This is a genomic window from Rubellimicrobium arenae, assembly GCF_017916275.1.
Lineage (GTDB): Bacteria > Pseudomonadota > Alphaproteobacteria > Rhodobacterales > Rhodobacteraceae > Rubellimicrobium > Rubellimicrobium arenae.
This window is the reverse complement of sequence record NZ_JAFMST010000007.1, coordinates 113,042-169,173: the sequence shown is the minus strand read 5'-3', so window position 1 is coordinate 169,173 and position 56,132 is coordinate 113,042. Positions and strand designations below refer to the sequence as shown.

The following is a 56,132-nucleotide window of genomic DNA, read 5'->3' as shown; positions in this document are numbered from 1 at the left end:
AGCTCGAAAGCCTGCTGATGCAGGGGGCCTTCTGGGCGCGCGTGCGGGAGGCGGGCGGCGTGGACCCGGGCTATGCCCGGACGGGACGGCTGATGCCGGTGGCCGACGCCAAGGGGATCGAGATCGCGCGCCGGCGGGGCGAGGCCGCCCGCGACCTTTGGCGGGGCGAAGCCCGTTGGGAGGTGGTTCCGGCACCCGAGGGCTGGGCGCCGGTCTCGGGCTCGGGCCTGGTGGTGCGGGATACGCTGGCCGCGCGGGTGGCGCCACGTCGGGCGCTGGCGGCTCTGGTCGCGGCGGTCCGGGCGCGGGGCGGAGAGGTCCTGCGGGACGGCGCCGAGGCCGGCCCGCTGGTGCTGGCCACGGGCGTCGCGGGCCTGGGCGGCGCGGGGGTGAAAGGGCAGGCGGCGCTGCTCCGGCTTCCGGGGGTGGAGGGCTGCCCGCAGGTCTATGCGGGGGGGATCTACGTGGTGCCGCACGCCGATGGCACCGTGGCGGTGGGCTCGACGGCGGAGAAGACGTGGGAGGACCCCGTCTCGACCGACGAAAAGCTGGAGGAGGTGATCGCCCGGGCGCGCGCGTTGGTTCCGGCGCTGGGCGACGCGCCGGTCATCGAGCGCTGGGCGGCGGTTCGGCCCCGCGCGGCCACGGGAGCCCTGTGGCTGGGTGAGGAGCGGCCCGGGGTCTTTCTGGCGAACGGCGGGTTCCGGACCGGATTCGGCATGGCGCCGCTGGTCGGGCGGCTGATGGCGGACCTGATCCTGGATGGGCAGGATGCGATCCCGTCCGCGTTCCGGGCCGGCGGATGACCGGATTCCGGCCCCCCGCCCTGTCCCTGGCAGGGGGCCGCGTCCCGGAGGCGCATCCCTGGCCCGGTCGTCCTGCCGGGCTTCTTGTTGGGATCCTGCGCCGTCTGCCGCCCGCGGTTGCCTGTGATCCCGGGGCCTGAGTCGGGCCTGTTTCCCGCACAGGAGTTAATGAAAGGTTTACGCCGGCCATGGACGGGTGTGGCGGCTTGCCGCGCCCCGCCCGGTGGACCAAGGTGCGCCCGAATCGAACGGAGGTGATCCATGCGGCACGGTGGGCAGATCCTGGCGGACCAACTGCGGCTGCACGGCGTGCGGCGCGTGTTCTCGGTTCCGGGGGAAAGCTTCCTGGCCGCGCTGGACGGGCTGCACGGCAGCGGCATCGCCAACGTCGTCTGCCGCCAGGAAGGGGGCGCCGCGATGATGGCCGAGGCGCAGGGCAAGATGACCGGCGAGCCGGGGATCTGCTTCGTGACGCGCGGGCCGGGGGCCACCAACGCGGCGGCGGGTGTGCATGTGGCGCGCCAGGATTCGACGCCCCTGATCCTGTTCATCGGGCAGATCGACACCGGGCACCGCGACCGCGAGGCGTTCCAGGAGGTCGACTTCCGCGCGATGTTCGGGCCTTTGGCCAAATGGGCGGCCGAGATCGACTCGGTGGAGCGGATCCCGGAATACATCGGCCGCGCCTTTGCGGTCGCCACCTCGGGGCGGCCGGGGCCGGTGGTGCTGGCCCTGCCCGAGGACATGCTGAGCCGCGCGGCCCAGGTGCCGGACCGGCCGGGACGGTTCCCGCGGCTGGCTGGGGACCTGACCGCTCCGGCCCGGCTGGTGATGGAGGCGCTGCGTGGCGCGTCGCGGCCCCTCGTGGTCGTCGGGGGGCCGCACTGGTCCGCCGATGCGGCGGCGGACCTCGCGCGGTTCGCCGAGGCGCAGGGGCTTCCGGTGGCCTGCTCGTTCCGGCGGCAGGACTACATGGACAACCGGCATCCGAACTACGTGGGCGACCTCAACGTGGGCCCGTCGCCACGTCTGGCCGCCCGTCTGCGCGAGGCGGACGCGCTGCTCGTGCTCGGGTCGCGGCTGGGCGATATCGCGACGCAGGGCTACACCCTGCTCGACCCCCGCCACCACGGGAAGCGGCTGTTCCATGTCCATGCCGATCCCGACGAGCCGGGTCACGTCTGGCGGCCCGAGTTCGCCATCACCGCCGAGGCTCCCGCCTTCGTCAGGGCGCTGGCGGACCTGTCGCCGATGGGCGCGGACTGGGACGAATGGACCCGCGCCGCCCGCGCCGACTACGACTGGTGGCGCAGCCCGCAGCCGACCCCCGGCGCCGTCCGGCAGGAAGAGGTCATCCGCTGGCTGTCCGAAACCCTGCCCGAGGACGCGGTCCTGACCAACGGGGCGGGAAACTTCGCGGCCTTCCTGCACCGCTACTTCGTCTACAAGGGCTATCGCACGCAGCTCGCCCCCACCTCCGGAAGCATGGGATACGGCTTTCCGGCGGCCGTGGCGGCCTCGCTGGAGCACCCGGGGCGCGTGGTGGTCTGCGTGGCCGGGGACGGCGACTTCCAGATGACCCTGAACGAGATGAGCACCGCCGTGCAGCACGGCGCCTGCCCGATCGTGGTGGTGATGAACAACGGCCGCTATGGCACGATCCGGATGCACCAGGAGCGGACCTATCCGGGCCGGGTCTCGGGCACGGACCTCGCGAACCCGGACTATGCCATGCTGGCCCGCGCTTATGGCGGCCACGGGGAAACGGTCACCCGGGGCGAGGATTTCCCCGACGCCCTCGCACGGGCGCGGGCCTCGGGCACCGTCGCCGTCATCGAGTGCCGGGTGGATTCGGAAGCACTCACCCCCTCGCAGACCCTTGCTGCGGCGCGGGAGCAAGGGATGCGGGCGCAGGGCTGAGCGGAAGGGCCTCCGGCTCAGGGGATCAGGCGTGCCATCCGAAGCTGGTCGGCGGTGACGGCCGGGAGGTCGGGCGGTAGGTCGGCTGGGGCGAACGCGCGCACCTCCTCGACCTCCAGCGACCAGGCGGGCGGGGCGTAGGTGACGCCGCGGATCAGGTAAAGCTGCGCGATGCCCCGCCGGTGGTCGGGCCTGTGGTGGAACTCTCCGACCCGCTCCACGGCGGCATGGCCGGTGAGCCCGATCTCCTCGCGCAGCTCGCGCAGGACGGCCTCCTGCGGATCCTCGCCGCGCTTGAGCCCGCCCCCCGGCAGCCGCCAGCCCTTGGCATAGGTGAGCCGCACGAGGATCAGGTCCCCGCGCTCGGTCAAGGGGATGGCATGGACCCCGAAGGACAGGGGCCGGGTCACGAACCACAAGGCCCGGCGGCTCGCCTGGAAGGAGGAGACCGCTGCCCGGATCAGCCCTCTGGCCACGACGTTCATGCACTCACCTGTCCGTTTGCCCCGGGGCCCGCGCAGGGCGCGATGGCCGTTTGCAGGTCCACAAGGGCCGCCGCCACGCCGATGCTCAGAACTCCACCCCGGGCTGGGCCTTCACGCCCGACCGGAACGGGTGCTTGATCAGCTCCATCTCGGTCACGAGATCGGCCTGCTCGATCAGGCGTTCATGGGCGTTGCGGCCGGTCAGGACGACATGGGTGGTCGCGGGCTTCTCGTCGCGCAGAAAGGCCAGCACGTCATCGAGCGGAATGTAGTCGTAGCGGAGCGCGATGTTGATCTCGTCCAGGACGATCATGCGGTTCGCGGGGTCGCGGATCAGCTCCTTGGCCTTCTCCCAGGCCTTGGTCGCCGCCGCCACGTCGCGGGCACGGTCCTGGGTTTCCCAGGTGAAGCCCTCGCCCATGGTGTGGAACTCGCAAAGGTCCCCGAAATGCGCCTGGATCAGGTCGCGCTCCCCGGTGTGCATCGCGCCCTTGATGAACTGGACCACGGCGCAGTGCATGTCGTGGGCGATGCAGCGGAAGATCATGCCGAAGGCGGCGGAGGACTTTCCCTTGCCCTTGCCGGTATGGACGATGACGAGGCCCTTTTCCTCGGTCTTGGTGGCCATGATCTTGTCGCGGGCGGCCTTCTTCTTGGCCATCTTGCTGGCGTGGCGGGCCTCGTCCGATGTTTCGGCGGGCGTCTCGGGCGTCGTGTCGTCCATGGGGGTCACTCGCTTTTCGAACCAGACGGAGGTGGGGCGGTCGTAGCCCTCGTGCGTCTCGCGGTGGGTTTCCTGGAACCCCTCGGAGCGAAACAGCGCGTGGTTGCCGGTAAGCTCCACCCGGCAGCCAAGGGTGATGCGGGGCCGGCCCAGGGCACGGGCGCGCGACTCCGCATGCCGGAGGAGGGCGCGGGCGTGGCCCTGCCGGCGGTGATCCGGATGGACCGCCAGACGGCCGGCATACAGCGCGTCCTCGCGCGGGGTCAGGATCACCACGGCCGCGAGGGGGTCGCCCAAGGCCCAAACCTCGCCGTCGGTGGCCAGGCGCACGAGGTCTCCATCGGCCATGCGGTGCAGGGAGGACGGCGGGTCGATGAGCCCGTCGATATCGGCGAAGGCCCGGCGGATCAGGGGCAGGACCTGCGACAAGGCCGGGTCGGACGGCAGGATGCGGCGCGGCCCGGTCACGGGGCGGAGCCGTTCACGGGACGGCCATCAAGCCGCTTGGCCAGGAAGATGCGGGCCTGCCCCGGCGGGTAGTCGGGGATGCGGCCGACCTCCTCAAACCCCAGCCGGGCGTAGAAGCCCGGAGCCTGGAAGCTGTAGGTGTCGAGCCAGAGGCCCAGGCAGTCGCGCCGCCGCGCCTCCTCCTCGATGGCCTGCATGAGGCGGGTGCCCACGCCGCTGCCGCGTGCCTCTGGGGCGACGCCCAGGAGATGGAGAAACAGCCAGCGCTGGGTGATGCGCGCGGTGAGGCCACCCTGCCAGCGGTCGCCCTCCCAGGCCTCGAGCGCGATCTCCTCGGGCGTGAAGGGCAGGCCGGTGGCCTCGGCCTCGGAAAAGATCACCTGGAGGATGCGGTCGCGGACCGGCGCGTCGGCCGGGACGGCGCGGATCTCAGGCGGCATGGCGAAGCTCCTCGATGCGGGCGCGGGCGGAGTTGGAGCGGGGGGTCCAGAGGCCGCGGTCGATGGCCTCCTGCAGGCGGTCCGCGATCTCGCGCAGGGCGGCGGGGTTGTGGTCGGCGATGAACTGGCGGACGTGGTCGTCCTCCAGGAAGGCCTGCTCGACGGCGTCGAAGTGGTGGTTGCGGACGGCGTGGGTCGTGGCGGCGAAGGCGAAGAGATAGTCCACCGTGGCCGCGATCTCGAAGGCGCCCTTGTAGCCGTGGCGCATGACGCCGGCGATCCACTTGGGGTTCACGACGCGGGAGCGGAGGACGCGGGCGACCTCCTCGTCGAGGGTGCGGATCACGGGCCGTTCGGGGCGGGAATGGTCGTTGTGGTAGGCGGGAACGGGGGCGCCGCGCAGCGTCTCGATGGCGGCCAGCGCCCCGCCCTCGAACTGGTAATAGTCGTCGGAGTCGAGGAGGTCGTGCTCGCGGTTGTCCTGGTTCTGGACGACGGCGTCGGCGCTGCGGAGGCGCGTGGCGAAGCCGTCGCGGTCGGGCTTGCCCTCGGCGTGGGCGCCATAAGCGTAGCCGCCCCATTCGAGGTAGCTGTTTCCGAGATCGGCGCGGTCGGACCAGACGCGTTCGTCGATGAGGGCCTGGAGCCCCGCCCCGTAGGCGCCGGGCTTCGAGCCATAAACGCGGGACGCCGACTCCCCGGCGCGGGCCCGGGCGGCGGCGGGGTTCATCTCCTCGGGCTCGTCGAGGGCTTGGACGGCCCGCGCGGCGCTGTCGAAGAGCGCCACGAGTTGCGGGAAGGCGTCGCGGAAGAAGCCAGATATGCGGAGCGTGACGTCGACGCGGGGGCGGTCGAGGAGCGTAAGGGGCAGCACCTCGAAGCCGGTGACGCGGCCCGACATCGGCTCCCAGGTGGGCTTGACGCCCATCAGGGCCAATCCTTGCGCAATGTCGTCGCCCCCCGTCCGCATGTTGGCGGTGCCCCAGGCGGTCAGGAGGAGCGAGCGCGGGTAGTCGCCCTGGTCCTGGAGGTGACGCTCGACCAGCAGTTCGGCGCTGGCGCGACCCAGGGTCCAGGCGGCGGGGGTGGGCAGCGCGCGGGCGTCTACGGAGAAGAAGTTGCGCCCCGTGGGAAGGACGTCGGGGCGGCCACGCGTGGGGGCTCCGGACGGGCCGGGCGCGATGGCGCGACCGTCGAGGGCGGTGAGGAGAGCCTCGGTTTCGGCGGGGCCGCAGGCGGCGATCCGGGGGATCAGCGTGTCGCGGAGTTCCCCGAGGACGGCGGTCGAGGCGGGCCCGGGAGCTTGGGCGGTGCCGTCGAGGAGGGCGATGGACAGGAGTTCCAGCCGTTCCACGGTGTCGCCCTGGGTGCGCCAAGGGTCCTGGGTCAGGCGCAGCGCCTCGGGGCGCGGGCCGGTCCAGGGGGCGGCCATCTCGGGGGTGAGTGGGTCGAAAGGCAGCCCGAGGTCGGAGGCCAGGGTGCGGAGGAGCGAGGCGTTGCCGCCGCGCGGGACGCGGGCCAGCGCGATGGCAAGGTCGCGGGCGAGGGGGCCCTGGGGGCTCTGGCCAAAGACGTGCAGACCGTCGCGGATCTGTGCTTCCTTGAGGTCGCAGAGCCAAGCGTCCAGCTTTTGTATGTCGCCTTGATCCGTTAGTCCGGCGTCGGCGGCTAGTCCGGTCGCCTGCGCGGTGGTGACGATCTCGCGTTTCAGGTGGTCGGCGCGGCGCGGGTCGGTGGCCTGCGCCTGCGCGAGTTCGTCCAGCAGCACCTCCAGATCACGAAGCGGGCCGTAGGTCTCGGCCCGCGTGAGGGGCGGCGTCAGGTGATCGAGGATGACGGCCTGGGCGCGGCGCTTGGCCTGCGTGCCCTCGCCCGGGTCGTTGACGATGAAGGGGTAGATGTGGGGGAGCGGGCCCAGCGCGATCTCGGGCCAGCACTCGGACGACAGCGCCACGGCCTTGCCGGGCAGCCATTCGAGGTTGCCGTGCTTGCCCATGTGGATCAGCGCGTGGGCGCCGAACGCCTCGCGAAGCCAGAGATAGAAGGCGAGGTAGTGGTGCGGCGGCACGAGGTCCGGGGCGTGGTAGGTCGCCTTGGGATCGATGTCGTAGCCTCGCGAGGGCTGGAGCGCGACGACCGCGTGGCCAAGGCGATGGATCGACAGGGCGAAGGCGTCCCCGTCGAGGTAGGGGTCGGCTTCGGGCGCGCCCCAGCGGTCGGTGACCTGGAGCTTCACCTCCCACGGGAGGGCGTCGAACCAGCGGCGGTAAGTGGCAAGAGGGAGGCGTTCGCCCCCTTGCTTGTCCTTGCGGTCGGGGAGCCAGTTGGTGGGGCCCGCGAGGAGGCGGGCCATGAGGGCGCCGGAGTCCGGTGGCGCCTCCACGCTGTAGCCGGCGTCGCGCAGGAGGCGCAGGGCGTGAACCGTCGAGGCGGGGGTGTCGAGGCCGACGCCGTTCGCGAGGCGGCCATCCTTGTTGGGGTAGTTGGCAAGGACGAGCGCGACCTTGCGGTCAGGCACTGGGGTGGTGCGGAGCCTCGCCCAGTTCGCGGCGAGGTCGGCCACGAAGCGGATGCGGTCGGCCTTGGGGGTGTAGGTGACGATGGGGCACTGGGTGGCCTCGTCGAAGTGGGCCTCGTCCTTGAAGGAGACCGCGCGGGTCAGGAGGCGGCCGTCCAGTTCGGGCAGGGCCACGTTCATGGCGATGTCGGTGGCGGAAAGGCCGCGCGTGCCGCTGCCCCACTGCTCCTCGCTGGAGCCCGAGAAGACGACCTGGAGGACCGGCGCGCCGTTGGCCTGAGGCGAGGCGAGGGGGTTGTCGCCGGGGGTCTCGGGCGTGCCGACGGCGAAGGAGGTCGCGTTGAGGATGACGGTCGGGGGTGCGTCCTGGAACAGCGCGGCGAGGGTGGCGCGGCTGAGGGGGTCCTTGAGGGAGGCGACATAGATGGGGAGCGGGTTGAGGCCCTGCCGCAGGAGCGCGCGGGTGAGGTGGGCGACGGGAGCGGTCGCGCCGGACTGCATCAGCGCGCGGTAGAAGACGAGAGGGACAACGGGAGCGCCCTCGGTCCAGTAGCCCTGGATCGTAGCGAGGTCGGCGTCGCCCTGACCCGGCCAGAAGGGCGCGGCCTTGAGAAGAGGCTTGGCGGCGGAGGGCGCTTCGGTTCCGTCGAGCATCGCCTTGGCATGGAGGAGGAAATGCCGGGCGTTCTCCAGCCCGCCTTCGACGAGATAGGCCCAGAGTGCGGCGTAGTCGGCGTCGGATACGGTGGACAGGGCGCGCAACTCGCCATCCGGCTTGTCGTCGCCGGGCAGCGCCACGAAAGGGACGCCCGCGGCGTGCAGCGCGGCGGAGTACTGGGCCAAGCCATAGCGCCAATAGCCTGCGCCACCCAGGATGCGGGCGACGACGACGCGGGACCTGCTCGCGCATTGGTCGAGGTGGAGGTCCACCGACAGCGGATGCGCGAGGTTCTGCAGGCTCCAGAGCCGCAGGGTCGGGCCCTCGGGCGTCTCGCCATGGGCGGCCGAGAGAAGGGCCAGTTCGCTGTCGGCGGCGCTGAGCACCACCAGATCGGCGGGCGTCTGGCGGGGATCGACGGGTTGCGCGCCGGTGTCGAGCGCGCCGGGGGTGGCGGCGAGGAGATGCATCAGGCGAGGTCTGGACTATATCGGCGGGCTGGGGCAAGCCTTCGGCCCCCGAAGGAGACGCGCGAATGGCCGACTACAGCAAGCAGAAGAGCGGAAAGCCGCAGAAGAACCGCCCGCCGCACAGGGAGCACAACGAGCCCGGCGGCCCGGCGAACCCGTTCGGCAAGCGCGGGGACAAGGCGGCCCTTCTGGAACGGATGCGGGCCAACCTCCAGAAGGAGAAAGGCCAGGAGGACATCGAGGAGCCCTCGGTGCGCACCGAGGGCGATGCCTGAGGGCTGGACGGGTCCCGTCCCGAGCCGGCCATGGACCCTCACAGGCGCTTTTCCATGAAGACGGAGTGTGGCCCTTCGACGTAGTCGCCGAAGGGACCGCAGTCCGTGAACCCGTGGCGGCGGTAGAGCCGGTGGGCCGGATAAAGGTCGTCGCCGGTCTCAAGCCGCAGGACGGGGAGCCCCGAGGCGCGGGCGCGATCCTCCAACGCAGCAAGCAGCGCCGCGCCAAGGCCCGTTCCCCGCGCGGCGGGGTCCACGAACATCGACTTCACCTCGCCGTAGTCGCCCATCCGGGCAAGCGCTATGCAACCTTGCGGCTGGCCGTCCACCTCGGCGATCCAGAAGTCGATATGGGGCTGCGCGAGCTCGTCGATGGACAGATAATGGTTGTGCTCGGGCGGGTAGAGGGAAGAGAGGTAAGCGTGGCTGGCCCCCAGGAGGGCCCGGCCTTCCCCGGATCGGGGGTCGCCCGACCTCACCACGACCTGACGGACTGCCGGACTCATCCCCGGAGGGCGGCTTCGATGGCGGCGCGATCGAGGCCGGCTTCGCCGATCACCACGAGCCTGGACTCGCGCGGGGCGGCTCCCCAGGGGCGGTCGAAGTAGGTCTCGATCCGGGGGCCGGCGGCCTGGACGGTTAGGCGCAGGGGCTTGCCCGCAACGGCGACGAAGCCCTTGAGGCGCAGGATGTCGTGCGCCTTGATCGCGTCCGCGAGGCGCGCGGTCAGGGCAGGGACGTCCGACACCTCGGGGAGGTCGAGGACGAAGCTCTCGAACTCGTCGTGGTCGTGGTCCTCATCTTCGTTGTCATGGTGGGGGGCGGAGCGGGTCGCCATGTCGGATTCAGCGGCGGCGTTGATGCCAAGGAGGACGTCGAGCGGCAGCGCGCCCTTGTGCGCCTTGAGGATGCGCGCGCCCGGGCGCGCCTCGGCCAGGAGGCGCTGCGCGACCTCCTCGACCTCGCCTTCGCCAAGGAGGTCGGTCTTGTTGAGCACGATCATGTCGGCGCAGGCGATCTGATCCTCGAAGAGTTCCGAGAGCGGCGTCTCGTGGTCGATGGAGTCGTCCGACTCGCGCTGGGCCTGCACCGCATCCTCGTCCTCGGCAAAGCGGCCCTCGGCCACGGCCTTGCCGTCCACGACGGTAACGACGCCGTCCACCGTCACCTTGGTCGAGATCCCCGGCCAGGCGAAGGCGCGCACCAGCGGCTGGGGCAGCGCAAGGCCCGAGGTCTCGATCACGATATGGTCGGGCTTCTGGTCGCGGGCGAGCAGCTTCTCCATGGTGGGAAGGAAGTCGTCGGCCACGGTGCAGCAGATGCAGCCGTTCGACAGTTCGATGATGTCGTCGGGGCCGCAGCAGCCCTTGAGCAGGTCGCCGTCGACGCCAGTCTCGCCGAACTCGTTGATGACGAGGGCGATGCGGCGGCCATCGGCGTTGTCGAGCAGGTGGCGGATCATGGTGGTCTTGCCGCTGCCGAGGAAGCCGGTGATGACGGTGGCGGGAATCTTCTGGGGCATCGGGGGCTCCGGGGCGTTGGGGACGGAATTGGGCGATCGCATAACAGTCTGCGCGACGTGCCGCGAGGGGGCGGGGGCGAAGCTGGCCGATCACCTCGCCGCCGCAGGGATCGAAGTGCGGCTGGTGGAGTGCCTGAACGCCTGCGGCGCGCCCCTTGCTCTTGCCGTCACGGGGGAGGGGAAGGCCACCTACCTGTTCGCGGGGGTCGATCCCGCGACGCAGGCCGAGGAGGTCGTGGCCTTCGCCGGATTGTACCGGGACGCGCCCCGCGGCGAGATCGCGGACGCCCGGCCGGCCGGGCGCCTGCGGTTCTGCCTGCGGGGCCGCATCCCCGACTAGGCGGGCACCCGGGCCGGCGCCCGCCGGGACAGGGCACCCGTCAGGGCACCCAGGACGGCCCAGGACAGGACAGCCACCCCCAGCGACCGCGTGGCGAAGGCGGCCGCGAGGCCCGGCGGCACGAGGCCCTCGTGCGATGGCGGCTGCGGCGCCCCCAGGAGGTGCGGCACGAGGATCAGCGCCACCCCGAGCAGCGGAGTCGTCGCGCCCCGCCCGAAGGCCAGCGCGGCGAGCCCGGTCGCCGTCGAGGCGGCGCAGAGCGCCCACCACATCTGCCGGGCCGCCAGATCCGCCGAAACGGTGCCCGGAAGCTCGGGCGGGAGGCCCACGGCCGGGGCAAGCTGGACGGCGGCGAAGCCTGCCAGCCCCCAGAGGACGCCCGTGCGCGCCGAGGGGACGTGGCCCGCCCGTTCGGCCGCCGCCATGCCGGCCCCGAGCACCAGCCCGAAGCCCGCATAGGCCACGAGGGTCATGGCAATCGTGCCGAAGCTGCGGGACAGGCCGCTGGCGTCCTCATGGACATGGCCCGCGTCGGCCAGCCCTTCGGCCCCATCGTGGTCGTGGGCGCCGTGGTCATGGGCCGTGCCATCCCCGGCGTGGCTGTGCGCCGGGCCTTCGAAGGCTTCGGCCTGCAGGATCAGGGGCGTCAGCGTCCAAAGGTTCAGGGCCGCGGCGAGCAGGCCCGCCGCGAGACCGGCGATCAGCGCGCCGGACAGGATCCGCGATGTCACTGGACGTTCAGTGGCAGGGGAAGGCGATGGCGTGGCGCTGGTCGTGCGCGGCGTCGTGCAGCGCGGTCGCGTTGGCAAAGCCCGCGACGAAGATCAGCGACAGGCCGAGCAGGGCCGCCGCCGCGATGGAAAGGGTCTGCGAATCGAGGCGCGCGCGCGCGATCGAGAAGAACATGGTCCAGGCTCCTGTCCCGTCACACCCGACGGGGTTGGCGTTTCTCCTGCATGGCAGGTCTCCTGGCTCGCGGGTCGCTGCGCCTCGCCGCCTTCCCGGAGCGCAAAGCCCCAGTGGCACGTTGACGGGCGCTCGCCGCTGACAGTCGCGGGGGCGGCTGCGGGCGGGTCCCCCCGGGCTGGGTCGGGTCCTTCCGCATTCCCTGTTCGTCCCCTGCCGCCTCGGGCGGTAGGCGGGGAACCATGCAGGTGTCGTTGTGCGCAGGCGGCTTCCGACCGTCAAGCACGAATGCGACGCATCCGTGCCATAGCCCGCCGCTGGCTGGACCGCAGGGGGCTGCCAGGGCATGGCGCGGGGATAGGTCCGGACCCGGACCCGAGTTGACTTGGAGCCTCGCAGGCTGGCAGGGTGCGGCCCGCATCGGCCAGGACCCCTCATGCGCCTCACGCGGCTGCGTCTCAACGGCTTCAAGAGCTTTGCCGACCCGACGGAGCTGGCCATCGCGCCAGGGCTGACGGGGGTCGTGGGGCCGAACGGGTGCGGCAAGTCGAACCTCCTCGAGGCGCTGCGCTGGGTCATGGGCGAGACGCGGCCCACGCAGATGCGGGGCAGCGGCATGGAGGACGTGATCTTCGCCGGCACCTCGCGCCGGGGCGCCCGGGCCCAGGCCGAGGTCGTGCTTGCCTTCGAAAAGGACGGAAAGGAGACGGAGCTGGTCCGCCGCATCACCCGCGACGGGGGCTCGGCCTACCGGCTGGGCGGCAAGGAGGCCCGGGCCAGGGACATCCAGGTCATGTTCGCGGACGCGGCGTCCGGGGCGCAGTCGCCGGCGCTGGTGCGGCAGGGCCAGATCTCCGAGCTGATCGGCCAGAAGCCCAACGCTCGCCGTCGTGTGATCGAGGAGGCGGCCGGGGTGGCCGGCCTGCAGGCGCGGCGGGGCGAGGCGTCGCAGCGGCTCAACGCGGCCGAGGAGAACCTCCGGAAGCTGGGCGAGGTGACGGGGGCGCTGGCCGACCGGCTGAGGGCGCTCGAACGGCAGGCGCGGAACGCGGCACGCTTCCGCGAGGTCGCGGCGGCGATCCGGGTCGCCGAGGCGCAACTCCTCTGGCGCGCCTACGAGGCGGCCGAAGCCGCTCTTGCGGCGGCGGAGGGCGAGGCCCGCACGCGCGCGGCGCTGGCAGCCCGGGCAGAGGACGAGGCCTTTGCCGCGGCGGACCGGCGCGCCTCGGCCGAGCAGGTGTTGCCGCCGCTGCGTGCACAGGTGGCCGAAGCCGCGCAGGAGGTCACCCGTCTTCGCGGCCAGGCCGAGGCGCAGGCCCAGGACGCGCGACGGGCGGCGCAGCGCGTGGCCGAACTGGAAGCCGCGGCCCGGGACGTGGCCCGCGACGAGGCCCGCGAGACCGGTCTCGGACGTGAAGCGGCGGACACCCTGGCGCGGTTGAGGGCCGAGGCCGCCCGGCTGGAATCGGCGGGCGAGGGCGAGGCTGAGGCGCTGGCCCGCGTCGCCGCCGACGCCGAAGCGGCGGGCGAGGCCTTGCGCGACGCCGAAGCCGCCATGGTCGAGGCCACCGAGGTGGCCGCCCGTCTGACGGCCGAAGTCGAGGCGGCGGTGCGACGGCGGCAGGAGCTGATCCGTGCGCGGGACCGGGCCGTGGCCGAAGCGGCCCGGGCCGCCTCTGGCGTCGCGGCCGCCGAGGAGGCTCTGAGCCGGGTTGCCGCGCAGGGGGACCAGGCCGCGCAGATGGCCGAGCAGGCCGAGGCGGCGCTGGCCGCTGCGGACGGCGGTCTGGCCGGGGCCGAGGCCGCGCTCGGGTCCCTGCGCGAACGGGATGCCACGGCCCGCGCCGCGGCGGCCGAAGCTCAGGCGCGGGCCGCGGGGCTCGCGGCGGAAGCGCGGGCCTTGGCTCGGATGGTGGCGGCGGACGGCTCCCGCAAGGGGCAGGTGGCCGAAGGGCTCCGGATCCCGGAGGGCCTGGAGGCCGCCGTCGCGGTGGCGCTCGGGCGCGAGATGCGGGCGCCGGTGGTCGAGGACGGCTCGGGGTGGCGGCGGCTGCCGCCCTTCGAGACGGCGCCTCCCCTGCCGGGCGGGATGCCAGTGCTGTCGGACCTCGTGGAGGCCCCGCCCGAGCTGGCGCGGCGGCTGTCGCAGGTCGGGCTGGTCGCGGCCGAGGACGGCGGGCGGCTTTGGCCCCGGCTCGGGCCCGGGCAAAGGCTCGTGTCGCGCGAAGGGGACCTGTGGCGCTGGGACGGCTTCGGGGTGAGTGCCGCCGATGCCGCGGAGGCGGCTCAGGAGGCCGAGGCGATGCGCCGCGCCGCGCGTCTTCCCTTTCTCGAGGCCGGGGCGGACGACGCGGCCGAGAGGGCCGAGGAGGCCAAGGCCGCGCAGGAGGATGCGGCCCGGGCCTTGGCGCAGGGGCTGTCCCGGGCCGACGACGCGCGGGCTGCGCGCCGGTCCGCCGAACAGAAGGCGCAGGACGCCATGCGGGCGGCTGGAAAGGCGGACGCGGACGGGGTCCTCGCGCGGGCCAGGGCCGAGGCCGCACGCGACGCGTTGGTCCGGACCGAGACAGAGTTGAAGGCCGCCGACGCCAGCCTGGCCGAGGCGGAGGGCCTGTGCGCGAGCCTGCCCGATCCGGCCGCGGCCCGGGCCCGGGCGTCCGAGGCCAGCGCCCGGGCCTCTGCGGCCCGAGCCACGCTCCTGTCCGCCCGCGCGGCCGACGAGGAGCGGCGGCGCGCGGCGCAGGGACGGGTGCGGCGGCTGTCGGACATCGGCCGCGAGGAGGGGCTCTGGAGCGGCCGGCACGAGGCGGCCCTGGCCCGCGCCGAGGATCTGGCAGCCCGCCGCGAGCGGCTGCACGAGGAGATCGACGAGGCCCGCGAAGAGCCCGAGCGGATCGCGGCGCGCGCCCTGGACCTCTCGGACGCCCTGGCGCGGGCCGAGGCGGCGCGGCGGGAGGCGGAGGCTCGCCTGGCGGAGGCCGAGGTCGCGTTGCGGGCCGCCCAGGACGCGGAACGTGCGGCCGAGCGGTCGGCCTCCGCGGCGCGGGAGGTGCGGGCCGGGGCGGAGGTCGCGCGGTCGGCGGCGGCGGATGCGGCGGCGGCGGCGGCGGTCCGCATCCGGGAGGAGCGGGACCTGACCCCGCGCGAACTGCTCGACACGCTGGGCGACCCCCGGTCCATCCCGGCCGAAGGCGCCGCGCAGTCCGAGCTCGCCGCCCTTCGCCGCAAGCGCGACGCCATCGGCCCGGTGAACCTGCGCGCCGAGGAGGACGCCCGCGCCCTGCGCGAGGAGCAGGACGGCCTCCTGCGCGAGAGCGAAGACCTGACCGCCGCGATCGGCGAGCTGCGCAAGGCCTTGGGCGCCCTCAATCGCGAAGGGCGGGAGCGGATGCATGGCGCCTTTGCCCGGGTGAACGCCGAGTTCCAGCGCCTGTTCAGGAGCTTGTTCGGCGGCGGCGAGGCGCGGCTCGCCTGGGTGGACGGCGACGATCCGCTGGAGGCGGGGGTCGAGATCATGGCCCAGCCCCCCGGCAAGACGCTGGGGACCTTGTCGCTCCTGTCAGGGGGCGAGCAGACGCTGACGGCCCTCGCTCTCATCTTCGCGGTCTTCCTGGTGGCCCCCGCGCCGGTCTGCGTGCTGGACGAGGTGGATGCCCCGCTCGACGACGCCAATGTGGGGCGGTTCTGCGACCTGCTGGAAGCGATGACCCGGGAAACGCAGACGCGCTTTCTGGTCATCACTCACCATGCGGTCACGATGGCCCGGATGGATCGCCTTTACGGCGTCACCATGGCCGAGCGCGGGGTGAGCCAGCTGGTGAGCGTGGACCTGCGCGCCGCCGAGGCGATGGTGGCCTGACAGGGGCAAATCGTGACATTTCCGTGTCCTCCGGCGGCGGTTCGGCGCGGGGGCGGTGTGCTCTCCGGCGAACGGTGCTATCGTCCCTGTTCAACTTTGCCACCGAGGACCTTCCGATGCCGCTCGAGACCCCGCTCCACGATCCGCTCGTCGAGGCGTCCTCCGCCTTCGCCGCCGAGCCCGTGGACGGCGTGTCGGTCGTCGTCCCGATCCACAACGAGGAGGAAAACCTCCTTCGGCTGCATGCCGAGCTGACGCAGGCCCTGGATCGCCTGGGCAAGCCCTACGAGATCATCCTCGTGGACGACGGCTCGCGGGATGCCAGCGCCCGGCTGATGGAAGGGATCGCGGCGCGGGACGAACGGGTCAAGCTCATCCTCCTGCGGCGGAACTACGGGCAGACCTCGGCGCTGCGGGCCGGCATGGACCGGGCGCGCTTTGGCGCGATCGTGACCATCGACGGGGACCTGCAGAACGATCCGGCGGACATCCCGGCGATGATCGCCAGGCTCGAGGAGGGCTACGATCTCGTGGCCGGGTGGCGGCGCGACCGGCAGGACGCGCAACTGACGCGCAAGCTGCCATCCCGCCTGGCCAACAGCCTGATCCGCCGCGTCACCGGCGTGCCGATCCGGGACCTGGGCTGCACGCTCAAGGTGATCCGGCGCCCGTTCCTGTCGGAGCTCGAGCTTTATGGCGACATGCACCGTTTCGTCTCGATCCTCATGGTGCAGCGCGGCGCCCGCTGGACCGAGATGCCCACCACGCACCGTCCGCGCATGGCCGGCGTCACCAAGTACGGGCTGTGGCGGACGGTGGTGGTGCTCCTTGACCTCATCACGCTCAAGTACCTGCTCGACTATTCGGCGCATCCGATGCGGCTGTTCGGGGGGCTTGGCCTGATCGCGGTGCTGGTGGGCGTCCTGGCCTTCCTGGGCGTGATTGTCATGAAGGTGCTGGGCGGCACGGACATGACGGGCAACCCCCTTCTCATGCTCACGGTGCTTTCGGGGTTGTCGGCGCTGCAGTTCTTCTCGCTCGGCGTCCTCAGCGAGGTGCTCGTCCGCATCTACTACGGACGCGCGGCGACGCGGACGCATTATTCGGTGCGGCGCGCCGTCAACCTGGACGAGGACTGATCCGCGCCGGCCCGCCGGGCGCTTTGGCGGATCAGGGCAAGGTTGCGGACATAGACCAGCAGGCCCAGGCCTTGCCCCAGGATGAAGACCGGATCGCGCCGATAGAGCGCATAGGCCAGCATCAGCGTGCCCCCGGTGATCGACAGCCACCAGAAGCCGACAGGCACGACCGATTCGCCCGCACGCTCGGAATGCCACCATTGCAGGATGAAGCGTCCCCCGAAGAGGACCTGGGCCAGGAAGCCGATCAGCACCCAGGCCAGCTCGGCCGCGCTGTCCACGTGGAAGAAGGCCAGGAGGTCCATGCCGTGTCCCTTGTTCGAAACCTGGCCCCATGTCCCCCAGCCGGACCGCGGCGTCCACCCCGTCCGTCATCCTGGGCGGCGCGGCGCGGCATGACCGGGACATCGACTAAACCGCTGGTCGGGGATTCCGTTCGCGTCTAGGCTGATCCGAGGGGAACAGGAGACGGGGATCGATGGAGGACATGCCCTCCGCGATCGCGGGCATGAGCGGCGGGCCGGACTGGTCCGAGGCCGACCGAATCGCCGCGCTCGATGGCTATGCCATCTTGGGGACCCCGCCCGAGGCCCTGTTCGACGAGATCGCGCAACTGGCCGCCGACATCTGCGAGGCGCCTGTGGCCATGGTGGGCTTTGTCGCGGCGGACCGCCACTGGCTCAAGTCCGAGATGGGCGTGGGCGCGCGCGACCTGCCGCTCGAGACCTCGTTCTGCCGGCACGCCATCCGGGAGCGGGGGATCTTCGTGGTCCCCGACCTGACGCAGGATCCCCGCTTTGCCGACAATCCGTTCGTGACGCATGCCCCGGGGGTCCGGTTCTACGCGGGCGCCCCCATCGAAACGCCCGAGGGGCTGCCGCTCGGCACCGTCTGCGTCTTCGACATGGAGGCGCGCCCCGACGGACTGTCGGCCCGGCAGGAGCGGATCCTCGCGGCGCTGGCCCGGCAGGTGATGACCGAGCTGGAGCTGCGCCGCGCCCTGGCCGAACGCGACGCCGAGATCGCCGCCGCCCATGCCCGGGAGGAGGAGCGGCGCGCGGCCGAGCAGGCGCTCTTGGCGTCCGAGGCGCGGCTCCGGGACCGGACGGCCGAGCTCACCCGCGCGCAGCGCGTGGGACGGATCGGCGGCTTCGAGGTGGACCTCCAGGACGCCAACCGCAGCCGCTGCTCGCCCGAGTATCTCGCCATCCATGGCCTGCCCCCCGAGGCGTGGAACGAAGGGCACGAGGAATGGGTCGCTCGCCTGCATCCCGATGACCGCGAGAAGACCGAGCGGATCTTTCTCGACTCCGTGGCCGAGGGCCTGCGCAGCTACGACTTCGAATACCGGATCATCCGCCCGAGCGACGGCGCGGTGCGCTGGATCGGGGCCCTGGCCGAAATCGAGCACGACGCCGAGGGACGCCCGCTGCGCCTCGTGGGGGCGCATTCCGACATCACCGCCCGCAAGGAGGCCGAGGAGGCCATGCGGGCGAGCGAGGCGCGCTACCGCGCCTTCTTCGAACAGGCCGCGGTGGGGGTGGCGCGGGTGTCGCTCGACGGCCGCTTCCTGGAGGTGAACGATCGCTTCTGTGCGATCTGCGGCCATCGCCGCGAGACCCTGGTCGAGACGGGGTTCCCCGCGATCACCCATCCCGACGACGTGGCCTCCGACCTTGATCGGCTCGCCGCGCTGATTGCCGGTGAGATCGGCTCCTACACGCTGGAGAAGCGCTACCTGGCCGAGGACGGGCGGGCGGTCTGGGTGAACCTGTCGGTCGGCCTCGTCCGCAGGCCCGATGGGACGCCCGACCACGTCGTGTCGGTGATCGAGGACATCACCGAGCGCAAGCGCGTCGAGGACAGCCGCCGGCTCCTCGTGCGCGAGCTGAACCACCGGGTGAAGAACCTGTTCGCCATCGCCGGCGGCATGGTCGCCATGACCGCGCGGAGCACCAAAACCTCGGTCGAGATGGCGCGGGTCCTGTCGGGCCGCCTGACCGCGCTGGCCAGCGCGCACGACCTGATCCAGGCCGCCGTGGTCGGCGAACTGGGTGGACAGGAGGCCGTCTGCCTCCGCAAGGTCGCGGCGGCCGTCCTGGCGCCGCACCGGGCCGTAGGGGACCGTCTGTCTCTGGAGGGCCCCGACGTGTCGCTCGGCCCCGGCGCGGCCACGGGCTTTGCGCTTGTCCTGCACGAACTGGCCACCAATGCTGCGAAGTACGGGGGCTTTTCGGTGCCGGAAGGGCGGTTGGAGCTGGGCTGGGACCTGGCGGACGGGACGCTCCGCTTCGACTGGAGCGAGGAGGGCGGTCCCCCCGTCATGGCGCCGCGCCATGCGGGCTTCGGCTCCCGGCTGGCCCGGCTCACCGTCGAGGATCAGCTTGGCGGGACCCTGGAGCAGGATTGGCGGCCCGAGGGGCTGCGGATCGTGCTGGCTCTCCCGATGGACCACCTGGAGGCCTGACGCGCGGGGCAGGCCCGCCGGCCGTGCCGCCCGACCGGCCTGTTCGGCGCGAACGAGGGCGTTCCCGCGACCGCCTTGCGGGACCGGCCCGCGAACGCGTCAGGGCTGGACGACTTCTCCATGGGCAGGAAGGCCGCCGAGATTGGCAGGCCCACTTCACTCGGGTCCGAGGTGGAGAGGCATAGAGCAGGAACTGGTGCATCGCGGGTGGTTGACAGGACGGTGCCTCTGACGCTAACCGGTATCACAGATGTTGGAGTTGGTCACATTTGTGATGTGACCGGTGAGGAGATAGAACCATGCGCGCCATCGTGCTGCACGCCCCGGGGGACATCCGGCTCGAGGAGCGGCAGCGCCCGGTTGCCGGACCGGGCGAGGTCGTGCTTCGCGTCGCCTCGGTCGGGGTCTGCGGCTCCGACCTGCCGCGGATGCTGGTGAAGGGCGCGCACAAGATGCCCCTGATCACCGGGCACGAGTTCTCGGGCCGGGTCGAAACCCTCGGGCCGGGCGTGACGGGCTGGGCGCCCGGCGAGCTGGTCGCGGTGGCGCCGCTCCTGCCGTGCCGGGAATGCGACCAGTGCCAGACGGGCAACTTCTCGCGCTGCCGGAACTACGACTATTTCGGCTCGCGCCGGGACGGAGCCTATGCGGAATGGGTCGCCTCTCCGGTCGAGAACCTCATCAAGGTGCCTCAACACGTCGATCCGCGCGCGGTGGCGATGACCGACCCCGCCTCGATCGCGCTGCACGCGATCTGGAAGGCCGGCGGCATGACGGTCGGACAGACCGGCGCCGTGGTCGGCTGCGGGCCCATCGGCCTGTTCGCGATCCAGTGGATGCGGATGATGGGCGCGTCCGACGTCATCGCCGTCGACGTCAGCCCGGAAAAGCTGGCCCTGGCCGAGGAAGCGGGGGCCTCGATCCGCGTCCTGTCCAAGGACCTGGGCGAGAACAAGGCCCGCGCCAATGTCGTGGTGGAGGCGGTTGGTCTCGACTCGACCATCAACGCGGCCATCGGCCTTGCCGCGCCGGGCGGCCATGTCAGCTTCATCGGCATCCCGGTCCCGGACGTGAGCCTGTCGAACGCCACCTTCCAGACCTTCCTGCGCCAGGAGATCTCGCTCCATGGCTCCTGGAACAGCTTCGGGGCGCCCTTCCCGGGGCCGCAATGGACCACCACCATCGAGAAGTTCGCGACGGGCGAGCTGAAATGGGAGTTCCTGATCTCGCACGATCTGGATCTGGCCGAGCTGCCAGGGATCTTCGAGCGTTTCGCCAAGCGCGACATCCACTTCTCCAAGGTCCTTTTCCGTCCGTAAGGCCATGACCACCGTCCTGGGACTCGACTTCGGAACGAACGGCGCGCGCGCGGGGGTCTTCGACCTTGCCGCGCGGCGCATGCTGGCCACCGGCGAGGAAGGGTATCCGACCGCCCACATTCCCCCCGACCGCTGCGAGCAGGGCCCGGAAGACTGGTGGGCGGCGCTGCGCCGCCTGCTGCCGCGCGTGCTGGCCGCCGCCGGGCATCCGCGCATCGAGGCCGTGACGGTCGCCACCTTCTCCTCGACCGTGGTCGTCTGCGGGCGGGACGGCACGCCCCTCGCACCCGCGATCCTCTGGATGGACGCCCGCGCCTGGGCCGAGGCGGCGCGGACCGCCAAGGTCGCGCATCCGGTGCTGGACTATTCCGGCGGGTCGGACGCCGTGGAATGGCTCGTGCCCAAGGCGATGTGGCTCAAGGCTCACCAGCCGGAGCTCTGGTCGCGCACCGGCGTGATCTGCGAGGCGCTGGACTGGGTCAACCACCGCCTGACGGGGCGCTGGGTCGGGTCGCTGATGAACGCGACCTGCAAGTGGAACTACGACAGCCGCGCGCGGAGCTTCTGCCCCGACCTTTACGAGGCGCTGGGCGTGCCCGAGCTGATGGACAAGCTCCCGCCCGAGATCCTTGATATCGGCGCGCCGATCGGTCCCATGACGGCCGAGGCGGCCGAGGCGCTGGGCCTGCCGGGACGGCCGCTGGTCGTGCAGGGCGGGATCGACGCCCATATGGGCACCTTTGGCGCGGATACGGTCACGCCGGGGTCCATGCTCCTGATCGGCGGGACCTCCAACGTCCACCTGACGCAGGTGCCCGACGATGGAACGCGGATCGCCGGGGTCTGGGGGCCCTATCCCCATGCGCTGACTCCGGGGCTGCGGATGATCGAGGGCGGGCAGGTCTCGGCCGGGTCGATCCTCAACTGGCTCGTCCGCGACATCTATGGGCTCGACGGCGCGGGCTTCGCGGCGTTGAACGCGGCGGCCGAGGGCATCCCGCCGCGGGGAACGGGGCTTCTGGCGCTGGATTACTGGATGGGCAACCGCACGCCCTACCGCGATCCGAACCTGCGCGGCGCGATCCTGGGGCTGTCGCTGTCGCACGACCGCGCAGGCATCTACCGGGCCCTGGTGAACGCGGTGGCGCTGGGCTCGGCCAATGTGGTCTTCGACCTCGCCCGGCAGGGCGTGGCGATCGACCGGATCGTGCTGGCCGGGGGCATCATGAAGAACCCGCTCTGGCTGCGGGCGACGGTGGACGCGCTGGGGATGCCGGTCGGCATCGCCCGCGAGGACAACCTGTCCCTTTACGGAGGAGCGGTCGCGGCGGCCACCGGACTGGGGCTCCACCCGTCGCTGACCGAGGCGGCCGCGGCCTATCGCGCCCCCGTGACCGTCATGGAGCCCGACATGAGCCGCCATGAGGAGTACCTGGCTCTCCTGCAGGACTACCGCGACGCGACGGAACGGCTGGCCCCGATCCTCCATGCCCTGTCGGGCGATACGGGCACGCGGTCATGAGCGAGGAGGAGCGCCCCGGCGGCCCGCGCCTGCCCGTGGACGAGGGGCGCGAGCATCTCATGGTGCAGGTCGCGCGCATGGCCTGGCAGCAGGACCGCACCCAGACCGAGATCGCCGCCGAGACGGGCCTGAACCGGTGGCAGGTCAGCCGGCTCCTCCAGGACGCGCGGGACCTTGGCATCGTGCGGATCGAGATCGTTCCGCGCCTGCGCCGCCGCCCCGAGGTGGAAGCCGCGCTCGTCGAGGCCTATGGGCTGCGCGACGCCATGGTGGTGCCCGAGGCCGCGGGCGCGGACGCCGTCGCGCAGGCCGCGGGCCAGTACCTTGCCGCCATCAAGCCCAGGCCGCGCCTGATCGGCGTGAGCTGGGGCCGCACCATGGCCGCCGTGGCGCACTGGCTGCCCCCCGATTGGGCGGACGGCGTCCAGGTCGTGCAGATCAACGGCACGGTGGCGCCGATCCCCCAGACCACCGGCCACAACGAGGTGGCCGAGACCTTCGCCCGCAAGGGGCGGGGCGCGTTCGTGCCCCTTCCGGTTCCCGCCGTGGTGGGGGCCCGCGTCACCCGCGAGGTGCTGGAGCAGGACAGGATCGTGGGCGACGTCCTGCGCCTGGCCCGGTCGGCCCCGGTGCTCTGCTTCTCGATGGGCGCGCTCAGCGAGGATGCCGCCCTCGTGCAGTCAGGCAACGTCACCCCGGCCGAGATCGCGGCGCTGGCGCGCGAAGGGGCGGTGGGCGACGTGCTCGGCCGCTATGTCGACCGGCGCGGCGAGATCGTGGACGAAGGGCTCGACGCCCGCACCGTCGGCCTCGCGCTGGCGGACCTCAAGGCGCGGGACCGCGCCATCGGCGTGGCCTCGGGCCGGGCCAAGCACCGCATTACCCTGGCCGCGCTGCGCGCCGGCCTCGTCAACGTCCTCGTCACCGACGAGGAGACGGCCGCCTATGCCCTGGAGCATGTTCATGACCGCTGACCGACCCCCAAGCCTTGCCCACGCCACGCCGGTTCATTCGAACCACGCCCGCAACCCCGGCATCCCCCTGGACGTCGCCATGTTCGAGGGGCATGCCGTGAACCGGTCCGCCGCCGAGAGGCGGGCGGCGACCCTGACCACGCGGCGCAGCGTCAAGAAGGCCTACCAGGCTGCCTGGCTCCTGAACGCCATTCGTTGCGTGGACCTCACCACGCTTGCGGGGGACGACACCGAAGGGCGGGTCAAGCGGCTTTGCGCCAAGGCGCGGCAACCGCTTGCGTCGCACATCCTGGAGGGCCTCGGACTGGAGGCCCTGACCGTCGGCGCCGTCTGCGTCTATCCGACCATGGTGCCCCATGCCGTGCGCGCCCTTCGCGGATCGGGGATCCCCGTGGCCTCGGTGGCGACCGGGTTCCCGGCGGGGCTCATGCCGCTCCACCTGCGGCTCGAGGAGATCCGCTGGGCCGTGGACCAGGGCGCGGACGAGATCGACATCGTCATCACCCGCGAGCACGTGATGACCCAGAACTGGTCCGCCCTTTACGACGAGGTCGCCGCCATGCGCGAGGCCTGCGGGCCCGCCCATCTCAAGGCGATCCTGGCCACCGGGGACCTGAGCACGCTCCGCAACGTCCACGCGGCCTCGATGGTCGCGATGCAGGCGGGGGCCGACTTCATCAAGACTTCGACCGGCAAGGAAGGCGTGAACGCGACCCTGCCCGTCAGCCTCGTGATGGTGCGCGCCCTGCGCGAGTACGGCGAGATCACGGGTCACAAGATCGGCTTCAAGCCCGCCGGCGGCATGAAGAGCGCCAAGGATGCGATGGCCTGGCAAACCCTCATGAAGGAGGAACTGGGCCGCGACTGGCTGGAGCCGGATCTTTTCCGCTTCGGCGCCTCGTCCATGCTGGGCGACATCGAGCGTCAGCTCGAGCATCACGTCACCGGGCGCTACGCCGCCTCGCACCGCCATTCCCCGGCCTGAGGGACCTGACCCATGACCACCGTTTCCAACATCCTGGCTTCCATGGACTACGGCCCCGCGCCCGAGGACGCGCGGATCGTGACCGACTGGCTCGGGCAGTTCCCCGGCGGCTTCGGCCATTTCATCGGCGGCGCCTTCACCACGCCCGGCGAGACCTTCGAGGTGCAGAACCCGGCCACGGGCGAGGCGATCGCCCGCGTGTCGCAGGGGACGCCCGAGGATGTGGCCGCTGCCGTCGCGGCGGCGCGCAAGGCCCAGCCCGGCTGGGCGGCGCTGTCCGGCCATGAGCGCGCGCGGCACCTTTACGCGCTGGCCCGCCATGTCCAGCAGCACGCCCGCTTCCTTGCGGTGCTGGAGACCATCGACAACGGCAAGCCGATCCGGGAAAGCCGCGACATCGACGTGCCGCTGGTCGCCCGGCACTTCTACCACCATGCCGGATGGGCCGAGATCCTCGACAGCGAGTTCCCGGGCGCCCGCCCGCACGGGGTCTGCGGCCAGATCATCCCCTGGAACTTCCCGCTCCTGATGCTGGCCTGGAAGGTGGCGCCCGCGCTGGCCGCCGGGAACACGGTGGTGCTCAAGCCGGCCGAATACACGCCGCTGACCGCGCTGGCCTTTGCGCAGATCGCCGCCGAATGCGGGCTGCCCGAGGGCGTGCTGAACATCGTGACCGGCGACGGAGCCACCGGCGCGGCCCTGGTCGCCGCCGAAGGGATTGACAAGATCGCCTTCACCGGATCGACCGAGGTGGGCCGGATCATCCGCCGCCAGACCGCCGGGACGGGCAAGCCGCTGACGCTGGAGCTGGGGGGCAAGTCGCCCTTCGTCGTCTTCGCGGACGCGGACCTCGATGCCGCCGTCGAGGGCGTGGTGGACGCGATCTGGTTCAACCAGGGCCAGGTCTGCTGCGCCGGGGCCCGCATCCTCGTGGCCGAGGCCGTCGCGCCCCGCTTCGAGAAGAAGCTGGCCGCCCGGATGCGGACGCTGCGGGTGGGCGATCCGCTCGACAAGAACACCGACATGGGGGCCATCGTGCACCCCGTGCAGCTCGAACGCATCCGGGCGCTGGTCGCCAAGGGGCAGGCCGAGGGGGCGACCCTGACGCAGGGCGAGGCGCCGGAAGGCTGCTTCTTCCCGCCGACCATCGCGGCCGACGTGGAGCCGGCCTCGACGCTGGCGACCGAGGAGATCTTCGGGCCGGTCGCCACGATCACCACGTTCCGCACCCCCGAGGACGCCGTCGCCCTGGCCAACGCCACGCGCTACGGGCTCGCGGCCTCCATCTGGTCCGAGAACGTGAACCTGTGCCTCGACGTCGCCGCCAAGGTGAAGGCCGGGGTCGTGTGGATCAATTCGACCAACATCTTCGACGCGGGCGCAGGCTTCGGCGGCTACCGTGAGAGCGGCTACGGCCGCGAAGGCGGGCGCGAGGGCATGACGGCCTATCTGGCGCATCCGCGCCCCGCCGCGTCCCGGCCCGAGGCCGAGCCCGACGCTCCGGTCGCCACGCCGGGTCTCGCATCGGCGGGGCCGGGCATCGACCGGACGGCCAAGCTTTATGTCGGCGGCAAGCAGGCGCGGCCGGATTCCGGCTATGTCTTCGCCGTGCCGGGCGGCCTGGCCGGGCTGGGCAACCGCAAGGACATCCGCAACGCCGTCGAGGCCGCGCACAAGGTTGCGGGCTGGGGCAAGACCACCGGGCACAACCGCGCCCAGGTGCTCTATTACCTGGCCGAGAACCTGTCGGCTCGCGCGGTCGAGTTCGAGGGACGGCTCGCCTCCTTCGGGATCGCCCGGCCGGCGGCCAAGGCCGAGGTGGACGCCGCGATCCGTCGCTGCTTCTGGTACGCGGCCCAGGCCGACAAGTTCGACGGGGCGGTCCACCAAACCAAGACCGAGCACGTCACGCTCGCCGTGCCCGAGCCCCTCGGGGTGATCGGCATCGCCTGTCCGGCGACGCAGCCCCTCCTGGGCTTCGTGAGCCTTGTGCTGCCCGCCATCGCCATGGGCAACTCGGTGGTCGCGATCCCGTCGCAGGCGCATCCGCTGGCGGCGACGGACCTGTATCAGGTCCTCGACACCTCGGACCTGCCCGGCGGCGTGATCAACATCGTCACCGGGGAGCGGGACGCGCTGGCCAGGACGCTGGCCGACCACGACGACGTGGCCGCGATGTGGTACTTCGGCACGGCAGCGGGCGCGAAGATGGTCGAGGCGGCCTCGGCCGGGAACCTCAAGCAGACCTGGACCGAGGATGGCGCGGCGCGCGACTGGTTCGGGCCCGCGGGGCAGGGCAGGGAGTTCCTCCACCGCGCGACCCAGGTCAAGAACATCTGGGTGCCCTACGGCGAATGATCATCTTCGATTGCGACGGCGTGCTGGTGGACAGCGAGATCCTGTCCAACGCCATCGATGCCGAGCTCATGACCGGCGCGGGCCACCCGATCACGGCGCAGGACCTGATCCGCGCCTGGATCGGCCGGCCCAAGCGGGAGATCTGGGCCGGCATCGAGGCCGAGCGTGGCGCGCCCTGGCCCGAGGGCCTCATCGAGGAGGCGGAGGCCCGCCTCCTCCGGGCGATCGAGACGGAGTTGCAGGCCGTCGAGGGCGTGGCCGAGGCGCTTGGGCGCATCGATCCGCCCCTCGCGGTCGCGTCCTCCTCGGCGCTGCCCAAGCTCCGGCGCTCGCTCGAGCGCTGCGGGCTCCTCCATGTCTTCGACCCGCATGTCTATTCGGCGAGCCAGGTGGCGCGCGGCAAGCCGGCGCCGGACGTGTTCCTGTTCGCCGCCGCCCGGTCCGGGGCCGAGCCCCGCGACTGCCTCATCATCGAGGACAGCGTGGCGGGCATCACGGCGGCGCTGGCGGCCGGGATGCGGGTGATCGGCTTCACCGGCGGGCGGCACAGCTATCCCGATCACGGGGAGCGGTTGCTGGAAGCGGGCGCCCTGGAGATCGTCGCCCGCATGGCCGACCTGCCGGGCCGCGTGGCCGCGCTCAGAACGTCTCGTTCCGGCGCATCTGGCTGAGGAAGCGCTTCATCCGCACCAGCCGCTGGTTGTGCGCCTTGCCCAGGCGGCGCGCCACGAGGGTGGACAGGATGTCCGCCGTCACCAGGGCCGCGATGCGGCTCGTGGTGGGCGTGAAGACGTCGGTGTTGTCCAGCGTCTCGATGTTGATCACCACGTCGGCGTAGTTGATCAGCGCGGAGTCCATCGACCCCGTCATGGCGATGACCTTGGCCCCCTGCTCGCGCGCGAGGCGGGCCAGCTCGATGATGCTGCGGGTTCCCCCGGTGTTCGAGATCGCGACCGCCACCGCCCCCGGCCGCATCATGGAGGCCGCCATGAGTTGCTGGTGGCTGTCCATGGTCGCATTGCAGGGGATCCCGAACAGGGGGAACTTCTGCTGGAGGTCCTGGGCCACGATCGCCGAGGCGCCGAAGCCGAAGAACTCGATGTGGTCGGCCTCGAGGATGAGGTCCACGGCGGCGTTCATCTGCGTCATGTCGAGCCGGTGCCGCGACCAGTCGAGCGAGGTCATGGTGTAGTCGAAGATCTTCCTCGCGACCTCGTCGGGCGAATCCTCTTCGGCGATGGCCGAATGGGAGGCAGAGGTGCCAAGCGCCAGGCTCTGCGCCAGGCGGATCTTGAAGTCCTGGAAGCCGTCGCAGCCGATGGCCGTGCAGAACCGGATCACCGTCGGCTGGCTCACGCCCGCCAGCTCGGCGGTTTCGGCCACGGTCGCCCCCAGGATGCGCTGGGGGTCGGCCATGACTGCCTCGGCCACGCGCCGGTCGGATTTCCGCAGGTCGCCCAGGACGGTGCGGATCACCTCCAGGACGTTTCGCGCTCCGGCAAGGTCGCTGCTTTCGTTGACGGTCATGTCGCCTCCGGTTCGAGCCGGTAGATGACATCGGGCCGGGCGGGCGCAAGGGGGATGTCCCGAACGCGCGCCACGACGACGTCGAGCTCCGGCCGGGGGACCGTGTTGAAGGCGAACAGGCCGAAGTGGTGGAGGATCGCCGCCCCCGCGCCTGCGCCGCGGGCGAGGCTGGCCGCCTCGTCGGGCGTCATGTTGCCGGGCACGCCCTTGCCGCGCCCGTTCACGGGCAGGAGCATCACGTCCGGGCGTAGCGCGCGGACCTCCTCGACCTGCCCTTCGAAGGGGATCGTGTCCCCCGAATGGAAGACGGTCGCCCCGGCCAGCCGCAGGGCAAAGCCCAGCCAGCGGTGCCGGCCCTCGGCATCGGTTTCCAGGCTCTCGTGGGCGGCGCGGGTTGCCGTCACCTCAAGTCCGGGACCGAGCGTCAGGGTCTGTCCGGCGTCGATGGGGCGCAGCCGGTCCGGGCCGATCCCGCCGCGTTCGAGCGCCTGTGCGGTCGAGTGGGCCGGCGCGACGAGCACCGCGCCAGGGTTCGCGGCCAGGAGGCCGGGCAGCGTCCCGGGGTCCATGTGGTCGCCATGCGCGTGGGTCGACAGCACGGCGGTCACGTGCCGGATGCCGTCCGGCGCGACGGGCGCCGGCATCTGGCGGCGGTGGTCCAGGGCCGAGCCGCGGTACTTCTCCTCCAGGCTGTCGGACAGGTAGGGGTCGATCACCACCCGCAGGCCCGCCCCGTCCACGACGAACCCGGCCTGCCCGAGCCACACGATCCCCAAGGCTTCGCCCGGCGGCCGGGCGAGGAGATCGGCCAGCGGGCCGAACAAGGATCGCTCAGAGAGCCGCATCGGCCGAGGTCCTGAGCGCCACGAGGAGGTTGTCGATGGCCGCTTCGGTGGCACGGGCGACGCTGCCGTCGGTCAGGGCCCCGACATGGCTGGTCCCGAGCACGCGGGGATGCCCGGCCAGCGGATCGCCGGTCGGGGGCTCCACCGCGAAAACGTCGGTCGCGTAGGTTTCGATCCGCCCCTCATCGAGCGCGGCGAGCACGGCCGCCGGGTCCACGAGGTTCGCCCGCGCCGTATTCACCAGGATCGCGCCCTTGGGCAGCCGGCCGAGCTGCCCATGCCCGAGAAGGGGGCGGCCATCCTCGGGCGGAGGGCAATGGAGCGTCACGATCCCCGACCGTTCCAGCAGTTCGTCGAGGCTGACGTAGTCCAGCCGGATGCCCCCCGGATCGGGGCGGAACGGGTCGTGCGCCACGATCCGCGCCCCCAGCGCCTCGAGGACGCGGGCCACGCGGCGGCCGATCGCGCCCATGCCGACGATGCCCACGGTCGAGCCCTCGATCTCCCGGCCCTTGAGCCGGGGCCAGCCGCCGACCTGAACCCCGGCGGTGGTCTGGGGAATGTGCCGGCAGGCGGCCAGCATCAGGCCCAGCGCCAGTTCGGCCACGCCGGTCGCATTGGCGCCCATCGCGCGGGCGACCTGGATGCCGCGCGCCGACAGCGCCGCGAGCGGGAGGTTGTCGGCCCCGGTGCCGTTGCGGCTGATGATGCGCAGGCGGTCGGCGGCCGCGACGACGGCCTCGCTCACCGGCTCCACTCCGGCGAGCCAGCCCACGCAGCCCGGCACGAGCCGGAGCAGCTCGGCCTCGGACGGGGTGGCTCCGGGCGTGGAGAACACCAGCTCGAAGCCCGCCTCCGTCAGCCGGTCCAGGGCCGGGGGAGGGGCCGAGGTCAGGGACCGGGGCGTGACAAGGATGCGCTCCATCCCATCAGCCCTTTGCCGCCGCGTTGGCGATGCGGGTCAGCTCGGCGATGTTGTCGGCGCCGGTGTCGATGGTGATGCCGAAGACCTCGGCGATGACCTGCGTCCAGCCGTGGATGAAGTAGGTCCAGCCGTCCTCCACCTGCAGCCGCCGTTCGGCCGCCTGCGCGCGGGCCTGGTCGAGGAAGATCAGGTCGCCGCGGTAGTTGAGGTCCCAGGCCACGCCGTTCTCCGGAAAGCGGGCGGCGTCGGTCAGGGGCGATCCGGGCGCATCCTTGCCCAGGCCGGTCGCGTTGATGACCAGCGATCCCGGCGGGAGCCCGTCGAGCACCCGGTCGTTGGCCGAAGGCTCGGGGGCGAGAACGTAGTCCACGGGAATGTCGCTGCCGATCTGCTGGTGGACGTGGCGGATCTCGTCCAGGCGCGGCTGGGACCGGTTGGTCACCACGATGCGCGACGGACGGTCCTGGCGCGCCTGCATCAGGTGCCAGGTCAGCGCGATGGTGGAGCCGCCGGCCCCCATCGACACGACCTGCCCGCCCGTGCGCGCGAAATGATCGGGCGCCAGGAAGCCATCGATCGAAAGGCCCGAGCTGATCGGGTCCTTCGCATGGCACACGAGCCTCCCGTCCCGCTTGGAGATGCAGGAGGTTTCGCCCATCAGGGCGGCGAAGTGGTCCACCTCGTCGAACATGTCCCGCGCGGCGTGGAACAGGTCGATCTTGTGCGTCGTGACGAGGGCCCCCATGGAGTTGGGGTCGTCCCGGATGAAGGCCACCGCCTCGCGGTAGGCAGCGGGGTCGGAGTGGGGGGCGAAATCGATGCCCCGGATCGCCGCATCCCCCAGTCCCAGGTGGCGGGCCCAGGCGGGAAATACCTTCATGATGCTGCTCTTGGTCGTCGTCACGCCGATGAAGTGCAGCGTGGGCCGTTCGCACGGGGCATAGACCCGGGCCGAGGGCTCGGCGGTCGTGGCGGGCCCGCTCATGCCGCGGCGTCCAGAATGCCCTGGACCTCCTCGCGGGACCGGGGGCGCCAGTCGGGATTCTCCACCTGGCGCCAGCCGCCGCGCCCATCGTCCACGATCCGGACGCGCATGCCGCCCGACCGTTCGATGATCCCGTAGTCCTGGCCCGAATCGGCCGGGTAGGTGAACATCATGACGAGATCGGTCGAGCCGACGTTGATGCTGCGATGAATCCAGAAGGGGGGAACATAGCAGATGCTCTGGGGGCCGACCTCGACGATCCGCACCTCGCCGTCGGGGCTTTCCATCTGCATCAGGCCGTGGCCGGCCTGGCCGTAGTAGACCTCGGGCCGGTCGCCGCGCGCGTGGATGTGTCCGCGCGTGAGGAAATACTCCTCGCCGACCTTGCCCGGCTCCATCCGGGTGACGCCGACGATGAGGTCGCTCACCTTCTGGCCGGGCGTGAACGAGGTCACCTCGTAGGCGACCTCATTGCCGCGCTGCGCGAGCAGGCGGTCGAAGGCAGCCGCATCGGCGTAAAGCCCGGCGAGGTCGGTGAAACGCTTCTGGTAGTGGCCGTCCGCGTTGCCCAGCAGGCCGGTCTCGACCGATACCTGGCAGAGGCGGGGTTCCTGTAGGGTCACGTGATCTCCTCCATCGCCAAATTTGGTAGCGTTGCTACATCTTGATTCAGGATTAACCGCAGGCGGACCCGTCTGGCAATCCCGAATGACCTAAATGCGAGCAGGATGGGCGTTAAACAGAGTTGACGAGAAAAATTCCTGTAACTACGCTCCATGTTGCTACCGGTGACGTGCCGGCCGTCGCCCGGGAGGGGGCGAAGAACTACAGTGGAGGATGACATGTCGATGAAGACACTTGCGGGCGTCGCGGCTGCGGCGCTCATGGCGGGCACGGCTGCCCACGCTCAGGACTGCGTGCTTGGCATCTCGATGTACACGCTCGGCGCACCCTACTTCGCCGCCCAGGAAGCGACCGCCCGCGCCACCGCCGAGGCGGCTGGCTGCCAGGTCCGCTCGGCCGACGGCCAGAACGACATGGTCAAGCAGATCGCCGACATCGAGGACATGGTCGCCTCGGGCATCAACGTGCTGATCGTGAACCCCCGCGACGCGCAAGGCCTCATCCCCGCCGTGAACGCCGCCTCGGCTGCCGGCGTGCATGTCGTCGCGATCGACTCCACGCTCGATCCTTCGGCGAACTTCATCACCCAGATCCAGTCGTCGAACAGCGCCAACGGGCAGCTCGTGGGCGAATGGCTGGCCAAGCAGCTGAACGGCGAGCCGGCGCGCATCGCGCTCATCTCCGGGTCGCAGGGGAACCTCGTCGGGCGTGAGCGCCGCCTGGGCGTCCTGACCGGTCTGATGGATGCGATGCTGACCAACCAGGGCCATGCCGAAGTGACGGTGCTGGGCCAGGGCTGGGGCAACTGGTCGACCGAAGGCGGCCTGACCGCGATGGAAGACCTTCTCACCGCGCATCCCGACATCAACGTCGTGCTGGGCGAGAACGACTCCATGGTGCTGGGCGCCCGTCAGGCGCTGGAAGCCGCCGGCCGCCTGGGCGAGGTGACCCTCGTGGCCGCCGCCGACGGCCAGAAGGAAGCCTACGACCTGATCCAGAAGGGCGAGTACGGCGCGACCGGCCTCAACAACCCCAACGAGATCGCCCGCCGCGCGGTCGAGATCGGCCTGCAGGCGCTGAACGGCGAACTGCCGGAAGACACGCCCAAGCTGATCTACACGGATCCGGCGGTGATCACCCAGGAGAACGTCGCCGACTACATGGACCCGAACTCGCTGTTCTGATCCAACATGGCGGCCGTCCGGTGTCTCCTGCCGGGCGGCCGTCCTTTCCTGCGTCGGATGGAGGAGCGCCGATGACCCCCCTGGTCGCCCTGCGCGGCATCGACAAGTCCTTTGCGGGCATCCACGCCCTGTCCGGCGTCAGCTTCGACGTGCGGCCGGGCGAGGTGCACGCCATGGTCGGCGAGAATGGCGCCGGCAAGTCCACGCTGATGCGTGTGATGGGGGGCGAGCTGCGGCCCGATGCCGGCAGCGTGGAGGTCGGCGGCGAAGCCGTGCGCCTCACCGGGCCGACGGACGCGATCCGCCGCGGCATCAGCATCATCCACCAGGAGATGGCGCTGGCCCCGGACCTGTCCGTGGCCGAGAACATCTTCCTGGGCGAGCTGCCCGCCCGCATCGGCTGGGGCAGGCTGAACACCCAGGCCAAGGAGCTGATCGCGCGCCTGGGCTTCGACATCTCGCCCCGCGCCACGGTGTCGGACCTGTCGGTCGCCCACCAGCAGGTGGTCGAGATCGCCAAGGCCCTGTCGCGCCGGGCTCGGGTCATCGTCTTCGACGAACCCACGGCCGTGCTGTCGATGGGCGACGCCAAGCGCCTCCTCGAGATCATCCGCGGCCTTCGTCGCGAGGGCGTCGGCATCGTCTACATCTCCCACCGGCTGGACGAGATCTATGCGATCGCCGACCGGATCTCGGTCCTCAAGGATGGGCGCAACGTCGATACGGTCACGCCGGACGCGGTGCCGGTGGACCAGCTCATCCGCATGATGGTCGGGCGGCCGCTGAGCCAGCTCTTCGGGGAAAAGCCCCACACCACGGTCGGCGAGGAGCTGCTGCGGGTCGAGAACCTGGCCCTGCCCAACGGGGTGGCGGGCGTGTCGTTCTCGTTGCGACGGGGCGAGGTCGTCGGGCTGGGCGGGCTCGTGGGGTCGGGGCGGACCGAGGTGGCCCGCGCGATCTTCGGCGCGGACCCCATCAGCTCCGGCACGATCACCCTGCGCGGAGAGAACTACCGCCCCCGTTCCCCCAAGCAGGCCGTCCGGCACGGCATCGCCCTGGTCCCCGAGGATCGCAAGGGGCAGGGCGTGGTGCTCGACCTCGCCATCCGCAAGAACGCCACGATGGCCAACACCGGGCCGGTCACGCGCCTGGGCTTCTTCTCGGGCGGCAAGGAACGGAGCGTGGTGCGTGGCCTGATCGACGATCTGCGGATCAAGCTGGGCGACATGGGCGACCCCGTCTCGTCCCTTTCGGGCGGAAACCAGCAGAAGGTCGTGCTGGCCAAGTGGTTCCATGCGGGCGGCGACGTCGTCATCCTTGACGAGCCGACGCGCGGCGTCGATGTCGGCGCCAAGACCGAGATCTATTCGCTCATCCACCGGATGGCGGCCGAAGGAAAGGCGGTGCTCGTGATATCCTCCGAGCACGCCGAGCTCTTCGGTCTCTGCGATCGGGTGCTGGTGATGGGCGAGGGGCGGCTCAGGGGTGAGCTCCTGCCGCCGGACTACAGCGAGGAGAACCTGCTCATGCTCTCGATGACGAGCGGAGCCGAGGAAAGGGCACGCGCATGACGGACAACGCCGCCGGTTACGGTCAATCGGTCACCAGGGAGGCCGCGCCCCGCAGGTTCCAGTTCGGAAAGCTGTTCCGGCAGTTCGGGACCTTTGCGATCTTCCTGATCCTCCTGGGCCTTGCGTCGCTCCAGTCGGACGCCTTCCTGACCGAGCGCAACATCATGAACATCCTGCGCCAGCATGCCGGGACCGGCATCATGGCGGTGGGGATGCTGTATGTCATCCTGACCCGCGGGATCGACCTGTCGGTCGGCTCCATCTCGGCGCTGGGCGCCGTGGTGACCGCCGTGCTCGTGCAGGACTACCCGTTGCCGGTCGCCCTGCTCATGGTGGTGGGGATCGGGGCGGCCTGCGGGGCGGTCTCGGGCTTCCTCGTGGCCTTCCTGCGCCTGCCCGCCTTCGTGGTCACGCTGGCCATGATGACGGCGGCCCGCGGCATGGCCCTGATCCTGTCGAACGGCCAGCCCATCATGCTGGGCGAGCCCGGGGCCGCGCTCTCGGTCTTCGGGACGGCCTTCCCGCTGGGGGTGCCGGCGCCGGCGCTCCTCATGTTCGGCGTCTTCGCGCTGGCGTTCATCGTTCTGAACTTCTCGCGGTTCGGGCGGCTGGTAAAGGCGATCGGCTCCAACGAAGAGGCGGTGCGCCTGTCCGGCATCTCGGTCGGCTGGTACGTGATGGCGGTCTACGTCATCTCGGGCGCCCTGGCGGCCATCGCGGGCATCGTCGTGACCTCCCGGTCGGGCGTGGGCTCGGCCAGCGTCGGCGACGGGGCCGAGCTTGACGTGATCGCGGCGGTCGTGATCGGCGGCGCAAGCCTCATGGGCGGCCGCGGCGGCGTGCTCAACACTTTCCTGGGCGTCCTGATCCTGGGCATCATCGGCAACATCATGAACCTCGCCGGCGTGCCGGGCTACCACCAGCAGGTCTACCTGGGCGTCATCATCGTGGTGGCCGTCGTTCTCCAGCACGCCAGCCACATCCTTCGCAGGCGCTGATGGTGGACTGCACGATCGCCCTGGACATCGGCACGGGGTCCACCCGTGCCGCTGCCATGACCGCCGACGGACGGGTGCTCGCGGTCGCCTCGCAGGCCTACGACCAGATCGTGCCGTCCTACGGCTGGTCCGAGCAGCGCCCGGCCGACTGGTGGGCCGCCGCCTGCGCCAGCCTGCGTGAGGTGACCGGGCGCGCGCGCGCCGAAGGCTGGCGCATCCAGGCGGTCGCCGCCTGCGGCCAGATGCACGGGACGGTGCTGGTCGACGCAGAGGGCCAGCCCGCGCGGGACGCCGTGCCCCTTTGGAACGACAAGCGGACCCTTGATTACGTGCGCCGCTTCGAAGCCGAGGAGCGGCTCGCGGACTGGCTGCCGATCACGGCGAATCCACCCACCCCGGCCTGGCCCGCGTTCAAGCTCCAGTGGCTCCGCGACCACGATCCCGACGCCTGGGCGCGGACCACCCATGTCCTGATGCCCAAGGACTACGTGAACCTGCGCCTGACTGGCGAACGGGCGATGGACTGGACCGACGCGGGCTGCTCGTTCCTCATGGACGCCGCGTCGGGGGACTGGTCGCAGACGGTGCTGGACCGCCTGGGACTCGATCGCGGCAAGCTGGCCCCGATCCGCCTCCCGACCGAGATCCTCGGGACCGTGACCGCCGAGGCTGCCGAGGCGACGGGCTTGGCGCAGGGGACGCCCGTGCTCGTGGGCGGGGCGGACTATCCGGTGGCCCTCCTCGGGTCGGGGGTGTGCCGTCCTGGCATGGCCTCCGAGGTGGCGGGAACCTCGTGCATCGTGACCCTGGTGGCCGAGCGTCCGGTCCTCGACCCCGAGATCAGCAATGTCGGCACGCCCGAAGGGAACTGGGGCGCCTTCGTGCTCCTCGAGTCCGGGGGCGATGCGGCACGCTGGGCGCGACGGGCCTTCCACGGCAACGAACTGGGGTACGGCGAGATCGTTGCCATGGCCGAAGCCGCGCCGGTGGGCTCGGACGCCCTGTTCTTCCTGCCCTATCTGGCCGGCGAGAGGCTTGGCGCCCATCGCAACAGCCGGGCGCAGTTCTTCGGACTGGCGGCCGGGCACGGGCTGCCGCACATGCATCGGGCCGTCCTCGAAGGCGTGGGCTTTGCCGTGAACCGGCATCTCCGCGTCATGGAGCAGGCAACCGGCACCCGTCCGGAGGTGCTGATCGCCAGCGGAGGCGGGGCCCGGGCCGACCTTTGGCTGCGCATCAAGGCCGCCATCTACGGCCGCCCGATCCTGATTCCGGAGGAGCCGGAGTGCGGCCTCGTGGGCTGCGCGGCCTTGTGCGCGGTCGCGCTGGGGCAGGCGCGCGACCTGCCGGAGGCCGCCGCCCGCACCGTGCGGCATACCCGCGAGGTCACGCCCGACCCGGCCTGGGCCGACCGCTATGCCGCGATGCAACCCGTCTTCGACCGGCTCTACCTGCATTCGCAGGCCTTTTATGATGATCTCGATCGCCTGACTGGAACCCCCGCATGACACCTTATCTCGACCGCTTCCGCCTGGATGGACGCACCGCCCTTGTCACCGGCGGCGCGCGTGGCATCGGCCTTGCCACCTGCGAGGCGCTGGCGCAGGCCGGCGCCCGCGTGATCCTGACCGACCGCGACGCCGCCGCGGCGGAGGAGTCGGCGGCCGCGCTCAGGGCGCAGGGCCATGACGTCGTGGCCGACCGGCTCGAGGTGACCAGCTCGGCCGAGGTGCAGGCCCTGGCCGACCGCCACCCCGAGGTGGACGTGCTGGTCAACAACGCCGGCATCGCCCGGTCCAACATCCCGGCCGAACGGATGTCCGACGATGAATGGCTTTCCGTCCTCGACATCAACCTGAACGGGCTGTTCTGGTGCTGCCGCTCCTTCGGGGCGCGGATGCTGGAGCGCGGGCAGGGGAGCATCGTCAACGTCGGCTCCATGTCGGGCTTCATCGTGAACCGTCCGCAGGAGCAGGCGCAGTACAACGCCTCCAAGGCCGCCGTGCACCAGCTCACCCGCAGCCTCGCCGCCGAATGGGCGCCGCGCGGCGTGCGGGTGAACTCGGTCGCGCCGACCTACATCGAGACGGCGATGAACACCTACGTCTACGAACGCGAAGACCTCATGCGGCACTGGATCGGCGGCACGCCCCAGGGCCGGATGGGGCGGCCCGACGAGGTCGCGGCGGTGATCCTGTTCCTGGCCTCCGAGGCCGCCTCGCTCATGACGGGGTCCATCGTCCTCGCGGACGGGGGCTACACCTGCTGGTGAGACGGGATGGCTGAGCTGCGCGGCCCGCGCGAACGCTTGATCCGGAGACGGCCCTGGCCCATCCTGCCGCCAGGGAGAACCACATGAATTCGGCAACCGCGCGCCGCGACGGGATCAAGCACGCCTTCCTATGGCCGGCGTTCCTGGTCGTCCTGCTCATCTCGCTCTTTCCGCTCATCTACGCGCTGACGGTCAGCTTCCAGACGATGCGGATCGTTCCGCCCATGCCGCCCCGGTTCGTGGGCGTCCAGAACTACGCCGAGATCCTGGCCTCGGCGCGGTTCTGGGGATCGATGTGGACCACGGCCGTCATCACCGTCCTGTCGGTGGTGCTCGAATACATCCTGGGCTTTGCGCTGGCGCTTGCGCTGCACCACAACGTGCCGGGGGCGTCGCTCTACCGGGTGACGTTCCTGCTGCCCATGTTCCTGGCCCCGGTGGGCGTGGCCCTGATCGCCCGCATGGTGTTCCACCCCTATCTCGGGCCGGTGAACGACCTCATGGGCGCGCTGGGGGTCGGCAACCTTCCCTTCCTGACCGAGCCCAACCTCGCGATGGCGGTGCTCATCACCGTCGAGGTCTGGCAGTGGACGCCCTTCGTCACGCTCCTCCTGCTGGCCGGACTGCAAAGCCTGCCGGGCGAGGTGTTCGAGGCGGCCCGCGTGGACAACGTGCCCGTCTGGCGGCGCTTCTGGGACATCACCTTCCCGATGCTCCTGCCCTTGTCGGTGGCCGTTGTGTTCATCCGCCTGATCGAAGGCTTCAAGGTCATCGACACCGTGTTCGTGCTGACCGGAGGCGGCCCCGGAACGTCCACCGAAACGCTGACCCTGTTCGCCTACAACGAGGGGTTCAAGAAGTTCAACATCGGCATGACCTCGGCGTTGAGCTTCACCTTCCTGGTGGTCGTGATCGTCTTCGGCACGGTCTATCTCGCGCTCGCGCAGCGCCTGACCCGGAGGTACGCGTGATGGAGGCCCAGGGCTACCGCCGCACCGGCTTCGTGCTGGCGCTCCTGTGGTTCTTCGTGTCGCTGTTCCCGCTCTATTTCGTGCTCGTGACGGCCTTCAAGCCGCCGATCGCGGTCAGCCAGGGCCCGACCTACATCCCGTGGCTGGACTTCCAGCCCACGCTGCAGGCCTTCCGCGACGCGCTGTCGGGGCTCCGGGGCGACTTCTGGGGGCCGGTCGTGTCCTCGGTGCTGGTCTCGCTCTCGGCAACGGCGCTGGCGGTGCTGCTGGGCTCCATGGCCGCCTACGCGCTGCTCCGCTTCGAGTTCCGGATCCGGCTGCTGGCCGGGGTGATCTTCGCCGTCGTCTCGATCGGCGGCTTCCTGGTCCTCAACAGCCTGTGGGGACTGCGCGTGCCCTATGCGCTGGGGATCGTGCTGGTCGCGGCGCTGGTCCTGTCGGTCCTCGCGAACCGGCTGCCCCTGCCCGGGCCGGTCATGAAGAACGACGACGTGACCTTCTGGTTCGTGTCCCAGCGGATCTTCCCGCCCATCGTGTCGGCCTTCGCCCTGTTCCTGCTCTATTCCGAGCTGGGCAAGGCCGGGGTCCGGCTCCTCGACAACTTCCCGGGCCTCGTGCTGGCCTACACTGCCTTTGGCCTGCCCTTCGCCGTCTGGCTCATGCGCGACTTCCTCCAGACCGTTCCCCTCGAGGTGGAGGAGGCGGCTCTCGTGGACAACATCGGACGGTTCAGGATCTTCTTCCAGATCGTGCTGCCCATGTCGCTGCCGGGCCTCATCGCCACGTCGATGATCGTGCTGGCCTTCATCTGGAACGAGTTCCTGTTCGCGTTGCTGCTGACCTCGGGCAAGTGGCAGACCCTGCCGATCCTGCTGGCCGGCCAGAACTCGAGCCGCGGGGACGAATGGTGGGCCATCGCCGTGGCGGCGCTCATCTCGATCGCGCCGATGGTGGTGGTGGCCACGATCCTCGGCCGGATGATGCGGTCGGGGCTGCTGTCCGGCTCGATCAAGTAAGACAACCAAAGGGAGGAGAAAAACATGAAGAAACTCTGTCTGTCCGTGGCGCTGGCCGGGATCGTCGCCGGTCCGGCGCTGGCCTGCGAGCCCGACTTCACCGGCGTGACGCTGACCGTGTCCACCCAGAACGGCCCGGCCATCGCGTCGGCCCTTGCCGCCGCGGCCGAGGGCTGGGAGGCCCGGACCTGCGGCACGGTCAACGTCGTCGAATTCCCCTTCGGCGAGCTTTACCCCAAGTTCCTGACCGCCATGTCGCAGCAGACGGGCGACTTCGACGTGATCGGCTTCGTGCCGGCTTGGCTGCCGGACTTCGCGCCCTTCCTGTCCACCATGCCCGCCGAGCTTCAGGAAGGCGCGGACTGGGAGGATATCCACCCGGTCTACCGCGACCGGCTGATGACCTGGAACGGCGAGGTCAAGTCGGCCACCATGGACGGCGACATGCACCTCCTGAACCTTCGGGCCGACCTGCTCGACAACCCGGACGAGAAGGCCGCCTTCGAAGCCAAGTACGGCTATCCGCTCGCCGCGCCCGAGACCTGGCAGCAGTACCTGGACCAGGCCGAGTTCTTCAACCGGCCCGACCAGGGTCTTTATGGCACCGCCGAGGCCTACAAGCGCGGGGGCCAGCAGTTCTGGTACTTCTTCAGCCACGCGGCGGCCTACACCAACAACCCGAACTATCCCGGCTCCATGTTCTTCGATCCCGAGACGATGGACGCCCAGATCAACAACCCCGGCTGGCTGCGCGCCCTCGAGGAGTACAAGAAGGCGCTCGACCTCAACCCGCCGGGGGCGCTGAACAACGGTTCGGGCGACGTGCGTCCGCTCTATGCCGGCGGCACGGTGGCGATGAACATCGACTGGGCCGACTCGGGCGTGCTTCGGGCGACCGAAGGGGGCGACGCGGCCGAGAACACCGTGCGCACCGCGATGCTGCCCGGCTCCACCGAGATCTGGAACGCCAAGACCCAGCAATGGGACACCTTCCCGGAGGTGATCCATTCGCCCTTCCTGGCGTTCGGCGGCTGGCAGCTGGGCGTGCCGGCCGACAGCGCCAACCCCGAGGCGGCCTGGGACTTCGTCAAGGAGGTGATCAGCCCTGCCGTGTCCGGCAAGGCCATCGTGACCGCCAACTCGGGCGTGAACCCCTACCGGTTCTCGCATTATGAGAACACCGACGCCTGGTCGTCCATCTTCACGCCGGAGGAGGCGCAGAGCTACCTGGGCGCCCAGCGGGCCTCGCTCGATGCGCCGAACGTCGCGCTCGACCTCCGGCTGCCAGGCTTCTTCTCCTACACCGAGGTCCTCGAGATCGAACTGTCCAAGGCCCTGGCCGGCGAAGAGGAGCCGCAGGCCGCGCTCGACAACATCGCGGCCGAGTGGGACCGGCTGACCGACGAGTTCGGCCGCGAGACCCAGCTTGCCGCCTATCGCGCCTCGGTCGGCCTGCCGCCGCTCGAGAACTGACCCGATCCTCCCGGGCCGGTTGCCGCCGGCCCGGGACCCTTCTCTTGGAGATACCCGATGGCCCATGTGGAGATGGAGCAGGTCAGCAAGTCCTTCGGGACGGCGACGGTCATTCCGCCCCTCGACCTGTCCATCCGCGACGGCGAATTCCTCGTGCTCGTGGGGCCGTCGGGCTGCGGCAAGACGACCACCCTGCGAATGCTCGCGGGGCTTGAGACGGTGAGCGGGGGGCGCATCGCCATCGGCGGTCGCGACGTCACCCACGCCCGGCCGGGCGAACGGGACATCGCCATGGTCTTCCAGAACTACGCGCTCTACCCGCACATGACGGTTCGGGACAACATCGGCTACGCCATGCGCGTCCATGGAACCGATCGCGGCACCATCGACGCCCGCGTGGCCGAAGCCTCCCGCCTCCTGGGATTGGAGCCATACCTCGACCGCAAGCCGCGAAACCTGTCGGGCGGCCAGCGCCAGCGGGTCGCGATCGGGCGGGCGCTGGTGCGGCACCCGCAGGTGTTCCTCTTCGACGAGCCATTGTCGAACCTGGATGCGAAGCTCCGGGTCGAGATGCGGACCGAGATCAAGCTCCTTCAACGGCGCCTGGGCACCACGGCGGTGTATGTCACCCACGATCAGGTCGAGGCCATGACCATGGCCGACCGCGTGGTGGTGATGCGCGCCGGCGTGATCGAGCAGGCGGCCGACCCGATCACGCTTTACGAACGGCCCGCCAACCGCTTCGTGGCCAACTTCATCGGCTCGCCCGCGATGAACTTCCTGCCGGCCCGGATCGAGCGGGGCGCCGTGCACCTGGTCAGTCAGGTCCTGCCCCTCCCGCCCGAGGAGGCGGCGCGGCTCCGGGAACGGGGCGACGTCCTGTTCGGCATCAGGCCGGAGCACATGCGTCCCTCGGCGCATCAGGCCTCGCTGACGCTGGAGCCGCGGGCCATCGAGCCGCTCGGCCCACATACGCTGGTGCTGGGCGATGTGGGCGGGCATCGCGTGACCGCGCAGGTGGATCCCCGTTTCCCCGTCCAGGTGGGTCAGCCCTGCGTCGTCACCGTGGACATGACCCAGGCGCACTTCTTCGACCCCGTGACCGAGGCGCGGCTCTAGGGATCGGTCCGCGACCCGAGCGGACCAGGACAAGGGGCGCGCAGGCCTGAAGGTCAGCGGCAACGGCCGCGGGTCGAACGATCGGCTTGGCCCGATCGTTCTTGCCACGCGGCCGATTGCAGGCCTTGGCGGCTCGGGTCGGGGAGGCCCGGTCGATGCCATCTTGCTCGTCGCCGACAGCCGCCGCGGATCCCAGGCAGCGGGAGCCGCTGGTGTGTCGAAGGTCAGGGCGCGCTGCGTCCTCTGCCTGTGCCTTCATCGGCGGACAGCTGCCCCGCCGGCGCGCCGGGCCGGACGGGTCTGGTGCGCCCGGAGGGGCTTGAACTACCGGCAGCGATCGACACCTGACGCTGGAAGGGATCGTCTTTGCCGCTCTCGAGCTGCGGCTGCGCCGATCCCGACGCGACGGTCGCAAGTCCAGCGCAGATCGTCCTCACTGGCAGGGTTCGGGAACAATGCCCTGCCGATCGAGCGGGCCACGGGATCGTGCCGACCTGCGACCTACCGGCATGAATCTCGACCCTGGACGGCCGGTCGCAACGTTCCTGCCGGATCTTCAGGCCGAGGATTCTAATGGCCCGCTTCGGTCCGTCGAAGGACTTGGAAGGTGGCCATCGACGCGCTGCGGTGGTGAGGACGGCCTTGCGCAGAAACGAAAAGGGGGCACTCGTGCGAGCGCCCCCGTCGATTGTAGTGCTCGAAGAGCGATCAGGCAGACTGCTTGGACGACTTGCGACGGCGCAGGCCGGCAAGGGCCCCCAGACCGCTCAACAGCATCCACGAGGCCGCCGGCACGGGCACCAGCGCCGTGGTGGCCGAGGCGATGCCAAAGCCGTCGTTGTGGCGGGTGTGGAAATCAACGGTCGCGTTCGTCGTGGCCTTGTCGAAGAAAACGGTGATCCAATACACGTTATTGTTCACCTGAACGCCGTCGATCGTCCAATTCACGCTTTCGCCGAGCGAGCTTGCGGTCAGGTTGAAGAAGCTGTCCCCATCCACTTCGCTGAAGGGCTGGTCGTATGCGTCCACCAGAGCGAAGGTGAGCGAATTGAATTCGGTTTCGCTCTCAATGGTCCAGGTCAGATCGCTAATGTCCTGGCTATCGATCCAATTGCCATTTTCCTTGAGCGGATTGTTCCGCCCGTAGTCCGAGGCATGGCCCAGCGGCGCGACGGACAGCGCCGAGCAGCCGTCCCCTTCGACCGATCCGCCGCTGCCGCACGCCGCGCCGTCTGCCTTCTGGAAGGCTGACGGATCGAGCTCGACCGACGTCGTGCCCAGCCAGGGGTGGTTCTCACCAGGGAAGTCCAGCGGTCCGATCGCGCGGATCGTCGCCGCCTGTGCCGTGCCAGCCATGAGCAGCGCGGCTGTGAAGGCCATCAGAGTCTTCATTCTCATCTCCTTTGGGCGCAGCCCCAACTCACCGAACATCAATGACAGATCACGGTGAATAAATTCCTAAGTTCTCGTAACACAGCCTCCACTCCGGTCAATGCTCCGTGGCGGAAGCGAGCGGCCCAATTAACTTTACCCTGCGTGCGCGTTTACATTTCATGGACACGGGATGTATTGTTTCATAATTGCGGACATTATTTCGGGCATGTCGTATGGGAAACGCGGTCGAACGCCCCAGACTCCGGCAAGTCGCCACCGTTCTCGGGTCTATCGGCCAAGTGATTCGGATTCCGCCACGCAATAGGCGCAGGCTCTTCCGGCGGCATGGGCGCGCAGCCGGCGGGAGGGGCGGGCCGCCGGGGCCGCGACTGGGACAGGCTCGCTCCGGGAGGCGGCGAGGGCCGATTCTGCCCGGGAAACGGACTTTCCGGGCCTTCGGCGCTCTCGTCGGGGCAACCCACGTTCGAAAGGCCGTGACGGACCGGGACCGCCTTGCTACAGCCGGGGCGGGACAGCCTGGGAAGAACTTTCGTGCAGATCGACGACACCGCCCTGCCGGGCGTCAAGGTCCTGACGCCACGACGCTTCGAGGATGCGCGTGGCTGGTTCAGCGAGACCTGGAACCGCGAAACCCTGCGAGGCCGGGGCATCGACCTTGATTTCGTTCAGGACAACCACTCGCTCAGCCGGCCCGCGGGCACGGTGAGGGGCCTTCATTTCCAACGGCCGCCGCGCGCCCAGGACAAGCTCGTCCGTGTGGTCGCAGGCGCGATCCTCGACGTGGCCGTGGACGCCCGAAAAGGCTCCCCGACCTATGGGCGCTGGGTGGCGGAGGAACTCTCGGCCGAGAATGGCAGGCAGCTCCTCGTGCCGATCGGGTTCCTCCACGGCTTCGTCACGCTGCGGCCGGACACGCAGGTCGTCTACAAGTGCAGCGATGTCTATGCGCCCGACTGCGACGGCGCCATCGCCTGGGACGACCCCACCCTGGCGATCGACTGGAGCATCGACCCGGCGACCGCCGTCCTGTCCGACAAGGATCGCGTCGCGCCGCGTTTTGCCGACTGGGACAGCCCCTTCACATGGGACGGAGCGGAATGACGAATCGCAAGGGCATCATCCTCGCAGGCGGGTCGGGGACGCGCCTTTACCCGATCACGCTGGGGCTCTCGAAGCAGCTCCTGCCGGTGTACGACAAGCCGATGATCTACTATCCGCTGTCGGTGCTGATGCTGGCGGGAATCCGGGAGATCGCGGTCATCACCACGCCCGCCGATCAGGACCAGTTCCGCCGCACCCTGGGCGACGGGTCCCAGTGGGGGCTCAGCTTCACCTACATCGCCCAGCCCTCGCCGGACGGGCTCGCGCAGGCCTATATCCTCGCGGAAGAGTTCCTGGCCGGGGCGCCCTCGGCCATGGTGCTGGGGGACAACATCTTCTTCGGGCACGGCCTTCCCGACCTGATGGCCGAGGCGGACGTCCAGGCCACGGGCGGCACGGTCTTCGGCTACCATGTCGCCGACCCGGAGCGGTATGGCGTGGTCGCGTTCGACGCCGATGGGCAGGCCAGCGCGATCATCGAGAAGCCCCAGGTCCCGCCGTCGAGCTATGCCGTGACGGGGCTCTACTTCCTGGACGGCACCGCGTCCGAGCGGGCCCGGACGGTGGCGCCTTCGGCCCGGGGCGAGCTCGAGATCACCACCCTGCTCGAGACCTATCTGCACGAGGGCCTGCTGAACGTGAAGACCATGGGCCGGGGCTACGCCTGGCTCGACACGGGGACCCACGCCTCGCTGCTGGACGCGGGCAACTTCGTGCGCACGCTCCAGGACCGCCAGGGCCTCCAGACGGGGAGCCCGGACGAGGTGGCCTGGCGGCAGGGCTGGATCTCGGCCGAGGAGCTGACCGCGCGGGCCAAGCTGTTCGGCAAGAACGCCTACGGCCAGTATCTTCTGGGGCTCATGTCCGACGGACGGCCGATGGGCCGCTGACGCGGTTGGATGGCCCCAGGGGCGGCGGCGTCAGCCCGCCGCCGCCTGTGCGTGGAGGTCCCGCAGCACCTCGCGCAGCGCGGCCTGCCAGTCGGGCTTGGCGATCCCGAAGGCCTGCTCCAGCGACGACCCGTCGAGCCGGGAGTTGAGCGGGCGCCTGGCGGGTGTTGGAAAGGCCGACGAGGGGATCGGGTTCACGCGGCAGGACAGGCCGGCCTCGCGCATGATGACGCGGGCGAACCCGGCCCAGCTGGTGTCGGGGGCCCCCGACAGGTGGTGCGTGCCCCCAGGCTGCCCGTCCGCCAAAGCCCGGGCAATGGAGAGACAGGCGTCCGCGATGGCCGACGCGGGGGTAGGGCCGCCGACCTGGTCATCGACGACGTTGATCTCGCCCCGCTCGCGGCCCAGCCGGAGCATCGTCTTCACGAAGTTCGCGCCATGCGAGGAGAACACCCAGGAGGTCCGCAGGACGACGTGCGATCCGCCTGCGGCGCGCACGCCCTCTTCGCCGAGGAGCTTGGTGCGGCCGTAGGCGTTCTGCGGGTCGACGGGGTGATCGAGCGCGAACGGAGCCGCGCCCTGGCCGTCGAAGACGTAATCCGTCGAGATGTGAACGAAGGGAAGGCCCCGGGCGGCGGCGGCCTGCGCCATCGCGGCCGGCGCCTCGGCGTTGACGACCCGTGCGGCGGCCTCCTCGGATTCGGCCTTGTCCACGGCGGTCCAGGCGGCGGCGTTGATGACAGCCTGCGCGTCGGCTCCGGCCACGGCCCGCGCGCAGGCGGCGGGGTCGGACAGGTCCGCCCCCTCGCGCCCGAGCGCGGTGACGGCGAGGCCGGCCGGCGCGCGCCGCAGGATCTCGGTCGCGACCTGGCCGGACCGGCCGATCAGGAGGATCTTCATCGCGCCACCTCCGCCGGCACCGGCTCGGTCCTGGTGCCGAGCCTTTGCCCGACCCCCTGCCGGTCGAGCAGGGGACGCCACCAATCCTCGTTCCTGAGATACCAGTCCACCGTCCGGCGCAGCCCTTCCTCCAGCGTCACCGACGGGCGCCAGCCCAACTCCTCGCGGATGCGGGACGGATCGATGGCGTAGCGGAGATCGTGGCCGGGGCGGTCCTCGACATAGGTGATGAGGCGATCGTGCGGGGCGGCGTCCGGCCGCTTCTCGTCCAGAATCGCGCAGATCGTGCGAACGAGGTCGATGTTCCGCGCCTCGTTCTCGCCGCCGATGTTGTAGCTGCGGCCGACCTCGCCGTTCTGTAGGACGGTCAGGAGCGCGTCGGCGTGGTCCTCGACGAACAGCCAGTCGCGCACGTTCAGCCCCTGGCCATAGACCGGGATGGGCCGTCCATGGAGCGCGTTCAGGATGACGACGGGCACCAGCTTCTCGGGGAAGTGGAAGGGGCCGTAGTTGTTGGAGCAGTTCGTCAGCAGCACCGGCAGGCCATAGGTCTCGTGCCAGGCGCGGACGAGGTGGTCCGAGGCCGCCTTGGTGGCGGAATAGGGGGAGTTCGGGGCGTAGGGGGTATCCTCGGTGAACTGTCCGGTCGCCCCAAGGGTGCCGAACACCTCGTCGGTGGACACATGGTGGAAGCGGAACCCGGTGGGCCGGCCCGCCCGGATCCAATAGGCCCGCGCCGCCTCGAGCAGGTTGAAGGTGCCGTTCACGTTGGTTTCGACGAAGGTGCCGGGGCCGTCGATGGACCGGTCCACGTGGCTTTCGGCCGCGAGGTGGAGGATGGCATCGGGCCCGTGCGTGGCCAGCACGCGATCCAGTGCCCCGCGGTCCCGCAGGTCGGCCTTCTCGAAGGCATAAAGGGGCGAGTTCCCGACCGAGGCCACGTTGGCCAGGTTCGCCGCATAGGTCAGCGCGTCGAGGTTCACGACGTGATGCCCGCGCTCCACCGCGAGGCGGACGACGGCAGAGCCGATGAACCCGGCGCCGCCGGTCACGAGGATCTTCATGGTGGGCTCCCCTTCTTCAAGACGCCCGCGAACCCCGCCACGGCGCGGCCCGATGGTCAAGAGAGGCTTGATCCATAATGCGGCGGCGCGGCATCGCCGTCGCGTCGGATCGCACCGGTCCGGGCTTGGTTTTCCCGGCGTCCTCGGGCCAAGATGACGAACGCGGATGGGCTGTCCGTCCGCGCCGGAAGGCCGACGCATGGAAACGGTGAACAGGGTGGATGATGGTGGGGCCAGCCCACGATCGCGCGCGGGGCAGGGGACAGGAGCGTCGGTCCGGCCGCTGCGGTCGCCAGAGGCCATGACCCCACGGAACCGTCCCCTGGGCCTGCCGCTCGTTCCGGCCATCCTGATCGCCGTGAACGTTCTGGTCGAGGCCGTCCTTCTGGCCGCGGACCACCGCATCCTCGGGTCACCGATCTGGCGGGCGCTGGCCTACGGCAACGGCGCGTTCTGGTCCGGGCTCCTGCGCGACTGGCGGCCGAACTTCCCGGGCCAGCCGGCCACGATGTTCGTGACCTACTCCTTCCTGCATGCGGGCCCGGGCCATCTGATCGGCAACATGATCATGCTGGCCCTGCTGGGCAAACCCTTGTCCGACCGGTTGGGGGGCTGGCGCTTTGCCGCGATCTACGGGCTGTCCGCGCTGGGGGGAGGGGTGGCGTTCGGCCTCCTGTCCTCGAGCGCAGCGCCGATGGTCGGGGCCTCGGGCGCGATCTTCGGCCTCGCCGGAGCCGGCCTCGTCCATTACTGGCAGGAGCAGCGGTCGCTACGCGGGCTTGCTGGGGCGGTCGTGGGGCTTGTCGCCCTCAATGCGCTGACCTGGCTCATGCTGGGCGGCCAGCTCGCCTGGGAGACCCACCTCGGGGGCCTCGTGGCGGGCGCGCTGGCGACCCTGGCGCTGGACCCGGGTCGGCGTCCGGGTCAGCCGATCGTCTGATAGATCCGATCGTAGGCGGCCAGCAGCTTGGGCGCGGAATCGCTCCAGCTCAGGCCGTTCTGGACCCGGTCAAGCCCGATCCGGCCCAGTCGGTCGCGCAGCGCGGGATCCGCGATCAGGGCGGCGATCTTTTCCGCGAAGTCGACCGGGTCATTGGCGCGCGCGTACAGGGACGCGTCGCCCGCCGAGGCACGGCCCTCGGTGAGGTCGAACTGCACCAGCGGCTTGCCCAGGGCCATGTATTCGATGACCTTGTTCATGGTGCAGATGTCGTTCATCGGATTCTTCGGGTCCGGCGCCACGCCGATGTCGATGCTGTTGAGCACCTCGACCAGCGCCTCGCCATAGAGCGGGCCGTGAAAGGTGAAATGGTCGCCCAGCCCGCGTTGCGCCACGTCCGCCTGCACCTCCTCCAGCGCGGAGCCGAAGCCCACGATGGCGAACTGCACGTCCTTGTGCCCCATCCGGTTCACCAGGTGGTCGGCGGCCGCCACCAGGAGATCCATTCCCTCCTGCTGGCCGATCACGCCGACATATCCCATGACGGCGGCAGCCCCCTTGCGGTGGACAGGGTTGCCGGGGCCCGGGATGAAGGTCTCGAGCTTCGGGGCCGACCGGACGACGAAGACATCCTCGGGCGCCATGCCGCCCCGCTCGATCGCGATGCGGCGGAAGCTTTCGTTGGTGGCGATGGAGACCCGGGCCGTGCGGAAGGTCAGCCGCTCCCAGAGCAGCATGACATTGTAGAGCATGCCCTTGCGGTCGAACTTGGCCTCGAAGAGCTCCGGGCTCGGGTCGTGGTGGTCAAACAGGTAGGCCACGCCCTTCCGGCGGTAGCGCCGCGCCAGAAGGAAGACGAGATCCGGCGGGTTGCAGCCCTGGATGACCTGGAACGGCCCGCGGTCCTGCCAGACCTTGGCGGCCAGCCGGAACCAGCCGCGCACGGCCGCGCCGTATTCGCGGGCATAGGCCACTGCGCCCTCATGCGCCTCGAGGGGCAGGGGGTAGCGGTAGATGTGGACGTCGTCGATGACTTCGTGCGACTTGGTCCAGTTCCGCATGGCCGGGCAGATCACCGACACCTGGTAACCGGCCGCGATCAGCGTCGTCGCCTCGAGCCAGACCCGGCGGTCCAGGGGCACCGGAAGGTTCTCCACGACGATGAGAACGTGCCGGCCTTTCCGATCCTGCATCTGCCGAGGCTCCAAGCCATTGATCCCGCGCCGTGGGTAACCAATCGGCCCCGGAGTGGCAATGCGCCTGGGGCTTCGACCGGAGCGCAGCTGTTCAAAAGGCCCGCGACCTGCTCACGCCCTGATCGCCAACGGCGCGGGCCGTCCTGACGGGGGGCGGGACGGAATCCGGGGTGGGGCGACAGGGCGCAGGGTCGCTGCGCCCCCAAGCCTCATTCGGGGATGAAGGCCGGCAGGCGCGGCAGCACCTGCGCCATCAGGCGCTGGATGCGGGCGTCGGCCTCCGCTTCGGATTCGTCCTGGCCGATCGGGGTGACGAACCGCACCATCGCGCCGTCCGTCCGGCCCATCGTCAGGCTGTCCCAGACCACGCTCGCCTTCGCGAGGTAGTCGTTGGTCATCCGCTTCCCGCGCTGCTCGAACCAGTAGTAGACGAGCTGCTTGGTCAGCCCCTTCTGGATGACGGCCCGGTTCAGGACGAAGTCGCCATAGACCGTGCCCGGCATCGAAACGGGCGTGGGATCGATCGAGAACACCTCCCAGCCCCCCACGGGCAGGCAGACCTCCGGCGAGTGGATGCCGGCGCCTTCGGTCTGCTTGTCGTACCACGCGGCGAAGAAGCTGACGGGAGCCGCCTCTCCGGGGGTGGCGTAAAGCAGGTTCACGTAGTCCGTGGCGCCCAGGACGGCCTCGGTCTCGGCCGAGAGGGGGTCGGGCAGGCCCGACCAGGTGCCGACGTCCCGGGGAAAGAGGCTGAAGGCATCCCGGCTCACCTGCGCCCGTTCGGGCGTGGGGAAGGTCAGGAACGCCACGGCCACGGCCCCGGACACGAGGGCCGCCATGGCCAGCCCGCGGGAGGGCTGGATCCCCATGATCCGCGCCGCCTGGCCCCCGAACCCTTCGAAGTCGAGGTCGATCGTCTCGGACAGAGAGAGCGGGCTGGGCGTGAGCCGCTGGAGCGTGACGGCGGTCAGGAACAGGATGATGATGCAGGCGCCGAAGATCACCCAGCCTTCGAAGAAGTGGAGGAACCCTTCGGCCTGCTCGATCCCGTAGCTGTTCACGAGGATGCCGATCACGCCGATCCGGAAGGAGTTCATGAACACCGTCAGCGGCGCCGCCATCAGGAAGAGCACGACCTTGTGCCAGAAGGGGCCGCGGTACAGGATCCCGAACAGATACGAGAAGCTCAGGATCGGGAACAGGTATCGCAGGCCCGAGCAGGCGTCCGCGACCTGCAGCTTGTAGACGCCAAGGTCGATCACGTTCCCTTCCAGGAACACCGGCACCCCCGCCATGCGCACGAACCATACGCCCAGCTCGGACGACACGAGCTGCAGGAAGATGGTCAGCTGCCAGTAGAGGAACTGGGGCAGGGGCAGCATGAAGATGAGGTGGAGGACGGGCGCCCAGTGGCTGCGCCCACGCTCCCAGCCGAAGCCCACCAGCACGACGCCCATGACCCAGATGATGAAGGCATAGGTCGTCACGTCCGGGATCTGGACCAGGTTGCCGAAGATCCCGAACCCCAGCGCGAAAAGGATCACCAGGATCCCCGGCCAGCGGGAGTTGGGGCGGGACGGATCCTCGGGCGGCGCGGCACGGAGCTCGCGCAGGAAGAGGTACAGGGAGATCAGCGGGATCAGGGGGCCGTGGCTGTATTCGGGGGTCGACCAGGCGCGCGCCAGGGACTCGAAGCCGAGCCAGTAGATGGGAAGCGCCGCCAGGATCATCGCCGCGAACCAGAACAGGCCCTGCGGATTGATCCGGATGGGCCGATCGAGGACGGCGGCGACCCGGGATGGCTCGGTGACGGACATTGGACCCCCTGGAGATTGAAGCACGGCACTTCGGGCTCCCGAAGCGGGTGCCAAGCTCGCAAGACTTTAGGGATTCACTCGGGAAAAATCGAGGGCATCTTCATGACTTTGCTTGGTCCATGCGTCGCAGCCGGGCGCCGCAGGCCCGAAAGCGACGCCGGATCAATCCCGGATTGCAGAGCGCAGCCGCCCTGGGCCAAGAGGTTGCGGGATGCCACAGATGACCGGAGGATGTCGCATGGAGAAGCCTCTGGCCGTCAGCGTCGCGCCGCGGCCAGCTCCCGGCCCTCGCTGGCCTAGAACCCGCCGCGGAAGCTGCGGCCGATGGTCAGGAACAGGCTTTCGTTCCGGGCCAGCTCGTCCCCGGTCTCGTCGCGCTGCTGATGGCGGTATCCGAGCGACAGGGACCAGTCCTCCGCCAGCTGGCGGTTGAGGCTGGCTCCGAACTCGATGCTGCTCGTGCTGTCGCCGCCGCCGGTGGTCTGGGTCTCGCCGTATAGGGCGTCAAGGCTCAGCGAGGCCAAAGGCGTGAGGTTCCGTTGGTACTGCGCTGCCAGCGTGGTCACGAGCTCCTCGTCCTCGCCCTCGCGGGTCTGGACCGACTGGTCGAGCGAAAGGGAGGCGGACCCGCGCGGCAGGGTCCGGCTCGCCTGGACGCCCCCCGTCAGCTGCAGCTCTCCGGTCGCGTCCCGAGCGACCCCCAGCCGTCCCGAGAACAGGCCCAGCGGCCGTTGCAGCTCGCGGCCGAAGCTCAGCTCGGTTCTCAGCCCATCCTCGGTGTCGTCGAAGGCCAGCTGTCCGAAAATCTGCCCGGCGGGGCGGTCGATGGAGCCCCCGACATCGAGGCCATACCGCGTCACCGGTTCGTCCCCGTCCTCGTCATAGACGGAGCTGCGGAGTCCGGCGTTCAGGCTGGCCGCCTCGGTGAGGCGGAAGCGGAAGGATGCCTCGAAGTCAGTCGTCCTGTAGTCGATCAACTCACCGGAGGTGACGTCATCGTAGGATACGGAGTCGAAGCCGGTCGACAGCGTGATGCCGAACGGGGCATCGTCGCGCAACGTCAACACCGCCCCCAGGCTGGCGTTGCGGCGCGAGCCTTCGCCTCGAAACTCCTCGAAGTCGTCAGGCAGGTCGATGGAGCCGTCATCGCCGATGAAGTCGGTGAGGCTCCGCAGGAAGGACACCTCGGTCTGGCCCAGGCTACCTGACAGGTCGAGGCTGGAGCTGGGCACGGCCCGGCTGTAGCCGAAGTCGAGCCGCGGCCCGTCCACCTGGACGTCCTGCGACGATACGTCGGAGGACAACGGCGTGTCGACGGTCACCCCGGCCGAGAGCGAGAACTGCGAGATCGGGGTCGCGGTCAGGTACGACAGGCCCAGAGTGGTCGTCGACCGCGGCTCGGCATCCTCGACGCCCGGGTCGAGATCCGCGTTCGTCTCCAGCCCGAGTCCTTCGGACAGATTGAAGGTCAGCAGGGGATTCGGAGTGGTCCGGTCCAGCGCCTGGGCGAGCGTGGCCTGCGGCGCCATCGCGCCCAGGGCTGCGATCACGGCGATGCGGCCCGGCCAGCTTGGGTGCAGCTGCCTCGGTTCCCGCGGTTCGGGCCCGAATGGCGGCCGAGTGGTCATTCGAACAGCCTGCGCTGCGGCACGATGATGACGTCGCCATCGATCAGGGTCACGGCGCCGGCGTTGCTGCGCCCTTGCTCGATCGCTTCGTAGTCGATGGCATAGATGGTCTCGCGGCCGGTGTTCGGATCGGTCCGGCGCAGCTGCAGCCGCTTGGTCGCCGCGAACTGCGAGAAGCCGCCCATCTGCGCGATCAGCTGGAGGATCGTGGTCCCGGGCTCGACCGTGAGACGACCGGGCTGGGCCGCCTGGCCCACCACGAAGATGTCGATCGTCGGCTCCTCGGCCGGGCCCGTCGGCGCGGCCTCTTCCTCGGCGGCGATCTGGCTGATGCTGACGAACACGCTGGGCGGGGCGGCAAAGCTGGAGGTCAGGCGATCGATCAGCTCGGACTGGATCTGCTCCACCGTCCGGCCCTGGGCCTGGATCGCCCCGGCGAGCGGCACGGTGATGCGTCCGTCGGGCGAGACGAGAGCATTCCGGTTGAGACCCGGATCCTCGATCACCTCGATCTGGAGGACGTCGCCAGGGCGGACGCGGTACGCGTCCTGCGCCAGTGCCGTTTCAGGCAGGAGGCTGGAAAGCCCGAGAAGGCCGGCCATCACGGCGGCGGTCCAAGTGTTCCCTTTGGTCATTGGGGGATCTCTCCTGCGCAGTCCCGGGCCTCAGGGACCCGTGTGTTGCCGTCACGATAACGGTCGTTGGCCCATACACAAGCCAAGCCGGAGGCCCGCACCGCCGGCGGGCGTGGTTTGGCGGGCATCGCGCCCGCCAGGACACAGTGAGGTCAGGGAGTTCCCGTTGCCGGCGCAGGGGCCGCGTCAGTTTGGGCAGGGGCGGTCTGGCCCGCGGCACCGGCGTCACCGGCCGGGGCAGGGGAGGGGGCCTGCCCCTCATCGGTCGAGTTGCCATCGGCCGGTGATTCGCCCCCTGAACCCAGCTTGGCCAAGGCCGCCTGGGCCGTGTCCAGTTGCGGGAAGGGCCGGGTCGATCCGATCTCGACGGAACGGGCGAGCGCCGTCCTGGCGTCGTCCGTGCGTCCCAATGCCTCCAAGGTCATGCCCAGATGGAACTGCACGGTTGGGTCGTTCGAGAGCGCCTCGGCGGCAGGCTGGAGGTAGGTCAGCGCCTCCTCGTGCTCGCCGCGCTGGGACAGAATCCAGCCATAGGTGTCCTGCAAGGCCGGCTCGTTCGAGCCGCGCAGGCGTCGTGCGATGGCGAAGGCCCGGTCAAGGTCTTCGGACGAGGCGGCGCGCTGGCTCAGGAGGCTGGCGAGGTTGTTCGCCAACAGGACGTTGAAGGTGTCCTGGTCGTAGAGGGCCTGATAGATCTCGATCGCCCCCGAGATGTCGCCCTTCTGTTCAAGGAGTGCGGCCTTGATCCAGCGCAGCGACCCCGATTCGGGCTGCGCGGCCAGCCCCGCGTCGAGCGCGGCCTCCGCCTCTGGCCCGCGGCGGGTCGCGATCAGGAGCGAGTAGAGCTGCTGGACAGCCTTGTCGTTGCCGGGCTCCTTGCCGACGATGTCGCGGAGCGTCGCCTCGGCGGCGTCCATTTCCCCGGCGGAAGCCCGAAGGCTGGCGTCGAGGAGGCGCAGGTCCGTGCTGTCGGGCGACTTGGCAAGCTGGCCATCAAGGTAGTCGCGCGCCTCGGCCTGGCTGCCGTTGCGCACCATGGCGGCCACGGCGCGCGCCACGTCCGAGCTGTCGCCGCCGGCGTCAGCCAGGGACCGCAGCATCGCCAGCCCATCCTCGGTCCGGTCCTGCGCGAACAGCACGCCGGCCCGGAGCCTTTGGGCGGCATCCTTGGCCTGAGGCGAATCGATCTGGTCCAGCTGGTCGATCAGCGGCTGCACACGGTCCGGCTGGTTCCCTTCGAGCCAGAGCTGACCGAGCCGGAGCGCCACGTCCACGCTGCCCGGGTTGGCGCGACGGGCATCCGTGAGAACGGATTCCGCCACGGCGGGCTTGTTCTGCCGGATCAGGAGGTCGGCATACCGGAGCGACGGCTCCGCGGCCGAGTTCGAGACGTCGACGGCTGCGGCCAGACGCTCAGCGGCAAGGTCGAGGTTGCCGTCCCGCTCATAGGCCTCGGCCATGAGGGTCAGGATCTCGATATCGCGCGAGTTCTGGGACAGGGCGGTCCGAAGGTCCACGATTGCATCGCCGGGCCGGTCCTCGGAGACGGCCCAGGCGGCGCGGAGCTTCAGCGCATCGACGTTGGTCGCATCCTCGGTCAGGACTTCCTCGACGCGCTGGCGCGCGCCGGTGAGGTTGCCGGTCGCCGAAAGCATCCGGGCCAGGGTCGTCTTGATGTCGCGGGTCTGGTCGGACGGCTCGGCCTTGCCAAGCACGTCCTCGATCGCGGCGATCGCCTCGTCCTGCCGGCCCTCCTGGAAATCGAGGCTGGCGCGCAGCGTCCGGTACAGATCGGCGTTCGGCGTGCCCTCGTTGGCGGTGATGAGCTTGTCGAGTTCCTGCCGGGCCGCATCCGAGCCACGTGCGGATTCGAGGAACTGCACCAGCGTCACGAAGCCGTCGGTGGACCCCTTCTCGTCGCCAGCCAGCTCCCGAAGGAGCGTCTCGGCCCCGTCGGTGTCCCCTTGCACGATGTACCAGCGGACCAGCGCCGTCCGGACTTCCTCGTTGTCGGGGAACTGCTTGTACATCGACTGGAGCTGCGCCCCGGTCGCCGCCATGTCGCCCGAGTTGGCCAGGAGCTGGAACTTGGCCATGTTGAACTCGAGCGAGCCCGGCTCGGCCGCGATGGCGCGGTCAAGCTCGGGGAGGGCGTCGGTCGGATTCGGGCCGGTCATCAGCCGGTGGATCACGATACGCCGCGCCACCTCGAGATCCTCATGCGAAGCCAGGAGGATGCGCGCCTGGCGGGCGATCTCCTCCTCCTGGTCGCTGTCGCTGCCTTCGACGGCCGCCTGGTAGCGGAGAGCAAGGTCGATGGCCTGCGCGCGCGGGTCGTCGGGCAGGAGGCGGACCGCCTCCTGGCCATGGCGCCGGGCCTCATCCCAGTTGCCCTGCTCGATCGCGATCTCGGCCAGGGTGAGACGCACCTCGGCGGTGTCCGGGTATTGCTCGATCAGGCGCAGGTAATGGCGGTAGGCCTCGGCCACGTTGCCGCGCTTGAGCTGCAGGTCGGCATAGGCCATGCGGGCTTCCTTGTGGAAGCCATCGTATTCGAAGACGTTGCGGAGCTCCACGAGCGCCCGGTCCTCGTCCCCCTGTTCAAGCAGGGTCAGCGCGGACTGGTAGTAGCGCTCAGCCTTCTCCTCGCGGCTTTCGCAGGCGGTCAGAAGCAGTGTGGACGACAGGGCCGCCGCGAACAGGACGCTGGATCGGATCAAGATGGAGGCTCATTGCTACAGGGACACGAGTGGCAAGGACCTGTCCAGGTTCCCCCGCAACCCTGTGCACTTTGCGTCAGTAGCCGGTCGCGCGCAAGATCACCCGGACCGTCGCCACCATGATCTTCACGTCAAGGGTGAAGGACAGACCGTTCAGATATGCGCTATCATACGAGGCGCG

General features: G+C 70.3%; 48 protein-coding genes, 2 pseudogenes and 1 riboswitch (2 of these 51 running past the window's edge). Of the genes and pseudogenes, 26 read left to right on the top strand and 24 right to left on the bottom strand.

Going from position 1 to position 56,132, the window contains the following annotated elements; genetic code table 11:
- On the top strand, positions 1–806 hold the 3' portion of the coding sequence (locus J3P31_RS12675; RefSeq protein WP_210528839.1) for an NAD(P)/FAD-dependent oxidoreductase. It extends 190 nt beyond the left edge of the window; the window shows 806 of its 996 coding nt (coding positions 191–996); its start codon lies beyond the left edge, outside the window; the stop codon is at positions 804–806.
- 261 nt (positions 807–1,067) lie between these two features.
- Positions 1,068–2,726 carry a thiamine pyrophosphate-binding protein gene (locus tag J3P31_RS12670; protein WP_210528838.1) on the top strand — a complete coding sequence of 553 codons (1,659 nt, stop codon included), beginning with the start codon at positions 1,068–1,070 and terminating at the stop codon, positions 2,724–2,726.
- Positions 2,727–2,743: 17 nt separating this feature from the next.
- On the opposite strand, the gene J3P31_RS12665 is transcribed toward J3P31_RS12670, so the two are convergent.
- The 5 genes and pseudogenes from J3P31_RS12665 to cobN all read right to left on the bottom strand — a co-directional run bounded on the left by J3P31_RS12665 (position 2,744) and on the right by cobN (position 8,489).
- On the bottom strand, positions 2,744–3,211 hold the full coding sequence (locus J3P31_RS12665) for an NUDIX domain-containing protein (RefSeq protein WP_210528837.1): 468 nt from the start codon (positions 3,209–3,211) through the stop codon (positions 2,744–2,746).
- 85 nt (positions 3,212–3,296) lie between these two features.
- Positions 3,297–3,935, bottom strand: coding sequence for a cob(I)yrinic acid a,c-diamide adenosyltransferase (cobO, locus tag J3P31_RS21405; RefSeq protein ID WP_246849504.1), 639 nt, complete (start codon positions 3,933–3,935; stop codon positions 3,297–3,299).
- An 81-nt stretch (positions 3,936–4,016) separates the two neighbouring features.
- Positions 4,017–4,283: pseudogene (locus J3P31_RS21400) on the bottom strand (GNAT family N-acetyltransferase); the annotation flags it as partial.
- 116 nt (positions 4,284–4,399) lie between these two features.
- Positions 4,400–4,843 carry a GNAT family N-acetyltransferase gene (locus J3P31_RS12655; RefSeq protein WP_210528835.1) on the bottom strand — a complete coding sequence of 148 codons (444 nt, stop codon included), beginning with the start codon at positions 4,841–4,843 and terminating at the stop codon, positions 4,400–4,402.
- Entirely contained in the window at positions 4,833–8,489 is a 3,657-nt protein-coding gene (cobN, locus tag J3P31_RS12650) for a cobaltochelatase subunit CobN (RefSeq protein ID WP_210528834.1), read from the bottom strand. Before cobN ends, J3P31_RS12655 begins: the two co-directional genes overlap by 11 nt.
- Positions 8,490–8,554: 65 nt before the next feature.
- Here cobN and J3P31_RS12645 point away from each other — a divergent pair, with 65 nt between their 5' ends.
- The gene (locus tag J3P31_RS12645; protein WP_210528833.1) at positions 8,555–8,764 is read left to right on the top strand and encodes a hypothetical protein; all 210 of its coding nucleotides are present in this window, start codon (positions 8,555–8,557) and stop codon (positions 8,762–8,764) included.
- A gap of 38 nt (positions 8,765–8,802) precedes the next feature.
- On the opposite strand, the gene J3P31_RS12640 is transcribed toward J3P31_RS12645, so the two are convergent.
- Both J3P31_RS12640 and cobW read right to left on the bottom strand, forming a co-directional pair.
- A complete protein-coding gene (locus J3P31_RS12640; protein WP_210528832.1) occupies positions 8,803–9,270 on the bottom strand; it encodes a GNAT family N-acetyltransferase in 468 nt (155 codons plus the stop codon).
- Positions 9,267–10,286 (bottom strand): cobalamin biosynthesis protein CobW, encoded by a 1,020-nt coding sequence (cobW, locus tag J3P31_RS12635; RefSeq protein WP_210528831.1) that lies wholly within the window; start codon positions 10,284–10,286, stop codon positions 9,267–9,269. The genes J3P31_RS12640 and cobW overlap by 4 nt, the downstream gene beginning before the upstream one ends.
- Here cobW and J3P31_RS12630 point away from each other — a divergent pair.
- Positions 10,258–10,626, top strand: coding sequence for a DUF1636 family protein (locus tag J3P31_RS12630; protein ID WP_210528830.1), 369 nt, complete (start codon positions 10,258–10,260; stop codon positions 10,624–10,626). The two genes, cobW and J3P31_RS12630, sit on opposite strands and share 29 nt — an antisense overlap.
- Here the strand turns inward: J3P31_RS12630 and J3P31_RS12625 are convergent.
- Positions 10,623–11,357, bottom strand: coding sequence for a CbtA family protein (locus J3P31_RS12625; RefSeq protein WP_210528829.1), 735 nt, complete (start codon positions 11,355–11,357; stop codon positions 10,623–10,625). The two genes, J3P31_RS12630 and J3P31_RS12625, sit on opposite strands and share 4 nt — an antisense overlap.
- A 7-nt stretch (positions 11,358–11,364) precedes the next feature.
- Positions 11,365–11,532, bottom strand: a complete 168-nt coding sequence (locus J3P31_RS12620) for a CbtB domain-containing protein (RefSeq protein ID WP_210528828.1) — start codon at positions 11,530–11,532, stop codon at positions 11,365–11,367.
- Between the two features lie 35 nt (positions 11,533–11,567).
- Positions 11,568–11,792: riboswitch (cobalamin riboswitch) on the bottom strand.
- A gap of 176 nt (positions 11,793–11,968) precedes the next feature.
- Between J3P31_RS12620 and smc the strand changes: the two genes are divergently transcribed.
- Both smc and J3P31_RS12610 read left to right on the top strand, forming a co-directional pair.
- Entirely contained in the window at positions 11,969–15,391 is a 3,423-nt protein-coding gene (gene smc, locus J3P31_RS12615; protein WP_210528826.1) for a chromosome segregation protein SMC, read from the top strand.
- Between the two features lie 116 nt (positions 15,392–15,507).
- On the top strand, positions 15,508–16,530 hold the full coding sequence (locus J3P31_RS12610; protein ID WP_210528824.1) for a glycosyltransferase family 2 protein: 1,023 nt from the start codon (positions 15,508–15,510) through the stop codon (positions 16,528–16,530).
- On the opposite strand, the gene J3P31_RS12605 is transcribed toward J3P31_RS12610, so the two are convergent.
- Positions 16,491–16,835: a lipid-A-disaccharide synthase N-terminal domain-containing protein gene (locus J3P31_RS12605; protein WP_210528823.1), complete on the bottom strand. Its 345-nt coding sequence runs from the start codon at positions 16,833–16,835 to the stop codon at positions 16,491–16,493. The genes J3P31_RS12610 and J3P31_RS12605 overlap by 40 nt on opposite strands.
- A gap of 173 nt (positions 16,836–17,008) precedes the next feature.
- On the opposite strand from J3P31_RS12605, the gene J3P31_RS12600 reads away from it, so the two are divergent.
- The 7 genes from J3P31_RS12600 to J3P31_RS12570 all read left to right on the top strand — a co-directional run bounded on the left by J3P31_RS12600 (position 17,009) and on the right by J3P31_RS12570 (position 26,826).
- Positions 17,009–18,997 carry a PAS domain S-box protein gene (locus tag J3P31_RS12600; protein ID WP_210528821.1) on the top strand — a complete coding sequence of 663 codons (1,989 nt, stop codon included), beginning with the start codon at positions 17,009–17,011 and terminating at the stop codon, positions 18,995–18,997.
- A 299-nt stretch (positions 18,998–19,296) separates the two neighbouring features.
- Positions 19,297–20,316, top strand: coding sequence for a galactitol-1-phosphate 5-dehydrogenase (locus J3P31_RS12595; protein WP_246849486.1), 1,020 nt, complete (start codon positions 19,297–19,299; stop codon positions 20,314–20,316).
- Positions 20,317–20,320: 4 nt separating this feature from the next.
- Positions 20,321–21,838 (top strand): FGGY-family carbohydrate kinase, encoded by a 1,518-nt coding sequence (locus J3P31_RS12590; RefSeq protein WP_210528819.1) that lies wholly within the window; start codon positions 20,321–20,323, stop codon positions 21,836–21,838.
- Positions 21,835–22,812: a sugar-binding transcriptional regulator gene (locus J3P31_RS12585; protein WP_210528817.1), complete on the top strand. Its 978-nt coding sequence runs from the start codon at positions 21,835–21,837 to the stop codon at positions 22,810–22,812. Before J3P31_RS12590 ends, J3P31_RS12585 begins: the two co-directional genes overlap by 4 nt.
- Positions 22,802–23,797, top strand: a complete 996-nt coding sequence (deoC, locus tag J3P31_RS12580) for a deoxyribose-phosphate aldolase (protein WP_210528816.1) — start codon at positions 22,802–22,804, stop codon at positions 23,795–23,797. The genes J3P31_RS12585 and deoC overlap by 11 nt, the downstream gene beginning before the upstream one ends.
- A 12-nt stretch (positions 23,798–23,809) precedes the next feature.
- Complete coding sequence (locus J3P31_RS12575) at positions 23,810–26,155, top strand: aldehyde dehydrogenase family protein (protein WP_210528815.1); 2,346 nt, start codon at positions 23,810–23,812, stop codon at positions 26,153–26,155.
- Positions 26,152–26,826 (top strand): HAD family hydrolase, encoded by a 675-nt coding sequence (locus tag J3P31_RS12570; RefSeq protein ID WP_210528813.1) that lies wholly within the window; start codon positions 26,152–26,154, stop codon positions 26,824–26,826. The genes J3P31_RS12575 and J3P31_RS12570 overlap by 4 nt, the downstream gene beginning before the upstream one ends.
- Here J3P31_RS12570 and J3P31_RS12565 read toward each other — a convergent pair.
- From J3P31_RS12565 to J3P31_RS12545, 5 genes are read right to left on the bottom strand one after another with little or no spacing between them, the layout of a single operon-like run.
- Complete coding sequence (locus J3P31_RS12565) at positions 26,795–27,682, bottom strand: SIS domain-containing protein (RefSeq protein ID WP_210528812.1); 888 nt, start codon at positions 27,680–27,682, stop codon at positions 26,795–26,797. The two genes, J3P31_RS12570 and J3P31_RS12565, sit on opposite strands and share 32 nt — an antisense overlap.
- On the bottom strand, positions 27,679–28,527 hold the full coding sequence (locus J3P31_RS12560) for an MBL fold metallo-hydrolase (protein ID WP_210528811.1): 849 nt from the start codon (positions 28,525–28,527) through the stop codon (positions 27,679–27,681). Before J3P31_RS12560 ends, J3P31_RS12565 begins: the two co-directional genes overlap by 4 nt.
- Positions 28,514–29,452 carry a phosphoglycerate dehydrogenase gene (locus J3P31_RS12555; protein ID WP_210528809.1) on the bottom strand — a complete coding sequence of 313 codons (939 nt, stop codon included), beginning with the start codon at positions 29,450–29,452 and terminating at the stop codon, positions 28,514–28,516. The genes J3P31_RS12560 and J3P31_RS12555 overlap by 14 nt, the downstream gene beginning before the upstream one ends.
- 4 nt (positions 29,453–29,456) lie before the next feature.
- Entirely contained in the window at positions 29,457–30,437 is a 981-nt protein-coding gene (locus tag J3P31_RS12550) for a shikimate dehydrogenase family protein (protein WP_210528808.1), read from the bottom strand.
- Positions 30,434–31,060: a glucose-6-phosphate isomerase gene (locus J3P31_RS12545; protein ID WP_368373075.1), complete on the bottom strand. Its 627-nt coding sequence runs from the start codon at positions 31,058–31,060 to the stop codon at positions 30,434–30,436. The genes J3P31_RS12550 and J3P31_RS12545 overlap by 4 nt, the downstream gene beginning before the upstream one ends.
- Before the next feature lie 219 nt (positions 31,061–31,279).
- Between J3P31_RS12545 and J3P31_RS12540 the strand changes: the two genes are divergently transcribed.
- The 10 genes and pseudogenes from J3P31_RS12540 to J3P31_RS12500 all read left to right on the top strand — a co-directional run bounded on the left by J3P31_RS12540 (position 31,280) and on the right by J3P31_RS12500 (position 41,665).
- On the top strand, positions 31,280–32,245 hold the full coding sequence (locus J3P31_RS12540) for a substrate-binding domain-containing protein (protein ID WP_246849487.1): 966 nt from the start codon (positions 31,280–31,282) through the stop codon (positions 32,243–32,245).
- Positions 32,246–32,385: 140 nt separating this feature from the next.
- Positions 32,386–32,802, top strand: a pseudogene (locus tag J3P31_RS21920) (ATP-binding cassette domain-containing protein); the annotation flags it as partial.
- A 21-nt stretch (positions 32,803–32,823) separates the two neighbouring features.
- Positions 32,824–33,816, top strand: coding sequence for a sugar ABC transporter ATP-binding protein (locus J3P31_RS12535; protein WP_438270298.1), 993 nt, complete (start codon positions 32,824–32,826; stop codon positions 33,814–33,816).
- On the top strand, positions 33,813–34,814 hold the full coding sequence (locus J3P31_RS12530; RefSeq protein ID WP_210528806.1) for an ABC transporter permease: 1,002 nt from the start codon (positions 33,813–33,815) through the stop codon (positions 34,812–34,814). Before J3P31_RS12535 ends, J3P31_RS12530 begins: the two co-directional genes overlap by 4 nt.
- Entirely contained in the window at positions 34,814–36,322 is a 1,509-nt protein-coding gene (locus J3P31_RS12525; RefSeq protein ID WP_210528805.1) for a xylulokinase, read from the top strand. Before J3P31_RS12530 ends, J3P31_RS12525 begins: the two co-directional genes overlap by 1 nt.
- Positions 36,319–37,086 (top strand): SDR family NAD(P)-dependent oxidoreductase, encoded by a 768-nt coding sequence (locus J3P31_RS12520; protein WP_210528803.1) that lies wholly within the window; start codon positions 36,319–36,321, stop codon positions 37,084–37,086. The genes J3P31_RS12525 and J3P31_RS12520 overlap by 4 nt, the downstream gene beginning before the upstream one ends.
- Positions 37,087–37,169: 83 nt before the next feature.
- Positions 37,170–38,057, top strand: a complete 888-nt coding sequence (locus J3P31_RS12515) for a carbohydrate ABC transporter permease (protein WP_210528802.1) — start codon at positions 37,170–37,172, stop codon at positions 38,055–38,057.
- Positions 38,057–39,073, top strand: a complete 1,017-nt coding sequence (locus J3P31_RS12510) for a carbohydrate ABC transporter permease (RefSeq protein WP_210528989.1) — start codon at positions 38,057–38,059, stop codon at positions 39,071–39,073. Before J3P31_RS12515 ends, J3P31_RS12510 begins: the two co-directional genes overlap by 1 nt.
- Before the next feature lie 24 nt (positions 39,074–39,097).
- Positions 39,098–40,546: an ABC transporter substrate-binding protein gene (locus J3P31_RS12505; RefSeq protein ID WP_210528801.1), complete on the top strand. Its 1,449-nt coding sequence runs from the start codon at positions 39,098–39,100 to the stop codon at positions 40,544–40,546.
- Positions 40,547–40,603: 57 nt separating this feature from the next.
- Positions 40,604–41,665: an ABC transporter ATP-binding protein gene (locus J3P31_RS12500; protein WP_210528799.1), complete on the top strand. Its 1,062-nt coding sequence runs from the start codon at positions 40,604–40,606 to the stop codon at positions 41,663–41,665.
- Positions 41,666–42,373: 708 nt separating this feature from the next.
- On the opposite strand, the gene J3P31_RS12495 is transcribed toward J3P31_RS12500, so the two are convergent.
- Complete coding sequence (locus J3P31_RS12495; protein ID WP_210528798.1) at positions 42,374–43,057, bottom strand: VPLPA-CTERM sorting domain-containing protein; 684 nt, start codon at positions 43,055–43,057, stop codon at positions 42,374–42,376.
- 534 nt (positions 43,058–43,591) lie between these two features.
- On the opposite strand from J3P31_RS12495, the gene rfbC reads away from it, so the two are divergent.
- Both rfbC and rfbA read left to right on the top strand, forming a co-directional pair.
- Entirely contained in the window at positions 43,592–44,161 is a 570-nt protein-coding gene (rfbC, locus tag J3P31_RS12490) for a dTDP-4-dehydrorhamnose 3,5-epimerase (protein WP_210528797.1), read from the top strand.
- A complete protein-coding gene (rfbA, locus tag J3P31_RS12485) occupies positions 44,158–45,051 on the top strand; it encodes a glucose-1-phosphate thymidylyltransferase RfbA (protein ID WP_210528796.1) in 894 nt (297 codons plus the stop codon). Before rfbC ends, rfbA begins: the two co-directional genes overlap by 4 nt.
- A 30-nt stretch (positions 45,052–45,081) precedes the next feature.
- Here the strand turns inward: rfbA and rfbD are convergent, their stop codons facing one another.
- Both rfbD and rfbB read right to left on the bottom strand, forming a co-directional pair.
- A complete protein-coding gene (gene rfbD / locus J3P31_RS12480; protein WP_210528795.1) occupies positions 45,082–45,951 on the bottom strand; it encodes a dTDP-4-dehydrorhamnose reductase in 870 nt (289 codons plus the stop codon).
- Positions 45,948–47,015 (bottom strand): dTDP-glucose 4,6-dehydratase, encoded by a 1,068-nt coding sequence (rfbB, locus tag J3P31_RS12475; RefSeq protein ID WP_210528794.1) that lies wholly within the window; start codon positions 47,013–47,015, stop codon positions 45,948–45,950. The genes rfbD and rfbB overlap by 4 nt, the downstream gene beginning before the upstream one ends.
- A gap of 301 nt (positions 47,016–47,316) precedes the next feature.
- Between rfbB and J3P31_RS12470 the strand changes: the two genes are divergently transcribed.
- Positions 47,317–47,955, top strand: coding sequence for a rhomboid family intramembrane serine protease (locus J3P31_RS12470; RefSeq protein WP_210528793.1), 639 nt, complete (start codon positions 47,317–47,319; stop codon positions 47,953–47,955).
- Here J3P31_RS12470 and J3P31_RS12465 read toward each other — a convergent pair.
- From J3P31_RS12465 to J3P31_RS12440, 6 genes are all read right to left on the bottom strand, one after another.
- The gene (locus tag J3P31_RS12465) at positions 47,940–49,148 is read right to left on the bottom strand and encodes a glycosyltransferase family 4 protein (protein ID WP_210528792.1); all 1,209 of its coding nucleotides are present in this window, start codon (positions 49,146–49,148) and stop codon (positions 47,940–47,942) included. The genes J3P31_RS12470 and J3P31_RS12465 overlap by 16 nt on opposite strands.
- A 212-nt stretch (positions 49,149–49,360) precedes the next feature.
- Positions 49,361–50,968 carry a VPLPA-CTERM-specific exosortase XrtD gene (gene xrtD, locus J3P31_RS12460; RefSeq protein WP_210528791.1) on the bottom strand — a complete coding sequence of 536 codons (1,608 nt, stop codon included), beginning with the start codon at positions 50,966–50,968 and terminating at the stop codon, positions 49,361–49,363.
- Between the two features lie 296 nt (positions 50,969–51,264).
- Positions 51,265–52,518 (bottom strand): porin family protein, encoded by a 1,254-nt coding sequence (locus J3P31_RS12455; RefSeq protein ID WP_210528790.1) that lies wholly within the window; start codon positions 52,516–52,518, stop codon positions 51,265–51,267.
- A gap of 74 nt (positions 52,519–52,592) precedes the next feature.
- Positions 52,593–53,231, bottom strand: coding sequence for a polysaccharide biosynthesis/export family protein (locus J3P31_RS12450; RefSeq protein WP_210528788.1), 639 nt, complete (start codon positions 53,229–53,231; stop codon positions 52,593–52,595).
- A gap of 152 nt (positions 53,232–53,383) precedes the next feature.
- Positions 53,384–55,951 (bottom strand): tetratricopeptide repeat protein, encoded by a 2,568-nt coding sequence (locus J3P31_RS12445; protein ID WP_210528787.1) that lies wholly within the window; start codon positions 55,949–55,951, stop codon positions 53,384–53,386.
- A gap of 76 nt (positions 55,952–56,027) precedes the next feature.
- A protein-coding gene (locus J3P31_RS12440; protein WP_246849488.1) for a sugar transferase crosses the window boundary here: on the bottom strand, positions 56,028–56,132 show its 3' end. The gene runs 603 nt beyond the window's last position; the window shows 105 of its 708 coding nt (coding positions 604–708); its start codon lies beyond the right edge, outside the window; it ends in the stop codon at positions 56,028–56,030.

Coding starts and splice junctions, on each gene's coding strand:
- rfbB (WP_210528794.1), bottom strand. CDS start 47,015: ATGAAGATCCTCGTGACCGGCGGCGCCGGGTTCATCGGCTCTGCCGTC.
- J3P31_RS12570 (WP_210528813.1), top strand. CDS start 26,152: ATGATCATCTTCGATTGCGACGGCGTGCTGGTGGACAGCGAGATCCTG.
- J3P31_RS12550 (WP_210528808.1), bottom strand. CDS start 30,437: ATGAGCGGGCCCGCCACGACCGCCGAGCCCTCGGCCCGGGTCTATGCC.
- J3P31_RS12505 (WP_210528801.1), top strand. CDS start 39,098: ATGAAGAAACTCTGTCTGTCCGTGGCGCTGGCCGGGATCGTCGCCGGT.
- J3P31_RS12610 (WP_210528824.1), top strand. CDS start 15,508: ATGCCGCTCGAGACCCCGCTCCACGATCCGCTCGTCGAGGCGTCCTCC.
- J3P31_RS12510 (WP_210528989.1), top strand. CDS start 38,057: ATGGAGGCCCAGGGCTACCGCCGCACCGGCTTCGTGCTGGCGCTCCTG.
- J3P31_RS12600 (WP_210528821.1), top strand. CDS start 17,009: ATGGAGGACATGCCCTCCGCGATCGCGGGCATGAGCGGCGGGCCGGAC.
- J3P31_RS12595 (WP_246849486.1), top strand. CDS start 19,297: ATGCGCGCCATCGTGCTGCACGCCCCGGGGGACATCCGGCTCGAGGAG.
- J3P31_RS12500 (WP_210528799.1), top strand. CDS start 40,604: ATGGCCCATGTGGAGATGGAGCAGGTCAGCAAGTCCTTCGGGACGGCG.
- J3P31_RS12565 (WP_210528812.1), bottom strand. CDS start 27,682: ATGACCGTCAACGAAAGCAGCGACCTTGCCGGAGCGCGAAACGTCCTG.
- cobO (WP_246849504.1), bottom strand. CDS start 3,935: ATGGACGACACGACGCCCGAGACGCCCGCCGAAACATCGGACGAGGCC.
- J3P31_RS12520 (WP_210528803.1), top strand. CDS start 36,319: ATGACACCTTATCTCGACCGCTTCCGCCTGGATGGACGCACCGCCCTT.
- J3P31_RS12590 (WP_210528819.1), top strand. CDS start 20,321: ATGACCACCGTCCTGGGACTCGACTTCGGAACGAACGGCGCGCGCGCG.
- J3P31_RS12555 (WP_210528809.1), bottom strand. CDS start 29,452: ATGGAGCGCATCCTTGTCACGCCCCGGTCCCTGACCTCGGCCCCTCCC.
- smc (WP_210528826.1), top strand. CDS start 11,969: ATGCGCCTCACGCGGCTGCGTCTCAACGGCTTCAAGAGCTTTGCCGAC.
- J3P31_RS12655 (WP_210528835.1), bottom strand. CDS start 4,843: ATGCCGCCTGAGATCCGCGCCGTCCCGGCCGACGCGCCGGTCCGCGAC.
- cobW (WP_210528831.1), bottom strand. CDS start 10,286: ATGCCCCAGAAGATTCCCGCCACCGTCATCACCGGCTTCCTCGGCAGC.
- J3P31_RS12450 (WP_210528788.1), bottom strand. CDS start 53,231: ATGACCAAAGGGAACACTTGGACCGCCGCCGTGATGGCCGGCCTTCTC.
- J3P31_RS12605 (WP_210528823.1), bottom strand. CDS start 16,835: ATGGACCTCCTGGCCTTCTTCCACGTGGACAGCGCGGCCGAGCTGGCC.
- J3P31_RS12535 (WP_438270298.1), top strand. CDS start 32,824: ATGGGCGACGCCAAGCGCCTCCTCGAGATCATCCGCGGCCTTCGTCGC.
- J3P31_RS12575 (WP_210528815.1), top strand. CDS start 23,810: ATGACCACCGTTTCCAACATCCTGGCTTCCATGGACTACGGCCCCGCG.
- J3P31_RS12585 (WP_210528817.1), top strand. CDS start 21,835: ATGAGCGAGGAGGAGCGCCCCGGCGGCCCGCGCCTGCCCGTGGACGAG.
- J3P31_RS12540 (WP_246849487.1), top strand. CDS start 31,280: ATGTCGATGAAGACACTTGCGGGCGTCGCGGCTGCGGCGCTCATGGCG.
- xrtD (WP_210528791.1), bottom strand. CDS start 50,968: ATGTCCGTCACCGAGCCATCCCGGGTCGCCGCCGTCCTCGATCGGCCC.
- J3P31_RS12515 (WP_210528802.1), top strand. CDS start 37,170: ATGAATTCGGCAACCGCGCGCCGCGACGGGATCAAGCACGCCTTCCTA.
- rfbD (WP_210528795.1), bottom strand. CDS start 45,951: ATGAAGATCCTCCTGATCGGCCGGTCCGGCCAGGTCGCGACCGAGATC.
- deoC (WP_210528816.1), top strand. CDS start 22,802: ATGACCGCTGACCGACCCCCAAGCCTTGCCCACGCCACGCCGGTTCAT.
- J3P31_RS12465 (WP_210528792.1), bottom strand. CDS start 49,148: ATGCAGGATCGGAAAGGCCGGCACGTTCTCATCGTCGTGGAGAACCTT.
- J3P31_RS12525 (WP_210528805.1), top strand. CDS start 34,814: ATGGTGGACTGCACGATCGCCCTGGACATCGGCACGGGGTCCACCCGT.
- cobN (WP_210528834.1), bottom strand. CDS start 8,489: ATGCATCTCCTCGCCGCCACCCCCGGCGCGCTCGACACCGGCGCGCAA.
- J3P31_RS12620 (WP_210528828.1), bottom strand. CDS start 11,532: ATGTTCTTCTCGATCGCGCGCGCGCGCCTCGATTCGCAGACCCTTTCC.
- J3P31_RS12640 (WP_210528832.1), bottom strand. CDS start 9,270: ATGAGTCCGGCAGTCCGTCAGGTCGTGGTGAGGTCGGGCGACCCCCGA.
- J3P31_RS12530 (WP_210528806.1), top strand. CDS start 33,813: ATGACGGACAACGCCGCCGGTTACGGTCAATCGGTCACCAGGGAGGCC.
- J3P31_RS12670 (WP_210528838.1), top strand. CDS start 1,068: ATGCGGCACGGTGGGCAGATCCTGGCGGACCAACTGCGGCTGCACGGC.
- J3P31_RS12645 (WP_210528833.1), top strand. CDS start 8,555: ATGGCCGACTACAGCAAGCAGAAGAGCGGAAAGCCGCAGAAGAACCGC.
- J3P31_RS12630 (WP_210528830.1), top strand. CDS start 10,258: ATGACGGTGGCGGGAATCTTCTGGGGCATCGGGGGCTCCGGGGCGTTG.
- J3P31_RS12560 (WP_210528811.1), bottom strand. CDS start 28,527: ATGCGGCTCTCTGAGCGATCCTTGTTCGGCCCGCTGGCCGATCTCCTC.
- J3P31_RS12470 (WP_210528793.1), top strand. CDS start 47,317: ATGACCCCACGGAACCGTCCCCTGGGCCTGCCGCTCGTTCCGGCCATC.
- J3P31_RS12495 (WP_210528798.1), bottom strand. CDS start 43,057: ATGAAGACTCTGATGGCCTTCACAGCCGCGCTGCTCATGGCTGGCACG.
- rfbA (WP_210528796.1), top strand. CDS start 44,158: ATGACGAATCGCAAGGGCATCATCCTCGCAGGCGGGTCGGGGACGCGC.
- J3P31_RS12665 (WP_210528837.1), bottom strand. CDS start 3,211: ATGAACGTCGTGGCCAGAGGGCTGATCCGGGCAGCGGTCTCCTCCTTC.